Origin of the sequence: Streptomyces sp. ST2-7A (genome assembly GCF_021390475.1) — a bacterium.
Classification (GTDB): domain Bacteria; phylum Actinomycetota; class Actinomycetes; order Streptomycetales; family Streptomycetaceae; genus Streptomyces.
The window spans coordinates 1-48,641 of sequence record NZ_JAJUWS010000048.1 but is presented as its reverse complement, the minus strand read 5'-3'; the positions used below and the strand labels follow the sequence as shown (position 1 = coordinate 48,641).

The 48,641-nt window shown below is 70.3% G+C and carries 43 protein-coding genes, 2 tRNA genes and 1 other RNA gene; 22 read left to right on the top strand and 24 right to left on the bottom strand.

The window, feature by feature from the left end; all coding sequences use genetic code 11:
* Nucleotides 1-160: 160 nt before the first annotated feature.
* Both LZF96_RS23005 and LZF96_RS23000 read right to left on the bottom strand, forming a co-directional pair.
* Nucleotides 161-1,168 (bottom strand): YihY/virulence factor BrkB family protein, encoded by a 1,008-nt coding sequence (locus tag LZF96_RS23005; protein WP_233876138.1) that lies wholly within the window; start codon nt 1,166-1,168, stop codon nt 161-163.
* Nucleotides 1,169-1,942: 774 nt separating this feature from the next.
* On the bottom strand, nt 1,943-2,476 hold the full coding sequence (locus LZF96_RS23000) for an Asp23/Gls24 family envelope stress response protein (protein ID WP_233876136.1): 534 nt from the start codon (nt 2,474-2,476) through the stop codon (nt 1,943-1,945).
* A 480-nt stretch (nt 2,477-2,956) separates the two neighbouring features.
* On the opposite strand from LZF96_RS23000, the gene LZF96_RS22995 reads away from it, so the two are divergent.
* Together LZF96_RS22995 and LZF96_RS22990 are read left to right on the top strand one after the other, a co-directional pair.
* A complete protein-coding gene (locus LZF96_RS22995) occupies nt 2,957-3,529 on the top strand; it encodes an RNA polymerase sigma factor (protein WP_233876134.1) in 573 nt (190 codons plus the stop codon).
* Between the two features lie 305 nt (nt 3,530-3,834).
* Nucleotides 3,835-4,296, top strand: a complete 462-nt coding sequence (locus tag LZF96_RS22990) for a hypothetical protein (protein WP_233876132.1) — start codon at nt 3,835-3,837, stop codon at nt 4,294-4,296.
* Nucleotides 4,297-4,462: 166 nt separating this feature from the next.
* On the opposite strand, the gene LZF96_RS22985 is transcribed toward LZF96_RS22990, so the two are convergent.
* The 6 genes from LZF96_RS22985 to LZF96_RS22960 form a co-directional block, all read right to left on the bottom strand.
* The gene (locus LZF96_RS22985) at nt 4,463-5,368 is read right to left on the bottom strand and encodes a DUF2382 domain-containing protein (RefSeq protein ID WP_233876130.1); all 906 of its coding nucleotides are present in this window, start codon (nt 5,366-5,368) and stop codon (nt 4,463-4,465) included.
* Nucleotides 5,369-5,540: 172 nt separating this feature from the next.
* Nucleotides 5,541-6,602: a YihY/virulence factor BrkB family protein gene (locus LZF96_RS22980; protein WP_233876128.1), complete on the bottom strand. Its 1,062-nt coding sequence runs from the start codon at nt 6,600-6,602 to the stop codon at nt 5,541-5,543.
* A 131-nt stretch (nt 6,603-6,733) separates the two neighbouring features.
* Nucleotides 6,734-7,411, bottom strand: coding sequence for a DUF3618 domain-containing protein (locus LZF96_RS22975; protein WP_233876126.1), 678 nt, complete (start codon nt 7,409-7,411; stop codon nt 6,734-6,736).
* Nucleotides 7,387-7,818 (bottom strand): phage holin family protein, encoded by a 432-nt coding sequence (locus tag LZF96_RS22970; RefSeq protein ID WP_233876124.1) that lies wholly within the window; start codon nt 7,816-7,818, stop codon nt 7,387-7,389. Before LZF96_RS22970 ends, LZF96_RS22975 begins: the two co-directional genes overlap by 25 nt.
* A gap of 1 nt (nt 7,819) precedes the next feature.
* Nucleotides 7,820-8,467: a hypothetical protein gene (locus LZF96_RS22965; RefSeq protein WP_233876122.1), complete on the bottom strand. Its 648-nt coding sequence runs from the start codon at nt 8,465-8,467 to the stop codon at nt 7,820-7,822.
* A 352-nt stretch (nt 8,468-8,819) separates the two neighbouring features.
* Complete coding sequence (locus LZF96_RS22960) at nt 8,820-9,002, bottom strand: hypothetical protein (RefSeq protein WP_233876120.1); 183 nt, start codon at nt 9,000-9,002, stop codon at nt 8,820-8,822.
* Nucleotides 9,003-9,734: 732 nt separating this feature from the next.
* Between LZF96_RS22960 and LZF96_RS22955 the strand changes: the two genes are divergently transcribed.
* The 4 genes from LZF96_RS22955 (at nt 9,735) to LZF96_RS22940 (ending at nt 15,440) form a co-directional block, all read left to right on the top strand.
* Complete coding sequence (locus tag LZF96_RS22955) at nt 9,735-12,149, top strand: WYL domain-containing protein (RefSeq protein WP_233876118.1); 2,415 nt, start codon at nt 9,735-9,737, stop codon at nt 12,147-12,149.
* Nucleotides 12,150-12,696: 547 nt separating this feature from the next.
* Nucleotides 12,697-13,758, top strand: coding sequence for a hypothetical protein (locus LZF96_RS22950; RefSeq protein ID WP_233876115.1), 1,062 nt, complete (start codon nt 12,697-12,699; stop codon nt 13,756-13,758).
* The gene (locus LZF96_RS22945) at nt 13,759-14,517 is read left to right on the top strand and encodes a trans-aconitate 2-methyltransferase (RefSeq protein WP_233876113.1); all 759 of its coding nucleotides are present in this window, start codon (nt 13,759-13,761) and stop codon (nt 14,515-14,517) included.
* Complete coding sequence (locus LZF96_RS22940; protein WP_233876111.1) at nt 14,514-15,440, top strand: glycosyltransferase; 927 nt, start codon at nt 14,514-14,516, stop codon at nt 15,438-15,440. Before LZF96_RS22945 ends, LZF96_RS22940 begins: the two co-directional genes overlap by 4 nt.
* A 79-nt stretch (nt 15,441-15,519) precedes the next feature.
* Here the strand turns inward: LZF96_RS22940 and LZF96_RS22935 are convergent, their stop codons facing one another.
* The 6 genes from LZF96_RS22935 to LZF96_RS22910 all read right to left on the bottom strand — a co-directional run bounded on the left by LZF96_RS22935 (nt 15,520) and on the right by LZF96_RS22910 (nt 21,596).
* Nucleotides 15,520-18,189, bottom strand: a complete 2,670-nt coding sequence (locus tag LZF96_RS22935; RefSeq protein WP_233876108.1) for a valine--tRNA ligase — start codon at nt 18,187-18,189, stop codon at nt 15,520-15,522.
* Between the two features lie 84 nt (nt 18,190-18,273).
* Nucleotides 18,274-18,579: a hypothetical protein gene (locus LZF96_RS22930; protein ID WP_233876106.1), complete on the bottom strand. Its 306-nt coding sequence runs from the start codon at nt 18,577-18,579 to the stop codon at nt 18,274-18,276.
* A gap of 53 nt (nt 18,580-18,632) precedes the next feature.
* A protein-coding gene (locus LZF96_RS22925) for an IS3 family transposase (RefSeq protein ID WP_233876103.1) occupies nt 18,633-19,885 on the bottom strand; the annotation gives its coding sequence in 2 pieces (ribosomal slippage) (nt 18,633-19,603 and nt 19,603-19,885; 1,254 coding nt in all).
* Nucleotides 19,886-19,932: 47 nt separating this feature from the next.
* On the bottom strand, nt 19,933-20,532 hold the full coding sequence (locus LZF96_RS22920) for a DNA methyltransferase (protein WP_233876101.1): 600 nt from the start codon (nt 20,530-20,532) through the stop codon (nt 19,933-19,935).
* A 429-nt stretch (nt 20,533-20,961) separates the two neighbouring features.
* A complete protein-coding gene (locus tag LZF96_RS22915; RefSeq protein WP_233876099.1) occupies nt 20,962-21,384 on the bottom strand; it encodes a PIN domain nuclease in 423 nt (140 codons plus the stop codon).
* Entirely contained in the window at nt 21,381-21,596 is a 216-nt protein-coding gene (locus tag LZF96_RS22910) for a type II toxin-antitoxin system VapB family antitoxin (protein ID WP_233876097.1), read from the bottom strand. Before LZF96_RS22910 ends, LZF96_RS22915 begins: the two co-directional genes overlap by 4 nt.
* 587 nt (nt 21,597-22,183) lie before the next feature.
* On the opposite strand from LZF96_RS22910, the gene LZF96_RS22905 reads away from it, so the two are divergent.
* A complete protein-coding gene (locus LZF96_RS22905; RefSeq protein WP_233876095.1) occupies nt 22,184-22,375 on the top strand; it encodes a hypothetical protein in 192 nt (63 codons plus the stop codon).
* Between the two features lie 754 nt (nt 22,376-23,129).
* Here the strand turns inward: LZF96_RS22905 and LZF96_RS22900 are convergent.
* A tRNA-Ser gene (locus tag LZF96_RS22900) sits at nt 23,130-23,214 on the bottom strand.
* A gap of 174 nt (nt 23,215-23,388) precedes the next feature.
* On the opposite strand from LZF96_RS22900, the gene ffs reads away from it, so the two are divergent.
* From ffs to LZF96_RS22855, 9 genes are all read left to right on the top strand, one after another.
* An RNA gene (gene ffs / locus LZF96_RS22895) (signal recognition particle sRNA small type) lies at nt 23,389-23,483 on the top strand.
* 196 nt (nt 23,484-23,679) lie between these two features.
* Nucleotides 23,680-25,848, top strand: a complete 2,169-nt coding sequence (locus LZF96_RS22890; protein ID WP_233876092.1) for a DNA polymerase III subunit gamma and tau — start codon at nt 23,680-23,682, stop codon at nt 25,846-25,848.
* Nucleotides 25,849-25,945: 97 nt separating this feature from the next.
* Nucleotides 25,946-26,287 (top strand): YbaB/EbfC family nucleoid-associated protein, encoded by a 342-nt coding sequence (locus tag LZF96_RS22885; RefSeq protein ID WP_233876090.1) that lies wholly within the window; start codon nt 25,946-25,948, stop codon nt 26,285-26,287.
* A 78-nt stretch (nt 26,288-26,365) separates the two neighbouring features.
* Complete coding sequence (gene recR, locus LZF96_RS22880) at nt 26,366-26,965, top strand: recombination mediator RecR (RefSeq protein ID WP_233876088.1); 600 nt, start codon at nt 26,366-26,368, stop codon at nt 26,963-26,965.
* On the top strand, nt 26,958-27,680 hold the full coding sequence (locus LZF96_RS22875) for a DUF5063 domain-containing protein (protein ID WP_233876085.1): 723 nt from the start codon (nt 26,958-26,960) through the stop codon (nt 27,678-27,680). Before recR ends, LZF96_RS22875 begins: the two co-directional genes overlap by 8 nt.
* A gap of 558 nt (nt 27,681-28,238) precedes the next feature.
* Entirely contained in the window at nt 28,239-29,510 is a 1,272-nt protein-coding gene (locus LZF96_RS22870; RefSeq protein ID WP_233876083.1) for an aspartate kinase, read from the top strand.
* A gap of 375 nt (nt 29,511-29,885) precedes the next feature.
* Entirely contained in the window at nt 29,886-30,563 is a 678-nt protein-coding gene (locus tag LZF96_RS22865) for a SigE family RNA polymerase sigma factor (protein ID WP_374203310.1), read from the top strand.
* Nucleotides 30,560-31,849 carry a hypothetical protein gene (locus tag LZF96_RS22860; protein ID WP_233876081.1) on the top strand — a complete coding sequence of 430 codons (1,290 nt, stop codon included), beginning with the start codon at nt 30,560-30,562 and terminating at the stop codon, nt 31,847-31,849. The genes LZF96_RS22865 and LZF96_RS22860 overlap by 4 nt, the downstream gene beginning before the upstream one ends.
* Nucleotides 31,850-32,018: 169 nt before the next feature.
* Nucleotides 32,019-32,939, top strand: a complete 921-nt coding sequence (locus LZF96_RS22855) for an SURF1 family protein (protein ID WP_233876079.1) — start codon at nt 32,019-32,021, stop codon at nt 32,937-32,939.
* On the opposite strand, the gene LZF96_RS22850 is transcribed toward LZF96_RS22855, so the two are convergent.
* From LZF96_RS22850 to LZF96_RS22835, 4 genes are all read right to left on the bottom strand, one after another.
* On the bottom strand, nt 32,878-34,773 hold the full coding sequence (locus tag LZF96_RS22850) for a prolyl oligopeptidase family serine peptidase (protein ID WP_233876077.1): 1,896 nt from the start codon (nt 34,771-34,773) through the stop codon (nt 32,878-32,880). The genes LZF96_RS22855 and LZF96_RS22850 overlap by 62 nt on opposite strands.
* A 224-nt stretch (nt 34,774-34,997) precedes the next feature.
* The gene (locus LZF96_RS22845; RefSeq protein WP_233876075.1) at nt 34,998-35,489 is read right to left on the bottom strand and encodes a RidA family protein; all 492 of its coding nucleotides are present in this window, start codon (nt 35,487-35,489) and stop codon (nt 34,998-35,000) included.
* Nucleotides 35,486-35,641: a DUF4177 domain-containing protein gene (locus LZF96_RS22840; RefSeq protein ID WP_233876073.1), complete on the bottom strand. Its 156-nt coding sequence runs from the start codon at nt 35,639-35,641 to the stop codon at nt 35,486-35,488. Before LZF96_RS22840 ends, LZF96_RS22845 begins: the two co-directional genes overlap by 4 nt.
* Before the next feature lie 342 nt (nt 35,642-35,983).
* Nucleotides 35,984-36,343, bottom strand: a complete 360-nt coding sequence (locus tag LZF96_RS22835) for a WhiB family transcriptional regulator (protein ID WP_233876071.1) — start codon at nt 36,341-36,343, stop codon at nt 35,984-35,986.
* Between the two features lie 393 nt (nt 36,344-36,736).
* Between LZF96_RS22835 and LZF96_RS22830 the strand changes: the two genes are divergently transcribed.
* Entirely contained in the window at nt 36,737-39,049 is a 2,313-nt protein-coding gene (locus LZF96_RS22830) for a transglycosylase domain-containing protein (RefSeq protein ID WP_233876069.1), read from the top strand.
* 62 nt (nt 39,050-39,111) lie between these two features.
* Here LZF96_RS22830 and LZF96_RS22825 read toward each other — a convergent pair whose 3' ends face one another.
* Nucleotides 39,112-39,576: a GatB/YqeY domain-containing protein gene (locus LZF96_RS22825; RefSeq protein ID WP_233876067.1), complete on the bottom strand. Its 465-nt coding sequence runs from the start codon at nt 39,574-39,576 to the stop codon at nt 39,112-39,114.
* A gap of 256 nt (nt 39,577-39,832) precedes the next feature.
* On the opposite strand from LZF96_RS22825, the gene LZF96_RS26760 reads away from it, so the two are divergent.
* From LZF96_RS26760 to LZF96_RS22810, 3 genes are all read left to right on the top strand, one after another.
* The gene (locus LZF96_RS26760; RefSeq protein WP_308294268.1) at nt 39,833-40,768 is read left to right on the top strand and encodes a (2Fe-2S)-binding protein; all 936 of its coding nucleotides are present in this window, start codon (nt 39,833-39,835) and stop codon (nt 40,766-40,768) included.
* 177 nt (nt 40,769-40,945) lie between these two features.
* Complete coding sequence (locus LZF96_RS22815; protein ID WP_233876065.1) at nt 40,946-41,881, top strand: metallophosphoesterase; 936 nt, start codon at nt 40,946-40,948, stop codon at nt 41,879-41,881.
* A gap of 110 nt (nt 41,882-41,991) precedes the next feature.
* Nucleotides 41,992-42,065 (top strand) — tRNA-Pro (locus LZF96_RS22810).
* A gap of 158 nt (nt 42,066-42,223) precedes the next feature.
* Here the strand turns inward: LZF96_RS22810 and LZF96_RS22805 are convergent.
* From LZF96_RS22805 to LZF96_RS22790, 4 genes are all read right to left on the bottom strand, one after another.
* Nucleotides 42,224-42,892 carry a hypothetical protein gene (locus LZF96_RS22805; RefSeq protein ID WP_233876063.1) on the bottom strand — a complete coding sequence of 223 codons (669 nt, stop codon included), beginning with the start codon at nt 42,890-42,892 and terminating at the stop codon, nt 42,224-42,226.
* 587 nt (nt 42,893-43,479) lie between these two features.
* On the bottom strand, nt 43,480-44,979 hold the full coding sequence (locus LZF96_RS22800; protein ID WP_233876061.1) for a LacI family DNA-binding transcriptional regulator: 1,500 nt from the start codon (nt 44,977-44,979) through the stop codon (nt 43,480-43,482).
* A 46-nt stretch (nt 44,980-45,025) separates the two neighbouring features.
* A complete protein-coding gene (locus LZF96_RS22795; protein ID WP_374203311.1) occupies nt 45,026-45,328 on the bottom strand; it encodes a helix-turn-helix domain-containing protein in 303 nt (100 codons plus the stop codon).
* A gap of 123 nt (nt 45,329-45,451) precedes the next feature.
* A complete protein-coding gene (locus LZF96_RS22790; RefSeq protein WP_233876057.1) occupies nt 45,452-45,709 on the bottom strand; it encodes a helix-turn-helix domain-containing protein in 258 nt (85 codons plus the stop codon).
* 510 nt (nt 45,710-46,219) lie between these two features.
* Here LZF96_RS22790 and LZF96_RS22785 point away from each other — a divergent pair.
* Entirely contained in the window at nt 46,220-47,152 is a 933-nt protein-coding gene (locus LZF96_RS22785; protein ID WP_233876055.1) for a hypothetical protein, read from the top strand.
* Entirely contained in the window at nt 47,149-47,907 is a 759-nt protein-coding gene (locus tag LZF96_RS22780; protein ID WP_233876053.1) for an ATP-binding protein, read from the top strand. The genes LZF96_RS22785 and LZF96_RS22780 overlap by 4 nt, the downstream gene beginning before the upstream one ends.
* The last annotated feature ends 734 nt before the right edge of the window (nt 47,908-48,641 follow it).

The window sequence follows — 48,641 nt, the reverse complement described above, 5'->3', positions numbered from 1 at the left end:
CGCGACGGCACCCTCTACGAATCCCGGACACCGAAGAACATCGAACTCGCTGCATAACCCCAACAGCCCCGAACCACCCCAAACCCGACAGCAATGCCTTGACGAAAGACATAGAGGCACCCCCCGCCGGTGGTGCGCTGGTGGTTCCCCGGGCGCCCGGTCAGGGATCGGAGCGCCCTGTTCGGGTACTCCCGGGTGGGGCCGGAGTCGGGTCGGTGGTTTCCTCGGTGACCCTCTCGATGCCCGGGGCGATGAGGGACATTCGACGGGCGATCGCCACTTCCACGTTGAACTGGGCCCCGGCCAAGAGGGCGAGGTTGGTGACCCAGAGCCAGACCAGGAACACCACGATTCCCGCGAGGGAGCCGTAGAGACGGTTGTAGGTGGGGGCGTTCGAGGCGTAGAGCGCGAATCCCGCCGATGCCGTCAACCAGAGGACCACCGCCAGGGCCCCACCCGGCGCGTTCCGTCGGGTGTCGCGGGTGGGACGTGGGCCGGTGCGGAACACCATCAGGACCAGCACCGCGCCCAGACAGAGCAGGAGTGGCCACTTCAAGACGTTCCACGCTGTTATCGCGGCGCTGTCCATGCCCAGCAGATGCCCCGTGAACCGGGCCAGCCCTCCGGTCAGCAACAGCACCAGAGCGCTGGAGACCAGAAGAACCAGCAGCATCAAGGCGGTGAGCACGATGCGCGGCAGCGTCCTCCATATGGGCCGGGTGTCCCGTACCCCGTACATGGTGTGCAGGGCCCGTCGGAAGACCCCCAGGTAGCTGGTCGCCGACCACAGTGAGCCGATCGTGCCGAACACCACCAGCAGCCACACCGCCGATCGCTGATCGGCCATGCCCCGCAGGGACTCCTCCAGCAGATGCCGGGATGCCTCGGGGACCACCGCTCCCAGCTGGTCCACCAGTTCGGGGACGGCGTTCTGGCCGGTGAGACCCACCACCGACACGGTGACCAGCAGCATGGGGAAAATCGCCAGCATGGCGTAGTAGGTCAGGGCCGCCGCCCAGTCCATGAGGTCGTGGTCCCACACAGCCCCGGGGGTTCGGCGCAGTGCCCGGCCGAAGAGCTTCCGGTGTGAGTCGGGGGCCTCCGTATCGATCGGCTGCCGCTCTCCGACGGGAGCGTGGCCCTCGGGCCCGAGCCCGTGTCCGGTCACGGGCTCCCCCGTGGTGCCCGTCCCGCCTCTCTCCACCGTGTCGCCCGGTTTTCCGGAGGTGACGCCTCCCACCGGGTCCGCGGACTCCCCGTCCTGCCCGGGCACTCCCGGACCGGGAAAGGCGGTGGCGGCGGCTTCCGCCCCGGGCACGGCGCCCGGAGCCGGCTCGGACGGGGCGGGGAAACCCGTACCGGATGAGGGGCCTCCGACGCCTGCCCCTCCGCGATGACCAACCACGGCTGCTCCTTGTCACATCATCCGCGGTTCCGCGGCGCCACCGGCTCACGAGTGCGAGCCCGCTCCCTCAACCGACGAAACCCCGAGAACGGTTTCCGTGGCTTTCCCACCCCGCCTGCCCGATGGATCAGTCCTGCTCACAGGAGCGGTTCCACCGAAACGGGTTGTTACCGGGGATCGTATGGCCTACCCCGTCGCCCCACCGATGTGGAATCCCTCGTTCGTCCTCTTCTCTGCTCGTATGCCCGGGACGATGGATGTGCTCTCCCTCTTCGGCCGTGCTTCACCTCCACTTCCGGAGCAGTCCTTCCCCGGGGAACGGGGCCGGCCGCACCGGCGCGCGCCCGTCCGCTCTCTTCCCCGCGCGATCGGACCGGCGTGGAGAGAGCGGACGGCGGGAGGCGGATCCCCGACCGCCGCCGCGCTCGCCGTCGGTGGGCCGAGACGGCCGACCGACTTTCCCCACCACCGGACCCCGTCCCCCTCTCCCCGGGGGTGTGATCGAGGCGAGATCGCGGACTCACCGGCGGGAAGAACTCACACCACTCGTACGGCCGGCTCCGGTTCGAGGACTTCCTCCTCGGGGAGGAACACGTCCTCCACCACGATGTTCACCTCCACAACCTCGAGACCCGTCATGCGTTCCAGGCCCAGGATCACGTTCTCCCGCACCGCCGCCGTGACCTCCGGTATGGAGAGGCCGTACTCGATCACCAGATTCAGGTCGATCGCGGTCTGTCGCTCACCGACCTCCGCCTTCACCCCGACGAAGGCCCCTTCACGATTCCCCGTCAGGCGATGACGGAGAGATCCCATTCGGGCGAGACCTCCCCCCGCGGGGGCGGACACCCCGGGGATCTCGCGGGCGGCCATACCCGCGATCTTCTCCACCACGGTGGCCGCGATCGAGGTCCGACCACGCATGACCGCCGGCGCTCCCGGGCCGGTGGCCCCCGCCCCGATCGTGCGCACCACCGGGACGGCGGGACGCGGCTCCGCCGGACTCTCCGGCGAAACGGTGATTCCCGTCGGCGTTCGCGAGTTGGTGGGGATGTTCGTCTCCGTCGTCATCGCACTCTCCTTCGTCGTTCTCGTATTCGGCGGCGCCCGCTGGGCGGGCCGGTGTCCTGCCCGATGCCCGGTGGGTCTCCGGTCGGTGGGCCGTCGGGTACCGGGCCGGGGCTCGACCGGACTCCCCGGGCCCCGCAGCCGAAGCGGGTCCTCCCCTCCCCGCTTTCCCCGTGTTGGGGCGGACCACCTCGTTGTCCGCCGTGCAATCCCGGGGAAGCCCGCCTCCCCTCCCACCCGGTGCTCTCGGCTCGGCCGGGTTCGTTCCCCGCCCGGCCTCATTTCCCTTCGGTCCGTCACTTCTTGGACACCTGCGAGGAGCGTTCGTCACGCGGAGACGACGAAATCGGCTCGGCGATCACCCGGCCGGGTGATCGCCGAGGAGCCGGCTCCGGCATTCGGGTGAAGTGCTCCACCTTGTCGTGACGATGGACTCTCCCGGGTGTCCAAAGAGGAAACGAAGGTTCGTCGGAAGGAGAGGTCATGTTCCGTGATGACGATGCGCTCCCTCGGCGACCGGGCGAGGACGCCCGCCTGACCGCCGAGGCGGCGAAAGGGGATCAGGAGGCGTTCGAGACGCTGGTGCGCCGGCACACCCCGGAGCTTCTTCGGTTGGCCGGCCGGCTGGTGGGCCCGGGCGGGGATCCCGAGGACATCGTGCAGGAAGCATTCGTGACGGCATGGCGGAGGCTGCCGGAATTCCGGGGTGATGCGGCTTTCCGCAGTTGGATGTTCCGGATCGTCACCAACCGCTGTCTCAACCACATCAGAGCGCGCCCACCCCTGACGGGGACGGAAGTGGTACCCGAAGCGGTCCCGGCCGGCGGGTACGGCTCTCCGATTCGCACCACGGAAGCCCGGGAGGCCATGCGGGATCTCCTCGTGGCGCTCGGGCGGTTGCCCGAGGATCAGAGGGCGTGCTGGATCCTGCGCGAGCTGCACGGTCTGTCGTACGAGGAGATCGCCGGGGTCGTGGGAGTGGAGCATCCCACCGTCCGCGGTCGCATCCATCGGGCCCGACGCATGTTGACGGAGGAGATGAGCGCGTGGAGATGACACCGTCGATCAACCCCCCGGAGGAGGACGGCTCTCCCAAGCCCATCGGAAGGCTTTCCCTCCAGAACCGTTTGGTGAGTGGCCGGGACATGGGACATCCGGGATCCGCCGGTACCCCGGGCGCCCCGTGGCAGCCGCCCGCTTCCGCGTGCGAGGAGGCGGCCGAGCCGGAGCCGGAGAGGGGCGGTGGGGAGGGGGCACGCCGCTTGGAGGAGGCGGTTCGGGGACTTCGCCGGGTGGACGCGGACTCGGTGTTCCGGCCGGAAGAGGAGTCGGGGTTTCGGCCACACGAGGAGGACCGGGGCGTGGCCGCGGTCGTCCGGCGGGTGATGGAACGTGTTCGCGCGGAGCCCGTTCCCGGGAGCTTTTCCCGCCCGGTGGAGAAGGGGTGGGAAAGTCGGATCGCCACCGATGCCGAGCGAGCTCTGCGTGCCGTGGTGGAGGCGATGGACGGTGTCACCGCGGTGGAGTGTTTCCTCTCACCGATGGCAGGCAGGGGGTCGGGGCCATGGTTCGAGACACACGGGGCGGGAGAAGGGGCGGGGGATCACCGGTCGATCGTGCCCCTGAGCGTGCGGGTGGAGTTGGGGGGCGGATCCGCCCCCTCATCGGAGGCGCTCGACGAGGTGCGTGAGCGGGTGCGGGAGGAAGCGGTGGAGGTGTGGGGGCTGGACGTGCGAGCGGTGGATGTCCTGATTCCCGGCCCCGGAGCCGAGGAGCCGGCGGGATGCGATGGACGGTCGACGGATTCTTCCCTGCCCGCCTGACGCGAAGAACAAGAAACGGTGGTGTGGGGTCCGCGCACTCGGGTCGGAACGAGAGGGGCCCCGACCCCCATGGAGGGGAAACCTGCCCCGAGTGGGGCGGAGTTTCCTCGTGGGGGCCGGGGCCGGGGCCGGGGCTCGGGAGCGTGGCTCAGGGGCGCCGGTCGCGTCACTTGGTGTCGTCGGGGGCATCCGTCTCGATGCGCTCCTTGCGGACCTCACCCTTCACGGCCTCTTCGTCCGTGTGCTCCTCGGCGCTCAACCGGACCCGTTCCACCGGTTCGACACGGGTTTCGACCACCGGTCGTTCCTCGTGCAGGGTCACCTCGTGCTCGGACTCCGTGATCTCGGGGCCGGCGGTGGCGGTGTCCCGATTTTCGTCGGTGATCGGCTCGCGTTCGACCCGGACCTCCTCCCGGGTGACCGGGACGGTCCGCTGCTCCTCCTCGGTGACGACGTACTTCCGCAGACGGGCACGGCCGGTCTCGCGCCGCTCCTTTCCGACGTGCATGCGTTCCTCGGAGCGGGTCATCGCGTCGTCGTTTCCGGAACCCCGATAGCCGGGAGGAGAGTCGGCGGTGGACGGTTCCTGCGCGGCCCTGCCCTCGGTACCGGTGCCGATACCGGCGTCGAGCCTCGGCTCGGTGTTCTCCCAACCGCCGGTGTCCGCCTCCATCTCGGTTCCGGTGCGCTGTTCCCGGTCGGAGCGGGCCCAGCCTCCGGTTCCAGAAGCGTTGGCATCCTGCCAGGCGGTGTCCCAGTCGATGCCGTAGTGCTCGTAGAGCCGGTGCTCCTCCTGCTCGGAGAGATGTCCACCGGAGTCCACGTCCACGTTCGGCGCGTCCTTGACCATGTCCTTGTTGTAGGGGACCTCCAGGTGGTCCTCGACCAGGTTGGCCTCGTGTATCGGGATGAACGACTCGTTGGTCCCGAAGAGGCCGGTCTTGACGCTGACCCACTCGGGGCGGCCGGTGGCGTCGTCGAGGAAGACGTGCTTGGCTTCGCCGATCTTCTTGCCCTCACGGTCGTGGACCGGGTGGTCCAGTACGGCCGGGATCTGCTCTCGAGTGATCACTGTTCTCCTCCTTCTGCTGCCTACATAGCGCCTAACCTGTACGAAACGCTCGAAAACCCACGGAAGGGTCAATTTCTCAACCAGATGAGGGGGTACCCCGGTGAAACGGAGAGGGGGCGGAGGCCGATGGCCACCACCCCTCCCGGGCTCCGCGGCTCCGGCTCGGTGACGCTCAGAGCTTGCGCGTGTCCCGCGGCTCCACGTAGGGCTCCGTGTCCGGCGGATACCCGTTGGTGATCGCGCGAGAGCGCTCGAGTTCCGCGTTGACCTCCAGTCCCAGCAGGATCGCGATGTTCGAGATCCACATCCAAATCAAGAAGATGATCACGCCGGCCAGGCTGCCGTAGGTCTGGTTGTAGTTCCCGAAGTTCGCCACGTAGATCGCGAAGCCCACCGAGGCCAGGATCCAGAGCAGCACCGCCAGCAGGCTGCCGATGCTGACCCAACGGAAACCGTGCTTGACGTTCGGACAGGCCCAGTACAGCAACGCGATGACCATGCTGAACAGCAGCACCATCACCGGCCACTTGGCGATGTCCCACACCTGCACCGCGGTATCGCCCAGTCCCACGATCTCACCGGCCCGAGTGGCCAGTGTGCCGGTGAACACCACACCGATCGCGATGAGTACCAACACCACCACCAACACGACGGTGACCCCGAAACGGATCGGCAGGGTCTTCCAGATGGGGCGCCCCTCACCGATGTCGTAGACCGAGTTGGAGGCTCGCATGAACGCCGCGATATAGGCGGAGGCGGACCACAGGGCGACCGCCAGACCCGCGATCAGGGCGAAGCCCGCGCCGGCTGTCCCCTCGAGCTGCTCCAGCATGCTGGTCAACAGATCCCGCGCCGGGCCGGGGGCCAGCTCCCCCACATTGTCAATCATGGTCTGAACGGCATCGGTCCCCATCAATCCCGCGATCGAGACCAGGGCCAGCAGCGCCGGGAAGATCGACAGGATGCCGTAGTAGGTGAGCGAGGCGGCCCAGTCGATCAGGCCGTCCTCCTTGAACTCCTTGGCGGTGCGCTTGAAGACACCTTTCCAGGAGCGCTTGGGGAGATCGGTCGGACTCTTCGGCGGCTCCTCGCCGCGGGGGCCCTCCGGGGGGCGCCCCTCTGCCGAATCGACGGCGCGTTCGTGGGTGGTGTCCGTGTCGCGCTCACCGGGGGCCGCCCCCCGCTCGGTCTCCGCCCCACTTTTCCGTCCGTGTCCCACATATCGCCGTGCCATGTCGCCACCTCTCCCGGCGGGCCCGGAGGGCCCCGAAGTCCGATCCGGAGCCCGACGGGCCGGGTCCCGCCACCCCTCCCCGAACGCATCGGCTCGGTGGTGGCGGAACCCCGTCGGTCCGCTCCGGGGAATCACATGGAGTCGGATTGCCCGCGAGCCTCGTCCGACACCTGTCGGGCGGAATCCCGTGCCCGGTCGGTGACGTGACCGGCCTGGCCACGGGCCTCCTCCCGGACCGTTCCGGCCGCGTCACCGGCGCTCTCCTTCAACTCCTCACCGGCCTGGCGGCCCACCTCCCCGGCCTCATCCTTCAACCGTTGGGCGGACTCCATGGCGGCTTGCCGAACCGGTTCGATCATGTCGTCGGCCCGCTCGGAGACCTCCGAGACCATCCGCTGCTCGGCCCGGGAGGGCGGCAGCAGTGAGGAGACGAGCAGTCCCGCCCCGAAGGCGATCACCCCGGCGGCCAACGGGTTGCCGCGGGTGTGTCGAACAGCGGCCTCGGGAGCCTGCTCCAGAGCCTCACCGGCCTGCCCCACCACCTTCTGGACCTCCTCCGCGGTGTGCTCCGCGCCTCCCCGCACCGAGTCGGCGGCGCGATGGCCGCGGTCCCTGGCGGTGTCGGCGGAGTCCGAGGCGGTGCCCATCACGCGGTCCCGCAGATCGTGCACGGCTCCCCGCACCCGCCGGCCCCGACGGCGGACCGCCGCCTTGGGGCTGGTTCGGTCCGCCAAGCGGTCCACGTTCTCGGCCAGGCGCTCCCGGGTGACATCGATGTCATCCTTCATCCGGTCGGGTGACGTGCCCATTGTGCGTCCTCCTTCAGCGTCTCCAGGGTCCTCTCCGGCTTGGGGGACACCTCCCGCATACGGGAGCGGCCCACCATGAACAGCACGCCGCCGATCACCGCCCACACGACGGTCACGATCAGGGCCGCCCAACCGGCGTCCATCACGTTGGCCAATCCCAGGACGGCGGCCAGGGAGAGGAAGATCGCCACCATCCAGCCGGCGAACCCCGCGCCGCCGAACATGCCGGCGGCCTTGCCCGCCTTGACGGCCTCCTCCCGCACCTCCGTCTTGGCCAACTCGATCTCCTGGCGGAACAACGTCTGCACGTCCGAGGTCACCGCGGCGAGCAATTCGCCCACCGAGGCCTCCTCCTCGGGCGGTTCGACCTCGTTCGATCCGCGTGATTCCGGCGAAACGGATGACATCTCACGCCTCCGGGTGGCCGGGGTACCCGGGCCGGGTCACCGGCCCGGGAAGATCTCCCCCGGCCGGTACGCCGGGCGGGGTACCCGTGGGGGCGGGGGCCGGGCCGCTGTCCAGGGCCGGTGGGTGAGTCGGGTGCCCGGACGTGTCGGAGGAACCGTCCTCCCTGCTCGCCCTGGCCAGTCGGCCGACGACCAGGCCGGTCAGAGCGGCACTCGCGAGGAAGGCGCCGGGTCGGCGACGTGCGAACCGGCGCAGGTCGTTCAGGAGCCCGTCCACCCCGCTGTGGTCCAGGTACTCGGCGGCCCGGTGTCCGCGCCGCGCGCTCTGCGCCACCATCGTCCGGGCGGGGGAGTCGTCGGGTCCGTGCTCCGCCATCTCGGCCAGGTCATCGGCCCAGCGCCGGAGCGTTCCGGCGGCGCGCCGGGTTTGTTCGCCGGCCTCTTCCGACACCCGGGTCCGGAGTTCCCGGACCGCAGTGTCGGCCTGGTGCCGGGCTTCCTCCATCACCGCGCCGGCTTCGCGACCGGCTGTCTCCATCGTGCTCTCCGCCGCCTGACCGGCGACGCGGGCCGTGGCCGAGGCCTCTTCCCCGGCCTCCTGCCCGACGACGCGCGCACGTCCGGTGGCGTCCGTCGATTCACCGCTCATGGGTCCCTCCCGTTCGGGGATACCGGTGGTGGGTCGCGCTCCCCGGTGGCACGTGCGTACTTCTCGGCACACCATGGGGACGACCACTTCCGGTGTCCCGGCGGTCTCGGTGAGGGGGCCTCTTCGACCCCGTAACGAACGTGTGACCGAAAAGCCCCCGACAAAACCGCTATCAATCGGAATATTCTGGCAAGATGGGATTTCTCCTGGTTGGAGCGCCCGGGGCCCGGATAATCCGTATCGTCCCCATCCCCTCGAAGTCGACATCCGGTCGGAACGCGGCCGGGCCCCGGGTGGGGGCGCTCCACATGGAGCACCCCCACCCGGGACCCGGATCGGTCCGTCGTATCGGTCAGCGTCTGCGGCGGCTCCCCCAAGAGGTGCGGCCGACCCCCACCCCGCCCATGTGCAGGGCCACCAGCGTCAACCCCAGGAGCATCAGACCGGTGGGGCTGAAGATCGCCTCGGTGGCCGTGCCGGTGGCATGGATGATGAAGGCGATGCCGAACAGCACGGCGGCTATGAATGCGAGCATGTGTCTCTCCTGTTTCTCACGGCCCCCGTACCGGGACGGACGGGCGCTCACCGTGGCGAACAGATGCCCCGTGCGGGCCCGTTCACGCCCACCGGGAAACAACCCGCGCCGTCACCGGTCCCGTTCGGTGCTCCTCCCCGCCGCCCCGGACCGACACCCACCGGCCGGTAGCCCGGGGCGCCGGGGACCGGATACCGCCCCGTGGGCGTTACCCGGCACCCGGAGTCCATCGGATGCCGAACCGGTAGGCGCGGGAGATCGCCCCGTGCACACCCCGTTCGCCGCACTCCGCGCCGGTGAACCAGCGCACCTCGCATCCCACCACCAATCCCCCCACGCCGCCGGATCAGGGCGATCGCGCAGGCACGGGCACCACGCGGACACTCGCCCAACCGCGCCTCCAACCGGTCACCGCGGTCCGAGGTCGGCGTGACCACGGCATCCAGACCTCCGTGCGGACCCTCATGATCTGCCGGTCCGGCGATCGGAGTGGATCTATCGCCCCGCCCGGGAGGGGAGCGGCGAGGAGGTGTTCGATCCCATCCGGGCGTCCGGCTCGAACGACTCCGTGATGGTCCCCGCCCTCGCGGATCACCGCCCGCCCCACCCGCCCGACGGGAGGATCCTCGGAGTGATCACCGAATCCCGCTCCGCCGCGCACTACAGTCGCCCTCGGGCTGCTCGGGGCGGCTCACCGGACACTACGGGTACGAACACAGGCGGATGACTCCGATGCCGACACTCTCTCGTTCACCGCTGACGACGTGGCTGCTCACCCTGGACGAGGAGCAGTTGCACCGACTGCTGCTCCGCCGTCCGGATGTCGCCGTCCCGCCCGTCCCCCGTTCCATGGGCGAGTTGGCGGCCCGTCTCCAGCGGCCCGGCTCGGTGATCACGGCGATGGGGCGGCTACCGCTGCCCTGCCTCCAGGTGGCGGAAACACTCGCCGCCCTCGGGGATCGGAACACACCGTTCGAGCCCGGGAAACCGCCGATCTCGGCCGACCGGGAGAGCGACGGGATCGGGATGGACGACATCCTGGCCCGCCTGGCGGACCACGCGCTGGTCTGGCCGGACGAATCCGGACGGCTGCGCATGGTGTCGGGGCTGCGGGATCGCTGGGAGGCGCCGCTGGGCCTGGACCGTCCGCTGGCGGAACTACTGGAAGGCGTGGCCTCGGAACAGTTGCGGATCGTCCTCTCCCGACTCGGCCTCAAGCCACCCCCCACCAAGCAGCGACGTCTCGACGCGCTGCTCGACCACCACGCCTCGCCGGAGCGACTCCGGGCCGTGATCGCCGGGGCTCCCGCGAAGGTCCGGGAACTGCTGGAGCGGTACGCGGCGTTCGGTGGGGGCGAGTCCGTTTCGCGCGCCCCCTTCGCCCCCGGCGTTCGGCGAGCGGGGACCTCGGACCCCGTCCGGTGGGCGGTGGAGCGGGGACTGCTCATCCAGGACCTCCACGGATACCGGGAACCGAGGATGCCGGCCGAGGTCGCCCATGCCCTGCGCGGCCCCCACTGGAGGCCCCCCTTCGACCCGGTGCCACCGATGCCGACGGTGACGCCGGTGACCGGGGAGGAGATCGCCCGGGAGACCGCCGCGGCAGCCGGTGATCTCGTGACCCGGGCCATCTCCGTCCTGGGGGAGTGCGCGCTCCGACCGCCCACCTGCCTGCGGACGGGCGGAGTGGGCGTCCGGGAGCTGAGCCGGATCGGCAAGGCGGCGGATTGCGACGAGTCGATGACACGGTTGGTGCTGGAGTGCGCCGACGCCGCCGGACTGCTGGCCCGGGACGACAACGGCTTCACGGTGACCACCGCGTACGACGCGTGGACGGGAAAGGCCCCGGCCGAACAGGTGGCCGATCTGATCCGGGCCTGGTGGGACCTGCCCGCGACCCCCACCACCTCCCGGGACGGGGACGGCAGACCACTCCCCGCGCTGACCGGGAAGGAGGACCACCCGGGCTGCGTACAGGCACGCCGGGGCCTCCTCGCCGCGCTGGAGTCCCTGCCCGCCGGCCACGGCGCGGCCCGACCGCAGACCCTGGGGCCCCTGATCGTCTGGCACCGCCCGTTCTCGGACGCCACTCCGCAGGAGGCCCGGGAGGGAACGCCGTTCGCGGCCCCGATCCGGGAGGCCGGCCTGCTCGGCGTGCTGGTCCGCGGGGCACTCTCCCCGCTCGGCGAGGCGCTGACGGACTCGCATGCCGAGGACGCCGAGGAGTTGACGCGACGGGCACGACAGTTGCTGCCACCGGCCACCGACACCGCGCGTTTCGGCTCCGACCTCACCGCGGTCGTGCTGGGCACACCCTCCGGCCGATTGAAGGCGCTTCTCGACTCGATGGCCGACCGGGAGGCCCGGGGCGCGGCCTCCTTGTGGCGGTTCAGCGGTTCCTCCATCCGTCGCGCGCTGGACGCCGGACACCGCCCCGAGGAGATCGAGTCGGACCTCGCCGCGCTCACGGACCGGCCGCTGCCGCAGCCCCTGACCTATCTGATCACCGACACCGCCCGCCGCCACGGACATCTGCGGGTGATCTCGGCACTGTGCGTCATTCAGGGCAGGGACGCCGGACTGGTGGCGGAGATCGAAGCACACCGACGGCTGGCCCGGCTGGGTCTGCGTCGCGTGGCCCCCACCGTGCTGGTCGCGACGACCGCACCCAACGATGTGCTGGCGGCGCTGCGTGCCGAGGGGTACGCGCCCATGGGGGAAACGGCCGCGGGGGAGTTGCGGGTCGAGCGGCCCTCGGCGGCGCGAGCCGTCCGACCGACGCACCTTGCCGGGGCCCGGCGAGGCCCGGTCGGAAAACCCGTTGACCCATCGGAGCTGCGGAGGCTGGCGGCCGCGTTGTTGTCCGATCCCGAGCAGGCGGACCCCGAACCACACGACCTCACGCCCTCGGAGAGGCTGGTGGTCGGTTGCGCCCCCGGGCTCTCCCCCGACGAGTGTCGCCGGCTCGCTCACGCCGTCGATGAGGACGAGCCGATCACCATCACCTATCGGGCGGCCTCCGGAGCCGTCACCATACGCACCATCAGTGAGCTGGAACTCGACCCGCCCCACCTCTACGCCTGGTGCCACCTGCGGGAGAGCGACCGGGTCTTCGCCCTCTCCCGTATCCGGGAGATCCGGCCGTGACGATGGGTCGGGGCGATGAGATCAGGGCAGGGGCGGGTCCTCATGTGTTCTGTCGGGCGGGCTGGAGCGGGCGGGCTCGAAGGCGGGAGGGTACGACCCCCGCGTACCTTCTATCGGTCCGTCCCGGCCCCGCGCGTGAATGGCCGCGGCCCCACCGTGCACCCCACGTCGAGGGCGCCGACCGCTCGCGCGGTCGGGGCCCTCGACATCATGCCCGGTGAGGCGGCTGCGGAGGATACGGGATTCGAGCTCGTGAGGGTGCGAACCCAACACGCTTTCCAACTCCGCGTCAGGGGGTCCGGCAGGGTACGGGGGCGCCCTGACCTGCGGTGGGTTCGCCGGCGGGAGGGTTTCCGAAAGGTGCTGCACGCCGGTGAACGCGACCAGAACTGCGACCACCCGCCTCCTACTTGCCCGGGTCGGGCCCGTACCACCGGAGTCGGGCCGTGGCGCGACCGCGCAGCAGAAGCAGCCGGAGCTGATCGGAGCCGCATTACGGCGCCTCCGCCTGCCCGAGCTGCCGACGAAGGTGTACATAGCGACTGAGGTGCAGTCGCACGAAGCGTACCTGCGCTACTGCGTCGAGAATGGCACCGATTCCCTCGTGGAGAAGCCCGTACTAGCGCCCTTGGTGGATGGCCGGTTCGCGCCGTCCCGCATCACCGAGGTCATGCGGGAGCTCATCGCTCAGGCCGGTCGTACCGGTGCCAAGCATTCAGTGATGACGCTGAGCCGGTACCACCGCATCCACAACGGGGAGGTGCTGCGCTCGCTCGAAGAGCGGGTGCGGGACTGGCAGGCCCCCGTCACCTCGTTCCACCTGCGAGCCGCCGGCGGAGTGTGGAACCTCCAGCACGAGTACGAGACGCGGGACGACCATCCTTACCGGTACGGCTACGGGATGATGATGCACGGCGCTTACCACTACGTGGACCTCGCCGTGCAGTGCCTGTCCCTCAACAAGCTCGTGTTCCCCGACCGCCGCTTCCGGCTCGAAGTCAGCTCCTTCGGAGCCTCCCCCGTCGACCAGCATCTCCGGATCCCGAAGTCGGCCGCCAGCCGGTTCGAGGACGGACACCCTCGCTGGCCGCACTCCGCCATCCTGGAGAACGCCTTCGGCGAGACGGACATCACCGCCACGTTCCGCCTGGTCGAGGTCGAGTCGGAGCGCACCCTGACCGTCGGGACGCTGTCCTTCGAGCAGACGACGCCGTCCATCCGCAGCTGGCGTGACCTCCCGGACGACGTCTACAACAAGAACGGCCGTACCTCGAGCGTCGACCTCGAAGCACAGCTGTCGACCCTCTACTCCGCGCATGTCCACTGCTACGACGTACCCCGCGGGCAGAACGCGGACCGGATTGACGCCTTCGCCCGGCTGACCACGAGGGCGAACGCCTCCCTGCTGCCGGAAGAGCAGTACACGTCGGTCAGGACGTTCGACGGGCTATTCCACAGCGACAGCAACCGGCAGCTCATGGAGAACTGGCTGCGGGGCACCGAGAACAGGAGCTCGCTCGCCACGCACGTGCTGCCGATGCAGGTCACCGAAGCGCTGGCGGCCTCCCTTCTCACGCCCGGCCGGCCCGTCGTGATCGCCGACTCCTAGATGCCTCCCCTCGCTCATCCCTCCAGTCTCAGGTGGTGCCCTTTGCCTGTACAGCACTCGAGGGCGTCCCTCCACGCCTTCTACGCGGACGCGTTACGGAACGGCCGAAACACCGGCGAGGAGCTGCGTGCACCCGTCTCGGCGCGGTTCCGCAGCCTGCTGACTTCCCTCCCTGCCGACATTCCGAGGCGCGCTCTGGACCTCGGATACGGTGCCGGGGCCTACACCATCGCCCTGGCAGAGGCTGGCTTCAGCGTTGTCGCGGTGGACCAGGCCCCGGCCGAGCCGCTGTTCCGGCGGCTCTCGCCGCACGAGGACCTGGCGGAGCGCGTCACGGTGGTGGAGTCCCTCATCGAGCAGTACGTGGTCGAGGAGGACTTCGGGCTGCTCGTCGCCAAGGACGTGCTCCACTACCTGTCTCAGCACGATGTCGAAGCTGTTCTCACCCGGGCTGTGCAGAGCTCCCGATCGGTCAACATGCACTACTTGGAGGTCTTCGCCGGGATTTCCCGGACGGACGCCCATGGCGGTCAGATCCACATCGAGGGAGAGGCCCGGTACACGCTGGAGACCCTCAGCCACGCGCTGGAGCGGATCTACGAGGGCTGGGACACCACCGTGGCCTGGGACGACCACGCCGAGCAGGACACGCGCACGCAGCGCACCTACTTCGAAGCGACTCGCGCGACCGTCACCGCCGTGCGCAGGTGCCGCGTTTCGGCCGTCGCCGTGACCATGAAGGGACGGGAAGCCTCGTGACGATCACGGGCCATGGAGGCATCAGCTTCGTCATCCCCTGCCACAACGCGGGCGACTACCTCGTCGAGGCCGTGGAGTCGGTCATCGAGCAGCCGCTTCGGCATCCGTACGAGGTGGTGATCGTGGACGACGGATCGGACGACGAAACGACCCGTAAGTCCATCGGCACCTGCGTAGAGCTGCCCGGCGTACGTGTCGTCCGCCTCGAAGCGCGCCAGGGGCATCACGCGGCCAGGAACGCCGGCCTGGCAGCCGCGCGGCTGGAGTACGTGATGCAGGTGGATGCCGATGACCGCTTGGCCACCGAGCCGTTCCTTCTGGCGGCAGGGTCATACCCGGACAGGGCGGTGGCGATCCTCGCGTCCGACCCGGACACCGCGTTCGTCCACACGATGTCGTGGATGTTCGGTGCCTTCGAGGGCTTCACCATCTCCTCGTATCCGTGTCGCGAGGACCTCGTGGTGCGCAAGCACCACGTGCCGACGTCGATCGTCTGCCGGCGGACCGAGGCCCTCGAATGCGGCCTGTACGACCCGAGGGTGCTCGAGTGGGGAGACTGGGCCTTCGCCGTCAACCTGCTGGCCAGCCGGTTCAGGCGAGGGGCGGCCAACAACATCCACTGCGTCGCCGGCCCGTTCTACGAGTACCGCGTGCACTCGCGAGTCGACCGAGTGTCCGATGCGGAGGTCTCGGAACTCGACATGACTCGCCTCGTCGTGGAGAAGAGTCTCGACTTCTTCCGGGACCGGCTGGAGCGAAACGACAGCGCTGCCGAGATCGCCCTCGACGTGCTGGAGCAGAAGCCGACCCGCCTCGACGACCTTCTGTACATGGCGCAGTTCGATGTCCATCAGGCCCAGATCGTCGTGCAGCAGCGCGGGTTCTCTCTGTCGAGCCCGTACGAGGCGCTGGGGATTCCGTAGGGCTGGTGCTGGAGGCCGAAGAGAACCCGAAGGGGCCCAGACCGTCTGGTCTGGGCCCCTTCGGGCATTCTCCAGGCGCCTACTGCTGCGGCAGCTTGTCCAGCTGGGCCTGGATGCGGGCGATGTCCTCGTCGGCCTTGGCGAGCCGGCCCTTGATCTTGTCCACGACGTTGTCTGGAGCCTTCGCCAGGAACGCTTCGTTGCCGAGCTTGCCCTCGGCCCGGGCCTTCTCCTTCTCGGCGGCAGCCAGGTCCTTGGCGAGGCGCTTGCGCTCGGCGGCGACGTCGATGGTGCCGGACAGGTCGAGCGAGACGGACGCTGCGGTGCCGCCGGTCACTACCGTGGCGCCGTACGCCGTAGCCGTGGCACCCACGACGGGCAGGGTCGCGCTGGCGGTGAACCCGTCGCCCTCTGGCTGGAGGCGCAGCAGTTGGCGGATGGCGGCCTCGTGCGGGGCGAGCGCGGTGCCGGCCAGCTCCAGACGGGCCGGCACCTTCTGGCCGGGCTGGAGGCCCTGGTCCGAGCGGAAGCGACGGACCTCGGTGACGACCTGCTGGACCAGCTCGATCTCGCGCTCGGCGGCATCGTCGCGGAAGCCCGAGACCTTCGGCCAGTCAGCGATGACGACCGACTCCTGGCCCGTCAGCGTGGTCCACAGGGTGTCGGTGACGAACGGGACGATCGGGTGCAGCAGCCGCAGGGTGACGTCGAGGACCTCGCCCAGGACGCGTGCCGAGACCTTGGCCTGCTCGCCGCCCGCGAAGAACGTCGTCTTCGACAGCTCGACGTACCAGTCGAAGACCTCGTCCCACGCGAAGTGGTACAGGGCATCGGCGAGCTTGGCGAACTGGTAGTCGTCGTAGTAGGCGTCCGTCTGGGCGACGACCTTGTTCAGCCGCGAGAGGATCCAGCGGTCCGTCGCCGACATCTCGGAGGCGTCCGGCAGCGGGCCCTCCACCGTCGCACCGTTCATCATCGCGAAGCGGGTGGCGTTCCAGATCTTGTTGGCGAAGTTCCGGGACGCCTGGACCCAGTCCTCGCCGATCGGGACGTCGACGCCCGGGTTGGCACCCTTGGCCAGGGTGAAGCGCAGGGCGTCGGAGCCGTACTTGTCCATCCAGTCCAGCGGGTTGACCGTGTTCCCGAACGACTTCGACATTTTCTTGCCGAACTCGTCGCGGACCATGCCGTGGAACGCGATCGTGTGGAACGGCGGCTGGCCGTCCATCGCGTAGAGGCCGAACATCATCATCCGGGCGACCCAGAAGAACATCAGGTCGTAGCCGGTGACCAGGACAGAGTTCGGGTAGAACTTCTCCAGGTCCGGCGTCTGCTCCGGCCAGCCGAGCGTGGAGAACGGCCACAGGCCGGACGAGAACCACGTGTCGAGGACATCGGTGTCCTGCGTCCACCCCTCGCCCGTGGGCGGCTCCTCGTCAGGGCCGACGCAGACCAGTTCGCCGTTCGGGCCGTGCCAGACGGGGATGCGGTGGCCCCACCACAGCTGGCGCGAGATGCACCAGTCGTTGAGGTTGTCGACCCAGTCGAAGTAGCGCTGCGACATGTCGGCCGGGTGGATGTCGACCCGGCCGTCGCGGACCGCGTCGCCGGCGGCCTTGGCCAGCGTCTCGACCTTGACCCACCACTGGAGGGAAAGGCGGGGTTCCAGCGTCGTCTTGCAGCGCGAGCAGTGGCCGACGGAGTGGACGTAAGGGCGCTTCTCGGCGACGATCCGGCCGTCGGCGCGCAGGGCGGCGACGATCGCGGAGCGTGCCTCGAAGCGGTCCAGGCCCTGGAAGGGGCCGTGGACGGTGATGATGCCGCGCTCGTCGAGGACCTCGATGGATTCGAGGTTGTGGCGCTGGCCGATGGCGAAGTCGTTCGGGTCGTGCGCCGGGGTCACCTTGACGGCGCCGGTGCCGAACTCCGGGTCGACGTGGGTGTCGGCGACGACCGGGATGGTTCGGTCGGTCAGCGGCAGCTTGATCTGCTTGCCGATCAGGTGGGCGTAGCGCTCGTCCTCGGGGTGGACGGCGACGGCCGTGTCACCGAGCATCGTCTCCGCGCGGGTCGTGGCGACGACGATGGTGTCGTCACCTTCGCCGTACTTCATGGAGACGAGCTCGCCGTCGTCGTCCTGGTAGTCGACCTCGATGTCGGAGATGGCCGTCAGACAGCGGGGGCACCAGTTGATGATGCGCTCGGCGCGGTAGATCAGTCCGTCGTCGAACATCTTCTTGAAGACGGTCTGGACGGCCCGAGACAGCCCCTCGTCCATGGTGAAGCGGTCCCGGCTCCACGCCAGCCCCTCACCGAGGCGCTGCATCTGGCCGGCGATCTGCCCGCCGGACTCGGCCTTCCACTCCCACACGCGCTCGACGAAGGCTTCGCGGCCCAGGTCGTGGCGGGACTTGCCCTCCTTGGCGAGCTCGCGCTCGACGACGTTCTGGGTGGCGATACCTGCGTGGTCCATGCCGGGCTGCCACAGCGTCTCGAAGCCCTGCATGCGCTTGCGGCGGGTGAGGGCGTCGATCAGCGTGTGCTCGAAGGCGTGGCCCAGGTGGAGCGAGCCGGTGACGTTCGGAGGCGGGATGACGATCGTGTACGCGGGCTTCTCGCTCTTCGCGTCCGCCTCGAAGTACCCGCGCTCTACCCAACGCTCGTACAGCGGCCCCTCTACCTCGGCCGGCGCGTACTGGGTCGGCAGTTCGGTGGTGGGCGCTGTCTGCTGCTGAGTGTTGTCGGTCACGACGGTCATTCTAAGGGCGTGCCCCGGCTGGTCTCGCATGGCTTTTCACCGGTGGCCGGGGGATGGCCGCTCTCGCTCAGGGATTTACTTCCGCAGGGGGAATGCCTTGTCGAGCGGCAGCACCAAGAGCTTGCCGGACGCCATGGCCTTCCGGACGTCGCTGATGGTCACATAACGTCCCTGCTGGATTACGGGAGCGACCGTCTCGATGGCACCCACCTCGGAGAGGAAGAAGACCGTCCAGGGGTACTCAACCTGCTCTGCGGCTTCCCTTGCGCGTGTGATCTGAACGGTGTCAGGGGAGGTGGCCCAGGTACATGGAACGTCCTGCTTGACGGTCTCGACGGCCTTTACGTCGAAGACGCGACCACCGCCTCCAGGTGTGTACATGACCAGCACTTTGGGCCGGGCCAGGCTGAACCGTTCCGGGTTCGGTAGAGACTTCAGATTGTGGTTGTGACCTGGGGTTTCGGGGTTGCGCGGTAGTAGTTGGTTTCGTATTCGATGGGTGGGGTGTGCCCTATTTCACCGTGAAGTCGGTGGTGGCAGTACCGGTCGATCCGCTCGGCGGTGGCGAGTTCGACCCGGGAAAGGGTTCGCCAGGGCCGTCCGGGCTTGATCAGCTCGGTCTTGAACAAGCCGATCGTGGACTCCGTGAGGGCGTTGTCGTAGGCGTCGCCGACCGAGCCGATCGAGGCCGCAATGCCGGCGGCGTCCAGGTGCTCGGCGAGCCGGAAACTCGTATATTGCGACCCGGCATCGGAGTGATGTATCAACTTGCCCGCCCGGTACGGATGTTCGTCTCGGCCGCGTTGCCACAGGGCCGTGTCCGGGGCGTCCGGGACGAGCCCGGTCTCCTTCGACAGGGCGGCGGACCAGCCGACGATCCTGCGGGAGAAGGTGTCCACGACGAAAGCGACGCAGACCACTCCCGACCAAGTGCTGATGTGGGTGAAGTCCGCGACCCGGCAGCGGTTCGGGGCCGGCGCGACGAAGTTGCGGTCCAGCGGGTCCGGTGCCCGCTCGACGGAACTGTCCGGGATTGTCGTGATGATCTTCTTTCCGCGGACGGCACCGGTGACGCCGAGCTCGCGCATGAGGCGTTCGACGGTGCACCGGGCCACGATGTGGCCTTGGCGGTGCAGCTCGCGCCAGACCTTCCTGGCCCCGTGGACACGGTGGTTGACCTCGAAGATCTGCTGGATGAGCGGCTTCGGCTCGGCGTCGCGGACAGTGCGGGCGGACGGGGCCCGGAGTCGCTTGCGGTGGGCGTAACAGGTGGAGGGGGCGATCTTGCAATCGTGCTCGGTGAGCACGCGGCAGATCGGCTCGACACCGCCGAAGCGGGCCCGGTGCTCGTCGATGAACGCTACGAGCGTGTGTGTGGCCGGTCGAGCTCGGCCGCGAAGAAAGACGCCGCCGCCTTCAGGATGTCGTTCGCCCGCCTCAGCTCGGCGATCTCCTTCTTCACCGCCTTGATCTGCGCGGCCTCTTCCGTGGTCGCCCCCGGACGCTTCCCGGAGTCGACCTCATCGCGCTTCACCCGGTTCCGCAGGGTCTCGGCCGAACCGATGCCCGGCTTCTGGGCGACCGCCCGCAGCGCGGCCGACTCGTTCGGATGGTCACCACGGACCTCGGCGACCATACGGACCGCTCGTTTGCGCAGCTCAACGGGATAGGAGGAGGGGCGTGCCATGACTAAACCCTTTCACGGAATCGAGCCTCTACCGAACCCGGAACGGTTCACTGCGAGGTCGACAGCAGCCTGGTGTCGTTCCGTGGCGAGTCCGCCTTCTGCCAGGCGACCTCAGCGACGAAGTTGTTCTCCCCGAGCTCCTCGTCGAGGACGACGCGGCATCGGTGCGACTCCATGTGGTCGAGGTGTACCCACACAGACGCATCTTTCGCGAGCAACAGCCTGATCTGCCGGATCCGGTCCCGGAGGAGCGTGAGCCAGATCGAGTGCGTGATGTTGTCCTCGTACTGGGTGAACGCCTGGCCGGTGTTGAAGGGCGGGTCGATGTAGACCAGCTTGACCTTCCCGGCGTACTTCTCGGAGTACGTCGGGATCTTGGCGAGCGCATCCAGGGCGTGCATCGCGTCGCCGGTGATCAGGAGGTTGTCGGTGGTCGGCTGTGGCAGTTCCTCCGGCCGATTGTCCGGCGTCGGCGCCTCGACCCGTTCGATCTCGTGGAGGAGACGAACCTCGGAGACCCGATAGCCCGTCGGATCGACGAAGGTGTAGTCGTACTTGCCGTCCCCGGTCGACAAGAGCGTCTTGTCCTTGTCGGTCCAGGTCAGTTCGAGACGGCCCTGGTGTCGGGGCGTCGAGTTCGAGGCCATGCGGCGATCCCTTGCGGTGTGGAGATGACGTTGTCCATCTTGACGGAGTCCCCGTGAAGACGACGGAGAACCTCGACACTGACCTGCTGCTACGTACCTGCCTCGCCCGTTCCTCCCGGGTGGCCACCGTGATGGGCGGGTCCACTATCCGGGCGCGAGGCCAACTGAGACCAAAACTGAGACCACCAACGTCGAAGGCCCCCGCAGCGAGCTGCGGGGGCCTTCGACGTATTGCCCGGTGAGAGCAACGGCGGAGGATACGAGATTCGAACTCGTGAGGGTGTGAACCCAACACGCTTTCCAATTCTGCGTCCGGCCGTCCGACCGGGTTCGTGCCCGTCCTGGCCTGCGGCGTAGTCGCTGGCAGGAGTGCTTCCGAACAGCGTTGAACGCCGGTGAATGCAACCAGAACTGCAACCACGTGCCCGCCTACTTGCCCGGGTCGGGCCCGTACCACTGGAGTGCCTGGCCGGTGACGGCGGCGACGCAGTCGAAGTCCCGGTCACGGTGCAGCAGCGTGAGTCCCTGGAGTTCGGCCGTCGCAGCCACGACGAGGTCGACGGCCCCCGCGCTGCGATGCTGCCCACGCCGGGTGAGGGCTTCTTGCACCTGCCAGGCGCGCGTGTAGGCGCGATCGTCAACCGGAACCCAGCTGAAGATCATCCGCATGTCTTCGATGCCTTGTGCGCGATCTTCGGCGGAACGTGCGCTGTAGAAGAACTCAAGCTCGGTGATCGGGCACGTGGCGATCAGCCCGGCGGCGGCAGCCTGGTCCCACCCGTGCTGCTCGGCGTCGCTGCGCAGGAACCGGGCGAGGGCGCTGGTGTCGATCAGGAACTGGGCGGCGTTCACCGGCGGTAGTTCCCCTTGTCCTCGAAGAGGTCCAGGTCGAAGGCGCCCTCGGCGGCGGCGGCCCGCAGCCGGGTGAGTGCGAGTGCTCTCCGTCGGTTCTCCAGTACCTCGCGCAGGGCGGTGTTGACGGTTTCCTTCTTCGTGCTGGTGCCGAGGGCCTTGGCCACATCTGCCACGAGTTCGTCATCGAGATCGATCACGGTCCGGCTCATCTGTGTACCTCCATAGATATCAAAGATGGCATCAAGTATATCTCGCCGGTCTCCACGGCGCTGCCGAACCGATCGGGGCCCGGGGCGTCCGGCAGCGTCGGGCGGTGAGCAGCCAGGTGGCCAAGGCGCTCAGCCCGGCGGCGGCCGGGGCCTTCGCCGCACGGGTGACCTTGCTCCCCGGACCGCCTTGGCGCCCCAGGCCTGCGCGGGGGAACGTAAGGCCGCAGGGGACCTGTGGGCGGAGTCGGATCACGTGTCCACGAAGCCGCTCGGAGGGCGCTGAGCCCGAACACGGACTACCGCGATAACGGCACCACTGGAGGGCCTGACCGGTAACGAGGTGATGCTTCAGGCCGCCACTCAAGATCAAAGAATGTACCTCTCACGGTACAGACACTGGACTCCCGCTGCGGGAGCGTTGACGGTGGCGGGTTCCCGGGCCCGGCCCTGCGGAGCCCTCTGACACCGGACCAAGATCACAAAATGTGTCCCTGCAGCCGCTGACTTCGGTCTTCCGGTCCGGGAGTGTGGACGGTGTCCGGTTGTTCCGCGCTGCCGTTCTGGCTCGGCCTGAGAGGAGCTGTCGGGTGCGCTGGATTCTCCCCGTGTCGACGGTCATCGTCATCGCCTTGACTGTGGTGAGGTATCTGCTGTCACAGGTCCGGGAGCTGCTGCTGAGCTTCGCCGGTGTGATTTCTGCGTGGCGCGAGATGAGGCGGACGTTGCGGGATGGGGCAGAGGCTGGCTCGCTACCCGGCCGAGACGTGGATACGGATTGACCAAGAGGCAGCAGGGCTTACAGGTGCTGTAACCGAGAGCAGGGCCGGTGACTCCAAGGATGGTCAGTGCTGGTGTGCCGGCCAGATGGCCGCCGGATCGCAGCGGGCCGGGCAGGCCGGCAGGCAGACCTCGTTGCCCAGGAAAGCCCGTAGGCGTCGGCCCCTGCGCTGTAGGGCTGTTCTGGCTGGCCGGGGTGGACGGCGAATTCCAATGTCCTCGGGCATCTGGCAGACATACACCAAGTCCGCTCCGCCCGCGCACCTGTAGTACTCGGGATCCTGCGCCCAGGACGGTGCACCCCCCACCTTGAACGTCTGGGCCCCGATTCCTCGCGGGCTGGGGGTGTCCACGAACGGCAGCAAGGTCAGCGGCAGGGCGCACACGGACGGTTCGGCCTCCGACCGCGGAAGCGCCGCGGGGCGCTGGAGCGGTACAGACCAGAACGGGGAAGGGCCAGCCACTCACCGGATTCCGCGCCGGCCGGTCTTGCGGTTCGGCTCGACCTCGACCGCGTAGGCGGGCGCCCCGTCCCGCACCCTCGTCACCTTGCAGTCGGCCACCCGCTCACCCTGATGGCCTCTTGTGACAGTTGATGGCGGTGAGATGGTCTTGATCCGACGGGTCTGACCACGGCTCCGGTACCGATGCGGGCCAGCCGTCGGCCAGGCAGGCGACCGCGACTGCACCCACGGACGACGTAGGGCCCCACCGCCGGAGCGGTGGGGCCCTACGTTCAGCCCGGTGAGGCTGGAGCGGAGGATACGAGATTCGAACTCGTGAGGGTGTGAACCCAACACGCTTTCCAAGCGTGCGCCCTAGGCCTCTAGGCGAATCCTCCGCGAAGCACGATACACAACCCGGGGGTGTGCTTGCGAATCCGGCCCCGAGGGGGGTGAGCCGCCGGGCTCACCCCTGCGCCCCCCGGCGTACGCCCGGGGAGACCGGACCGACGGCGCCGCGACCTGCCGTCCGGGGCGGGACGGAACGGCCCGGGTGATCGGGTAGGCTGGGCGCAGCCCCTCACGCGGCGCTATCCAACTGAACTCCCCCAGGGCCGGAAGGCAGCAAGGGTAGGTTGGCTCTGGTGGGTGCGTGGGGGGCCCTGTCGTTCCCCGGCGACGCCCCTGCTCCTCCGGCTTCCCCGTCCTCGACCCGGTCGTCTTGCCCCGGTCGTCTTGCCCCGGACCCCGGACCCCGGTCGCCCTGCCCGGCCGAGGGGTGGCGCGGACGACGGCCGTGGATCGCCCGTGTGCCCGTCCCCGGGCGGAGCCCGGTGTCGGTGCGGACCGATATCGTCGGAGTCGTGTCGTCCCTAGCGCTGTACCGCCGCTACCGCCCCGAGACCTTCGCCGAGGTCATCGGGCAGGAGCACGTGACCGCCCCGCTGCAGCAGGCCCTGCGGAACAACCGGGTCAACCACGCCTATCTCTTCAGTGGCCCCCGCGGCTGCGGCAAGACGACCAGTGCCCGCATCCTGGCCCGTTGCCTGAACTGCGAACAGGGCCCCACCCCCACCCCCTGCGGGGAGTGCCGTTCCTGCCTCGACCTGGCGCGCAACGGTCCCGGCTCGATCGACGTCATCGAGATCGACGCCGCTTCGCACGGCGGTGTGGACGACGCCCGTGAGCTGCGGGAGAAGGCCTTCTTCGGCCCGGCTTCCAGTCGTTGGAAGATCTACATCATCGACGAGGCGCACATGGTGACCCCGGCGGGCTTCAACGCCCTGCTCAAGGTCGTCGAGGAGCCGCCGGAGCACCTGAAGTTCATCTTCGCCACCACCGAGCCGGAGAAGGTCATCGGGACCATCCGCTCGCGCACCCACCACTACCCCTTCCGGCTGGTCCCGCCCGGCACCCTGCGCGACTACCTCGCCGAGGTGTGCGAGTCGGAGGCCATCCCCGTCGACCCCGCCGTGCTGCCGCTGGTGGTACGGGCCGGCGCCGGCTCGGTGCGCGACTCGATGTCGGTGATGGACCAACTGCTCGCCGGCTCCGGCGAGGAGGGCGTCACCTACCCGATGGCGACCGCTCTCCTCGGCTACACCGACGCCGCCCTGCTCGACTCGATCGTGGAGGCCTTCGCGGCCTCCGACGGTTCGACGGCCTTCGAGGTCGTCGATCGTGTGGTCGAGGGCGGTCACGACCCCCGCCGTTTCGTCGCCGACCTGCTGGAGCGCCTGCGCGACCTGGTGATCCTCTCCGCCGTCCCGGACGCCGCCGAGAAGGGTCTGTTCGACGTACCGGTCGATGTCCTGGAGCGGATGACCGCCCAGTCGTCCTCGCTGGGGCTGGCCCGGCTCAGCCGCGCCGCCGATCTGGTCAACACCGGTCTGGGAGAGATGCGCGGCGCCACCTCGCCCCGCCTGCAGTTGGAGTTGATCTGCGCCCGGGTACTCCTGCCCGCCGCCTACGGGGACGAGAGCGCCCTGCTCAGTCGGCTGGAGCGGTTGGAGTCGGGGGCCGCGACGTTCGCCGCCGCCCCCGCTGTTCCTCCGCCGCTCCCGGTCGCCCCGCCGCCCGCGCCGCACCCCTCCGCTCCGCCGGCACCGACGTCCGCCCCCACTCCACAGACATCGGCACCGGCGCCCGCTCCCCGGGCCCCGGCCGACCCGGTGCCGCCGAGCGCTTCCGCCCCCACCCCGCCCCCGGTGTCCGAGCAGGCCCCGCCCGCCGGTTCCGCACGCCCCGGGGCCTGGCCCACCGCCGCCGGCGGCGGCTCGGGCGCCGGGCGTCCCGGCGCGTGGCCCGCGGGTGCCTCCGGCGGTGGATCGGACGCAGCCGCCCGCCCCGCGAGTCCTCCGCCGGTGGCTCCGTCGCCCGCCGCCGCTCCGCCCCCGGCGGGGTCGACGGCCGGTGTCGGCGACCCCTCCCGGGTGCGACAGATGTGGCCCCGGGTCCTGGACGCGGTCAAGGGCCGTCGTCGCTTCAGCTGGATCCTCCTCAGCCAGAACGCCGAGGTCACCGGCTTCGACGGCAACACCCTGCGGCTCGCCTTCGGTAGCGCCGGCGCCCGCGACAGCTTCGTCAACAGCGGTAGCGAGGAGGTCCTGCGCCAGACTCTCGCCGACACCCTCAACGTGCGGTGGCGGATCGAGACCGAGATCGCCGGCTCCGGTGACCGGCCTCCGGGCGGGGCCGTGCCCCGTCACGGTGGCCCGGGGCCGGGCGCTCCGCCGCCCGCCTTCTCGCCTCCGCCCCCCGCTCCGGCGCCCCCACCGACCGTGCCCTTCCCCGCCGACGGGCCGGCTTCCCCGCCGTCGGGCGGCGGTCCCCCCGCCGGCGGCGGGGGGACCGCCGGGCCCCCGGCGGCGACCCCGGCCCCCGTGGTCGTGCGGCAGGCCCCCCCGGTGGCGATCGAGGACGACGTTCCGGCCGACGACGACCCCGACCTCGACGAGAAGGCCCTCTCCGGTCCCGAGCTGATCATCGAGGGTTTGGGAGCGACGATCATCGAGCAGATCGACCACGAATGAGCCATGTCACCGGTTCCTCCGCTCTCCCCGGGGTGGCGGGAGCCCGAACGCCGTAGGCTCAAGGGGTACGTACGACGCCGAGCCAGGAGGTTCAGCCGTGTTTCCCGGTGGTGGAGCCGACATGCAGCAGTTGCTGCAGCAGGCCCAGAAGATGCAGCAGGACCTCGCCCGTGCCCAGGAGGAACTCGCCGAGACCATCGTGGAGGGCTCCGCGGGTGGCGGTCTGGTCACGGCGAGCGTCACCGGGTCCGGTGAGCTGACCGGTCTGGTCATCGCCCCCGGCGCGGTCGACCCCGAGGACACCGAGACTCTCGCCGACCTGGTGCTCGCCGCCGTGCGAGACGCCAACGAGAGCGCCCGCCAACTGGCCGAGCGCAAGCTCGGACCGCTGGCCGAGGGCCTGGGTGGCGGGGGCGGACTGCCGGGGCTGCCGTTCTGAGCGACGCGCCGGGCCGGCTGCCGGCCGGTGCCCCGTTCCCCAACTAGCCTCACGGTCAACGACATAGGAAGGCATGCCGTGTACGAAGGCGTGGTTCAGGACCTCATCGACGAACTGGGCAGGCTGCCCGGCGTCGGTCCGAAGAGCGCCCAGCGGATCGCCTTCCACATCCTGCAGGCCGACCCCGCCGACGTGCGCCGGCTCGCCCGGGCACTGTCCGAGGTCAAGGAGAAGGTGCGCTTCTGCGCGGTCTGCGGGAATGTCGCCGAGGACGAGCGGTGCCGGGTCTGTCGTGACCCGCGCCGCGACCCCTCGGTGATCTGCGTCGTCGAGGAGCCCAAGGACGTGGTGGCGATCGAACGCACGCGGGAGTTCCGGGGCCGCTACCACGTCCTGGGCGGGGCGATCAGCCCCATCGACGGTGTGGGCCCCGATGATCTGCGGATCCGCGAACTCCTCGCCCGCCTCGCGGACGGGTCGGTGACCGAACTCATCCTGGCCACCGACCCCAACCTCGAGGGGGAGGCCACCGCCACCTACCTGGCGCGGATGGTCGGATCCATGGGACTTCGCGTCACCCGGCTGGCCAGTGGACTGCCGGTCGGGGGAGACTTGGAATATGCCGACGAAGTCACGCTGGGGCGTGCCTTCGAGGGGAGGCGATTGCTCGATGTCTGACGGGACGATGACCAGGACCGCCGACGAGACCGAACCCCGGGGAGACACCGCACCGGTGCCCCCCGCCGGTTCCGCCGTCCTGGACGGACCCGATACCTTCGCGGTGCAGATCTCCGACCATATCGAGAGCTTCATCGTCGCCGTCTCCGAGATCGCCAGGGGCGACGACCCCGATAGCGCGGTGCCCCACCTGCTGCTCCAGATCTCCCAGATCCTGCTCGCCGGTGGGCGCCTCGGGGCGCACGAGGACATCGTGCCCGAGGAGCGCTACGAGCCGGACACCGGACCCGAGCCCGACATGGACGAGCTGCGCGAGCGCCTCGCCGAACTCCTCGCCCCGGTCGACGTCTACTCCGAGGTCTTCGACCCGTACGTGCCGCGCAGTGCCCCGGTGCCCTGCCGCATCTCCGACGACTTCGCCGACATCGTCACCGACCTGCGCCACGGCATGGCCCACTACCGCGAGGGACGGGTGGGGGAGGCGCTGTGGTGGTGGCAGTTCTCCTACCTCTCCAACTGGGGCCCCACCGCAGGTGCCGCCCTGCGCGCCCTGCAGTCCCTGGTCGCCCACGTCCGACTGGACACCCCGCTGGCCGACCTCGACGGACTCGACATCGACAGCGATGTCGAGGACGAGAACCTGGAGCGCCAGGCCGGTCGGGTGATGGCCGCCGAGATCGCGGTTCCGCTGGGGCTGGAGCCGCCCCCGGGCTGAGAACCCACCTCGCCCGGGCGTTGGACTCCTCTCGGTGTGGTGGCGGGTGTCGAGCACACGACGCGGACGGATCGCCGCGGGGATCGGGATGGGCGACGGGACGGTCCTGTGGGCGATTCCGGACGTTCGTCACCGCATCGGCGCAAGCCCCCACCGAGGATGCGAAGCCTCTCCCGCCGGGCCGGAAGCACGGCCGCGCGAGGTGGCCGAGAAGCCCCGGTGGAGCCGTCGAAGCGCCCGGTCACCACCCCGCATCGCGCTTCGGACGCCCCCGGGATCCCGTCACCCCCGGTCGCCGAATGGCCGCGCAGAGCGGTGAAACCACCGGTCCGGGCCTCGCGCGTTGTGACCTCCCGCACGTTTCGGCGGCGTTTCGTGTGTCCGCTCGACAAAGGGGCATGGCTTGGTGGCGAGCGGGCCCGGGAACGGCCCGGACGGTCGGCCGGCGGCGTCTCATCATGCGGTGCCCCGGTGGCGGCCGTGTCCCGCTCGGTAAAATCGAGCCACCGCGGTACCCACCCGGCGCCGCGGAACACGACCCCTGAGGAGCGAGCACACGTGGGCCTTGTCGTGCAGAAGTACGGCGGCTCCTCCGTTGCCGATGCCGAGGGCATCAAGCGCGTCGCCAAGAGAATCGTCGAAGCCAAGAAGAACGGCCACCAGGTGGTCGTCGTGGTGTCGGCGATGGGTGACACGACGGACGAGCTGATCGATCTCGCCAACGAGGTGACCCCGGTCGCCACCGGTCGCGAATTCGACATGCTGCTGACCGCGGGAGAGCGGATCTCCATGGCCCTGTTGGCGATGGCGATCAAAACGTTGGGTCACGAGGCGCAGTCCTTCACCGGCAGCCAGGCCGGTGTGATCACCGATTCCGTGCACAACAAGGCCCGGATCATCGATGTGACCCCCGGCCGGATCCGCGCCGCCGTCGAGGCGGGAAACATCGCGATCGTCGCCGGTTTCCAGGGGGTCTCCCAGGACAGCAAGGACATCACCACCCTGGGGCGGGGTGGTTCCGACACCACCGCTGTCGCGCTGGCCGCCGCGCTGGAGGCCGAGGTCTGCGAGATCTACACCGACGTGGACGGCGTGTTCACCGCCGACCCGCGGGTGGTCAGGAAGGCCCGCAAGATCGACTGGATCTCCTCCGGCGAGATGCTGGAGCTGGCCAGTTCCGGGTCCAAGGTGCTGCTGCACCGCTGTGTCGAATACGCTCGCCGCTACAACATCCCGATCCACGTCCGGTCGTCCTTCTCCGGCCTCACCGGTACCTGGGTCAGCAACGAACCGCGAGGAGACGAGCCGATGGAGCAGGCGCTCATCTCGGGTGTCGCCCACGACACCTCCGAGGCCAAGGTCACGATCGTCGGGGTCCCCGACAAGCCGGGTGAGGCCGCCAAGATCTTCCGCTCGATCGCCGACGCGGAGATCAACATCGACATGGTGGTGCAGAACGTCTCGGCCGCCTCCACCGGCCTGACCGACATCTCCTTCACCCTGCCGGAGACCGACGGGCCCCGGGCCATCGAGGCGCTGAACCGCCGGCAGCCCGAGATCGGCTTCGCCTCGCTGCGCTACGACGACCGGATCGCCAAGATCTCCCTGGTCGGCGCGGGCATGAAGACCAACCCGGGTGTCACCGCCACCTTCTTCGAGGCACTGTCCAACGCCGGGGTGAACATCGAGCTGATCTCCACCTCGGAGATCCGCATCTCGGTCGTGACCCGCAAGGACGATGTCAACGAGGCCGTTCGCGCGGTGCACACCGCCTTCGGGCTGGACTCCGACAGCGAGGAGGCCGTGGTCTACGGCGGCACCGGCCGCTGAGTTCCCGGCCCCACCGGCCCCCCGGCCTGCCCGCACCGCCGACCGCAACGCCTTCGGCTGCCTCCGCACCACGGTCGATCACCCATTCGATGCGGGGTATCCGCATTCCGTGATCAAGTTGTAGGACACCACGGGTTGATCCGGATCCGTCCCACGGGAGACGATGACCGCTCCCCGTGTCGCCATGGGAACCAAACGCGACGCGGGGAGCGTCTCGTTGTGTCCCCGGAGCGTTGTGGCGCGCGCCGACGCACGGGAGCCGGGACGCCCATGGGCAGGAAAGAAAGAGGCGGTACGGATGGTGGCCACCCGTGGCCCACGGAAAAACGCGCCCCCACCGTACAACCCACACGGGGGAGAGCGTGTCCAACAGTCGTGGCAGAGGTCCTCGAATTCGTCGCCCCCATCCGCCCGACGCGCCCCCTCGGTTTGCCCGGTCCGCGCGCCGGGGATCCTCCCGTGATCGCGCCGGTGCCGGCGCAGGGGGTCGCCACGCGTCCGTCGCGTCCCGGCGCCCCGCCGGAGCAGCGGACCGCCGAGGCGGGCGCGACGATGGCTGAGGGCACCACCGTCGACCATCTCACCGAGACGTACCGGGCCCACTACCGTTCGCTGCTCGGCCTCGCCGCGCTGCTGCTGGACGACACGGCCTCCTGTGAGGATGTGGTGCAGGAGGCCTTCATCCGGGTGCACTCGGCGCGTCGCCGGGTGCGGGACCCGGAGAAGACCCTCGCCTATCTCCGCCAGACGGTCGTCAACCTCTCCCGATCCGCGCTGCGCCGCCGCATTCTGGGTCTGAAGCTGCTCTCCAAGCCGATGCCGGACATGGCCAGCGCGGAGGAGGGCGCGTACGAGCAGTTGGAGCGTGCGGAACTGGTGAAGGCCATGCGCGGCCTGCAGCGCCGACAACGAGAGGTGCTCGTGCTGCGTTATTTTGCGGACATGTCCGAAGCGGAGGTGGCCCGGACCCTGGGCATATCGGCGGGGTCGGTGAAGGCGTACGGCTCCCGGGGTATCGCGGCGCTGCGCGTCGCCATGGAGGCGGCCGGATGACCGCCCGGGATCACGACACCGGGAATCCCTCGGCGGAGCGTCCCCCCGATCGCCGGGCCGACGCCGACGCCGACGCCGACGCCGACGTTGCCACCGGGAAAGCCCCCGAAGCCGGCTCCGCCACCCCGGAGTTGGGCGAGGAGGCGCTGCGACGCCTGTTGCGGGATTCGGTGGGGGACCTGCGCCCCTCCCCGGTCGCCCTCCACGAGCTCCGGCGGGCCGTGCCCGCCCGGCGCCGCCTGCGTCACCGCCTGGCCGCCTCCGCGGCCTCGGTCGTGGTGCTGGCGGTGGGCACCCCGGCGGTGCTGCACGCCACCACCACTTCCCGGGCGGCCGATTCCTCGCCCGTCGGCGCCGAGTACGAGGGAGGCGCCGGTGGGAGCACCGGAGCCAACGACCCCGCCGGCGGACCGGGCATCCACAGCTCCGGCGGAGCCGGCGAGGACACCGCCGGCGACGACACCCCGGACGGCGCCGAGGAGCCCGACGCCGGCGCGGCCGACGCCGGGGGCGCCACACCCGAGGAGCGCCGCGAGGCGCTGGCCCTCACCTCGCCCCGGTGCGATCGTTCCCACCTGGGGGCGGCCCGTACCGAGGTGGGGACCCCCGACGGAGAGGGACACGTCCACGGCGTCATCCGGCTGGCCAACATCTCGGCGGAGGCATGCCGGGTGGGTGGCGCGGGTGACCTGGTCGCCGCGCCGTACGGGGCGGCGGGCACCGACGCGCCGGTGCAGGTGATGGACCGCACCGAGGGTGACCGGGCGACCGGCCTGCCGACGCCGGAGTCCTGGGAGCAGGATCTGGTGCTGCTGCCAGGCGAGAGCTACGCGGTGCGCTTCGCCTGGGTCCCCCGGCGGGGCGTCGAGGGCGGCGGCTGCCCGGTGCCGGGACGACCCGCACCCGATCCGATCGAGTCCGAGCCGTCGGCCGGCGGCGGGAGCATCGGTGAGACCGGGGAGGAGACGCCCGGCGGTACCGACCCGGAGACCGGCGACGGCACGGACGCGCCGGACGAGACCGGTGGGGCGGCTGTCGGCCCCGGCTCCGGCGGAACCGACGGGGAGGGCTCCGCGGCGACGGGTTCCACCGCTCCGGCCGGCGGGTCCGGCGGTGAGGTGGGCTCCGGCGGGGCGGTCGGCGACGACGAGACCGAGGGAGCCGGCGAGGCCGGCACGGTGCTGCGCTACACGCCCGCGGTAGGGGATCCGGGGGCTGCCCGGATCAACCTGCCGGGCGTGTGCACGGGCACCGTCTACCGCACCGGGGTGTTGGCCGACCGCTGATGGGAAGCGTCCCGGGAGCGCGGGTCGGCCCGCGCCCCCGGGACGCTTCGATTCGGGGCGCGTCGTTCCCGACGCGCGGCGTCGGCGGACCCGTGCGTTTCGGGCGGATCCGTCCGGATCCGTCCACCCCGGGCCGGGGCGCCGCGAAACGGCCGAGTACCGTGGGCACGTGTACCGGTTCCTGCTGACCCCGCGCTGGTGGGCGATCAACCTCTTCCTCGTGCTCGCCGTGCCCTTCTGTCTGATCATGGGTTTCTGGCAGTTGAGCCGCTTCGAGGACCGGGTGGACGGCCATCGGGAGCATCAGCGGCAGACCACGGAGGCGGCCTCGGCCGTGCCCGTGCCGCTGATGGAGTTGCTGCCCCCGACCACCGACACGGTCGGCGGAACCGCCGAGGTGACCGGCGAGTGGGACGCCGCCAACGAGTTGCTGGTGCCGCGCCGCTCCGCCGAGGGCGAGCCCGGCTTCCGGATCCTCACTCCTTTGATTCCGGCGGACGGCGGGCCCGCCGTCCCGGTGGTGCGCGGTTGGCTGCCCACGGAGGCGGTGCCGGAAGAGGTGCCGACGCCGACCGGGGATCCGGTGACGGTGGTCGGCATCCTGCAGGCGCCGGAGTCGCCGCGCGCGATCGGCGCGCCGACGGGCCTGCCCGACGGTCAGGTGGGCGTGGTCGGCGCGGCGTCCCTGATCAATGTGCTGCCGTATCCGGTGTTGGACGGTTGGCTGACCGTGCGGGAGCCGGAGGCGCCACTGGTGGCGGTTCCGGCGGAGGCGGCGGCGGGCACGGTGCTGGACCTCAAGGCGTTCCAGAATCTGGGGTACACCGCCGAGTGGTTCGTCTTCGCGGCCTTCGTGATCTTCATGTGGTACCGGCTGTTGCGTCGGGAGGCGGAGATCGAGCGGGACGCCCGGGCGGACGCGGCCGGGCCCGAGCCCGCCGGGGCGGCGGCGCCGACCGACCCGGCCGGGCCCGCCCGCCCGGCCGCCGGTGCCCCGACCGGGGCCCCGGAGGCCGAGCCTGCGCCGGTCAGTCCGCCGTCGCCGGAAGGTGCCTCAGGGCGAACCCGATCTCCAGCCGGGTCTGCTTGACCCGCTCCTCCACGACCAGGGAGCCGTGCCCCGAGTCGTAGCGGTAGACCTCGTGCGGGGCGCCGCGCGCGGCCAGCCGCTCCACGTAGTTCTCGATCTGCCGGATCGGGCAGCGCGGGTCGTTGACCCCCGCCGAGATGAACACCGGGGCCTTGACCTCCTCCACGTGGGTGATCGGCGAGGAGGCCCGCCACTGCTCGGGCATCTCCTCGGGGGTGCCGCCGAACAGTGTGCGGTCCAGCGCCTTCAGCGCCTCCATCTCGTCGTGGTAGGCGGTCACGTAGTCGGCGACCGGTACGGCGGCCACGCCCACCGTCCACAGCTCCGGCTGGACACCGAGCCCCAGCAGCGTCAGGTAGCCGCCCCAGGAACCGCCGGAGAGCACCAGTCGCTCCGGGTCGGCGGGCCCCTCGGTGACGGCCCACTCCCGCACCGCGGCGATGTCCTCCAGTTCGATCAGTCCGACGCGGTGCTTGAGCGCGTCCGTCCACTCCCGGCCGTAGCCGGTGGAGCCGCGGTAGTTGACCCGGACGACGGCGAAGCCGTGGTCCACCCAGGCGGCCGGTTGCGCGGCGAAGGCGTCGGAGTCGTGGGCGGCCGGGCCGCCGTGGATGTCGAAGACGGTGGGGAAGGGGCCCTCGCCGGGCGGGGTCTGGACCAGGACGTGGATCGGACCGCCCGGGCCCTCCACCCAGGTGTCCCGCAGCGGCACGGAGGGCGGGGCGGACGGCCCGGGCGCCTCCAGGACGACGCCCCCGGCGGTGGAGCACACCCGGGGCGGCTCGGCGGCCGAGGACCACAGGTACTCCACGGTGCCGTCGGGCCGCACACCGGCGCCGAACATCGAACCGGCGGGGGTGTCGATCCGTTCCAGTGGGCCGCCCGCACCCGCCGTGCCACCGTGCGCGTCGGATCCGCCGAGCGGGGCGAGCGGCCACCGGTACAGCTCGCCGCGGGCGTGGTGGTCGTGGACGACGAGCAGCGCGGAGCCGTCGGGGTACCAGTCGGCGTGCACGTCGCCGGGCAGGTCGATGCCGATCTCCTCGGAACGACCGGTGGTGGGATCCCAGATCATCGGCGCCCAGTGGCCCCCGCGCTGGTGGCCGACGAGCAGGCGGTGGTCACCGGGCACGGGGGAGAACCCCCACACCGACAGCCCCAGGGGCTCGGTGCCGCCCCGGGTGTCGTCGAGTTCGGCGACGGTGCGGCCCTCGCGGTCGACGACCCGCAGCGCGGCGTGCATGGTGTCGCCGTGCTCGGTGTGCTCGAGGGCGATCAGCCGGCTGTCCCGGGAGAGGTCTCCCACCCCGGCGGACTCGCGGTGCCGGTAGATCTCCACCGGCTCGCCACCGGCGGGCACGAGATGGACGGTGGTGCCCTCCTGCTCGGTCATCCGGCCGACCACGGCGGTGCCGTCCCGCCCGAGGGCCAGCCCGGCCGACCAGGCGGGAGCCAGGCCGGGGACGGCGGTCTCGTCGACGCCGCCCGCGAAGGGCTGCCGGCGCCAGACACCGAACTCGTCGCCGTCGGTGTCGTCGAACCACCACAGGTGGGAGCCGTCGGGGGTGAGGGTGCCGTCTACGGTGCCGTTGGGGCGGTTCGTGGCCTGTCGGCGGGTGTCGGAGGCGCGGTCCCAGGTGTACAGCTCGAAGGTGCCGCCGACGTTGGAGACGAAGAGCGAGCGGTCGGGGACGTCCTCGGCCCACTCGGGGAAGCCGACGCGCGGCGCGCGGTACCGCTTCTCCCAGTCGGGCAGTTCGTCCCAGCCGGGGGGCGTGGTGGAGGCGGGGGACGCGGTCCGGGGGGTCCCGGGGTGTTCGGAGCTGTTGGCCATGGCCCCCATTCTGCGCCCCGGCACCGACGGCCCGGGGGGCGCACGCCGCGACCGGGGGATCGAGGCGTGCGCCGGGGGTTCGCGAAGAGCGCCGCACGGACGCCCGTGGGGCCGGTCGACATTCGACCGGCCCCACGGGCGTGTGCGTGATGTACGGCTGCCGGTCCGACCACCGGACCGTCCCGGGGCGGGAGAATGGCCGGATCGGACGGACGGGCGGACGATCAGCCGGTGGCGGAACCCTCCGCCGACTCCTCCAGCTCCGCGGTGATCTCCACCTCGACCGGCGAGTCCAGCGGCAGCACCGCCACCCCGACGGCGCTGCGGGCGTGGACGCCCCGGGTTCCGAGAACCTCCTGCAGCAGCTCGCTGGCGCCGTTGATCACCTGGGGCTGCCCGGTGAAGTCGGGGGCGGAGGCGACGAAACCGGTCACCTTCACCACCCGCAGCACCCGGTCCAGGTCGCCGACGACGGACTTGACGGCCGCCAGGGCGTTCAGCGCACAGGTGCGGGCCAGCTCCCGGGCCTCGTCGGGGGTGACCTCGGCGCCGACCTTACCGGTCAGCGCGAGGGTCCCCTCCACCATCGGCAGCTGTCCCGAGGTGTGGGCGTGACGGCCGCTCACGACGGCGGGCACGTACGCCGCCACCGGCGGGACCACCTCGGGCAGCGTCAGGCCGAGTTCGGCGAGACGGGCCTCGACGCGGCCGGTCACGGCTTGGGCCGTTTGAAGTAGGCCACCAACTGCTCGCTGTTGGGGCCGGGGACGACCTGGACCAGCTCCCAGCCGTCCTCGCCCCAGGTGTCCAGGATCTGCTTCGTGGCGTGCACCAGGAGCGGTGCGGTCGCGTACTCCCACTTGGTCATGGGCCGACTCTAGCGGGAGCCGGACATGCTGCCGAACGCCGGGCGGCGCCGACGCGGCGTGCCACTCTCCCGTGGTTTCCCGTGTTCTCCCGGTGGCCCTTCCGGGCAACCGCCGTCGGGCACCGTAGGACGCCGTCGACGCACGGGCCGGACGCGCCCGGGTCCCGGACCCCGGGGCGGGATCACCGCCCGGCGACCGCTCCCGGCTGGAGGCCCCCGCACCTCCCCCGACACGGCCCCGGGGGTGGCGCCCCGGGGTGGCCGGAACGTCGATCACGGGCTCACGACTTCCGGGGGACCGTTCCGCGTGGTCGGCGGGGACCGGATTCCGGCGATCGCCCCTCAGGCCACCCGGGCCGAACCCGTCCCGGTGTCGCCCGTGTCCGACGGCGCGGTGCGGCCGGTCCCGGCGCCGAGGCCGAGCGAGTGCTCGTACTCCAGCTTCGCGGTCTCCAACAGCTTCCGCCACGAGGTGACGGTGGGGCGACGGCGCAACAGCGCGCGACGCTCCCGTTCGGTCATCCCTCCCCAGACCCCGAACTCGACGCGGTTGTCCAGCGCGTCGGCGAGGCACTCCGTGCGCACCGGGCAGCCGGTGCACACCGCCTTGGCCCTGTTCTGCGCGGCCCCCTGGACGAACAGTTCGTCCGGATCCGTCGTGCGGCACGCCGCCTGCGTGCTCCAGTCGGTAACCCAGCCCATGCCGGTGCCGTCCTCTCCCGAATCGAGGCTCCCCCACGGCGGCAAGTGGCATATTCACCCCTGCCGGTTGAGGACGTTACGGAAGGTGGGCGCGACACAACACCCCCGGTGGGCCTAATCTCGAATGGCCCGTTTGGACTATGCGAGGGCCCACCATCACCCGTTCGAGTGAACGTGCACTCCTGATAACGGGGTGACAAAAGCGGTCATTCGTCGCGAATGACCCTCAAATTCCCTCGCCATGGAGGGTCGGGGCGCCCCGCGAATCGCGCGACGAAATCACTCCAAAGAGTGATGCCCGGGTTGACCCGGGTGCGATTGTGTGGGACACGTGACCAGAGTAGGCGAACACCCGGGCGCTTGTCCGATGTTTCGCCGCGTACGCTGGCGGTCATGGGAGCGAAGCGACCGGGCGGTGGGCTGACCACCGCTCAGCAGGCGGCGAAGTTTCTGGGGGTCAGCGTGTTGGCGGGGGCCGTGCTGGCGGGGCTCGCCCTGCCGGCCGTCGGTTCCCTCGGGCTCGCCGCCAAGACCACCATCGAGGGGTTCGACGAACTCCCCGTGAACCTCACCCGCCCCCCGCTGAGCCAGAAGACCACCATCCTCGACTCCGAGGGCGGCAAGATCGCCGAGGTCTACGCCCGCAACCGCACCGTCGTCTCCATCGAGGAGATGTCCCCCTATCTCCTGGACGGCATCGTCGCCATCGAGGACGCCCGCTTCTACGAGCACGGCGCCATCGACCTGCGCGGCGTCCTGCGGGCCCTCAACCGCAACCTCGAGGAGGGCGGCACCACCGAGGGCGCCTCCACCCTCACCCAGCAGTACGTCAAGAACGTCTTCGTCGAGGCCGCCGGTGACGACCCCGAGGCCGTCGCCGCCGCCACCCAGCAGACCATCGGCCGCAAGATCCGCGAACTGAAGTACGCGATCCAGGTCGAGGAGGAACTCGGCAAGGACCAGATCCTCGAGAACTACCTCAACATCACCTTCTTCGGTCAGCAGGCATACGGCGTCGAGGCGGCCTCCCAGCGCTACTTCTCCAAGCCCGCCGCCGACCTCGAACTACACGAGGCCGCCCTGCTCGCCGGGCTCGTGCAGTCCCCCAGCCGCTACGACCCGGTCAGCTCCCCGGACGAGGCACTCAAGCGTCGCAACACGGTCCTCAACCGGATGGAACAGGTCGGCGCCATCACCGCGGAGGAGTCCCGTGAGGCGCGGGGACGGGATCTGGAGCTGGAGGTCAGCAGCCCCCGCAACGGCTGTATCACCGCCACCCGGGAAGCGGGCTTCTTCTGCGACTACGTTCGCCATGAGTTCCTGACCAACCCCGTCTTCGGCGACACGAAAGAGAACCGCAAGGCTCGTTGGGATCTGGGTGGCCTGACCATCCGCACCACGCTGCGTTCCTCCGCCCAGGCCGCGGCCTCCCAGGCCGCGGTGGCCAAGGTGAACCCGGACGACCAGGTCGCGGCCGCCATCACCCAGGTCGAGCCCGGCACGGGCCACATCCTGGCCATGGCACAGAGTCGGCCGTACGGTAACGACGCCGAGCAGAACCAGACCACCATCAACCTCAACGTCTCCCACGACATGCTCGGCTCCACCTACGGCTTCCCGCCCGGCTCCACCTTCAAGCCGTTCGTGGCCGCCGCGGCCCTCGAATCCGGTGTGAGCCCCGCGCAGGTCTTCTCCACCGGCACCGATGTCGAGATCGACCTGCGCGACTACAAGACCTGCGAGGGCACTCCCTACGGCACCGACACGTGGGAGCCGGAGAACGAGGGCGGCGTCGCCAGCGGCTCCTGGGACATGACCGAAGCGCTCGGTCTGTCGATCAACACCTACTTCGTACTGCTGCTTCAGGAAGCCGGACTCTGCGAGACCCAGAAGCTGGTCAACAGTATGGGCCTGCGCGGAGGGGACGGCGAACCGCTCAACATCACCCCCGCGACCTCCCTCGGCGCGGCCGAGACGACCCCGCTCGACATGGCCTCCGGCTACGCGGCCTTCGCCAACCGCGGCACCTACTGCGCCCCGATCGCGATTCTCGAGGTGACCGACGCGGAAGGTCAGAGCCTCCCCGTCCCGGAGACCGAGTGCGCCCGGGTGATGTCCCAGCGCACCGCTGACACCATCAACATGATGCTGCGCGGCGTGGTCGAGGAAGGCACCGGCCAACAGGCGGGACTCACCGACGGCCGGGACAACGCCGGGAAGACCGGCACCTCCGAGAGGCGCAGGGACGTGTGGTTCGTCGGCTACACCCCGGACGTTTCCACCGCCGTGCGGGTCGGTAGCGACCGTGGCGAGCCCCTGCCGATGTACAACCTGACCATCGGGGGCCAGTTCTACGACAGGGCCACCGGTGGTGGTCTGGCCGGCCCGATCTGGAAGATCGCCATGGAGGGCGCTCTGGAGGGTGTGCCGGCCTCATCCTTCAACCACGTCAACGTCCCACGCGGCGACACCGACGAGGCCGATGAGGACGACGGCGCCGACAACGGCGGCGGCGACAACAGTGAGAACCGGAGCGGCGGTGCCCCGCCCTCCGGTGACGGCGGCACCGGTGAGGACAACGGCGGCTGGGAAGGCGGCTGGGGCAACCCCGGTGATTGGGGCGACCCCGACGAGTGGGACTGGGGCAACGCCAACGAGGGCTGGTCCGGCTTCATCGGCGGCAACAGGGGTGGCGGGAACGGCTGATCCGCCCTCCGGGCACCACACGCGGCAGGACGCCGAACGCGCCGGCTGCCGGCCGGTGCGACTCAGCCCGCCAGCGCCCGCTTCACCGAGGCGGCCACCCGACCACCCTCGGCCCGGTCGCCGACCTTCGGCTTCACGATCTTCATCACGGCGCCCATCGCCCGGGGACCCTCGGCACCGGCCTCCCGCGCCTGCGCCACGGCGTCGGCCACCACGGCGTCCAGCTCCTCGTCGCTCAACTGCTGCGGCAGGTACTCCGCCAGCACCTCGCCCTCCTCGCGCTCCCGCGCGGCCTGCTTCGGCCGGTCGCCCCGATCGAACGCCTCGGCCGCCTCCCGCCGCTTCTTGGCCTCGCGCGAGATCACGGTCAGCACCTCGGCGTCGGAGAGCTCGCGGGCGGTTTCCCCGGATACCTCTTCCTTGGTGATCGCCGTCAGCGTCATGCGCAGCGTCGCGGACCGCAGTTCGTCGCGACCCTTGATGGCAGCCGTCAGGTCATCCTGCAGCCGCTTCTTGAAGGTGCTCATGGGGTCATTCCTATGGGGGTGGGATCAAGGGGTCAAGCGGGTTCCGGCGCGCCGCGCCGGGAGGAGGACCCGCCCGGCGCCCGCGATGACCCTCCGGTCGGGTGGTCGGGGGTGGACCACGGCCCCCCACGGCTCGTGCGCGGCTCGTACACACGGCGGGCTCGGCTCCGGGAGGCTTGCGGCGGGCCGCGAAACCCGGTCAGGATATCCGGGACCGAGAGGATCGCTTTCGACGGAGAGGACCGGTGGACACCGCGTGACCGGCACCGATCCGCGCCGCCGACGCCTCCGGTTCCCCCGCCGTTCCGCCGGCGCCCCGCCCCCCGCCGGGCCCACCCGTCCGGGGAGGACCGTCCCGCACGCCGGAACCTCCGACGATCCGGACCCGGGCACCCTGCTCGACCGCGTCGCCGCCCTCGGCCCCCACTTCACCCTCCACCACGGTCCCACCCCGCAGCCGGAGCCATTTCCCCCGGTGGGTCCGGCACCGGATCCCGCACCGGAGGCGACCGACCCCGCGGGCTCCCGCCCACTGGTCGAGCTGCGCGGTCCCCTTCTTCTCGCCACCGCCGCCGACATCGGCCGCCGCGTCGGCACCACCGACACCCGGGTCGGCGCCTCCACCCTCCATCTCGGTCTCGCCGCCCGGCTGTGGTCGTCGGCCCTCGGTTGCGCCGTGCTCGCCGGCCGCGTTCCCGACCTCGCCCCCGACCGCCTGTGGTGGTGCCTGCCCGCCGACGGGCCCCTGCGGCTGCGGCTCGTCGGACCCCGCTACGCGTCCGATCCACCCGGCCCGGCCGACCCCGACCCGTTGGCCGCCGCCGTTCACCGGACGGTCCGTTCCGCCTTGGACCCCCTCGCCGGGGAACTGCGCGTCGAGCCGGGCCTCTCCCCGCGCATCGTGCTGGGCAACACCGCGTCCGCCCTGGTCGGCACCGCCCGCGTGCTGCGCGCGACCGTGCCCGAATACGCCGACCTCATCACATCCTTGACACTCCGTCTGTTGGCCCGGTCGCCCCTGGACGCCGCCGGACGGGTGCTGCCCGGCCCCGACGGTGACCCGGCCGGCGGCTACCTGCGTCGCAGTTGCTGCCTCTACTACCGCGTGCCCGGCGGCGGGACCTGCGGTGACTGCGTCCTGAACACCCGCGCCCGCCGCACCCGGCCCGGCGGGGACCGGGAACCCACCTGAGCTTTCCACCCTCTCCTCTTCCCTTCCCGTCCCTTCCCGTCCCCTCGCGTCCCCTCGCGTTGCTTCGCGCGGGAACGGGGCCGCCCGTGGTTGGCGGCCCGCGCACCACCCCGGCCCCGGGGCGGGAGGCGGGAAGGTGGGCACGAACCCCTCCGCCGTTCTGCGACGATGGGACGCATGCGCGCGCGTTACGGCATTCCTCTCGGCATCGGTGCGGCGGCTCTCGCCGGCCTCGGCTACGCGGCGGGCTTCGAGGCCCGCTCCTTCCGACTGCGACGGGTCACCGTCCCGGTCCTTCCGCCGGGCATGTCCGCGTTGCGGGTCCTGCACGTCTCCGACATCCACATGATCCACGGCCAGCACAAGAAGCGCCGTTGGCTGCAGACCCTCGCCGGCCTGCGCCCCGACCTGGTGATCAACACCGGCGACAACCTCTCCGATCCCGACGCCGTCCCCGAGCTGCTGGACGCCCTGGACCCGCTGATGGAGTTTCCCGGCGCCTACGTCTTCGGCTCCAACGACTACTACGCCCCCCGGCTGCGCAACCCCGCCCGCTACCTGTTGGAGCAGGTCAGCGGCCGGCACGGCCTCAACGGCAACCCCGCCCCCTCCGGGGTGCCCCGCAACCCCTGGTGGGAGGTGCAGGAGGCCTTCGACGACGCCGGCTGGGCCAACCTCACCAACGCCCGGGGGCGGATCAAGACCCCGCTCGGCGAGATCGCCCTCACCGGCCTGGACGACCCGCACATCAAGCGCGACCGCTACCGCAAGGTCGCGGGAGGGCCGGAGCAGGACGCCGACCTCTCCCTCGCCGTCGTCCACGCCCCCTACCTGCGGGTGCTCGACGCCTTCACCGCCGACGGCTACCCGCTGATCCTCGCCGGCCACACCCACGGCGGTCAGTTGTGCGTCCCCTTCCGGGGCGCGCTGGTCACCAACTGCGACCTGGACACCGACCGGGTCAAGGGGCTCAGCGCCCACGAGCACGGCGGAAATCGCTCCTACCTGCACGTCTCCGCCGGCTGTGGCACCAACCGCTACACCCCCGTGCGCTTCGCCTGTCCGCCCGAGGCGACGCTCCTGACCCTCGTCGAGCGCCGCGAGACCCCCTGAACCGGGGGTGGGACCGGGCGGGTGAGCCGCCCGGTCCCACCCCCGGACCACCCGCCCGAAAGTCGATTTCGTCTCCACGCGCCGGTCGGCTACAGTGTTCCTCGTTGCTTCGGGGTGTGGCGCAGCTTGGTAGCGCGCTTCGTTCGGGACGAAGAGGTCGTGGGTTCAAATCCCGCCACCCCGACTGAAGGAACAGCAGGTCAAGGGCTTGATCCTCACTGAGGATCAAGCCCTTCCCGCGTCTCCGGCCCCCTCTTGGGAGCCGTTTGGGAGCCGGATCGATCCCGGAAGAGATGACAACCGCCCGCCATGCCCTGCACGGCTCCGCCGAAGGCACCACCCTCACGCGCCGTTACTTGGCTCCTGTGCCCAGGCGTCGTCATCCCAGCACCAGCAATCCTCTGGATCGCCAAGCGCACGCGGAACATCCGTGTTTCCCCAAGGCGAGACGTGATCTCGAAGGAAGCACTCGGCCACGATCACGGTCATCCACCAGGCGGCATACACCTCCTCCGCCTCGCGGCGCGTCCCATCACTGCCGCAAGCAGTCCAGCCCCAAGCACATCGGTCTGGGAGGTAAGTGATCTCGGCGACCCCGCCGTACCTTTCCACCGTGATCTTCTCTGGTTGCCCCGAGCCGTCATCGACCGCGCCGGGCCACTTCTTACGCGCTGCCTGCTTGGAGATCCCCCAGGCAGATCCCAGGTGACCATAGGTAGCGCCCATTCCCCCTCCTATCAGCGCAGCCTCGGCGGCAAGGACCTCGGCGGCTTCATGCACCCGTCGCAGGGCGTGCAGGTAGGAGAGCTGCCAGTCTGCGAACAACTCCGCCATAGCCGAGGGTCTATGTCCGTTGACCAGGCATTCCTGACCACGTGCCGAGGTCCGACTCGCAATATTGCGGGCAAGCTCCCTCAACTCGTCCCGTATTCGGGCTAACTCGGCAGCATCAGGCGGACACCAGGGCTCTGCCATGGAGTCCGAATCGAACCAGAACTCGTCATCGCTCACTGAACGCATGAGGACAACCTTAGTTGTCGCAACGTGCCAGCCGCAGAGCGGACTTCAAAGATTGATGCGTTCGGCTACTCGACTCGAAGCCGCAGAGTGGGGAACGAAACTGCAGGTCACACCCGCATGACCTGGCCTGTAGCAACTGGCCAGAGTCGACAGCAGGGCGGAACGCGGGCGGAGCGACTTGCGGTGCTAGGTAACAGCTGCTCCAAGGTGGGCGCGCTCGAATCACCGAGCCATCCACTCACTTACGGTCGACATGTGCCGTAGGTCCGAAGAATCGGAGAAGTCGTGGCCAAGCACCTCAACTCTCACGTTGCTCCTGACGATCAAGCCGCCTACCCGTCCGAGCCGCCCCCGCGCACGCCCGCCTTCGAGCTTCGTTGCGGCCCTTTGCACGTGACCCTTGACCGTGTACCGCTCAAGTTGCTGGCGCTCGGGAGCACGATGGCTGCCGTTGTCATGGGAGCAGCGAACTGGGTGCGCTGAAAGCCGGTCAGGGTGTGCTCCGCTTACGGAGCACACCCTGACCGGCTTCTCGTAGCTCGGGGCGACTCGGAGTCCCGAGCTACGAGCCGCGTCTCCTACTGGCGTGCGCGCAGTACGCCATCCAGCACACGCACCGGTGACGTCGGGCACATCGCGAGGCGAGAGTCGAGCGCCGTCTCCCAGCGCTCGGTGAGGCCGTGCATGAGGTGCTTGCGCATGCCGGGCGTGACGTGGGCGTAGCGCGCGGAGATGGAGCCGTCGAGGTGGCCCATGCGTTCGTCCATGAGGACGCGTTCGGTGCCGAGGTCTTCCATGATCGTGCGGTGGGTGTGGCGGAGGCCGTGGGGTGTGAGGCCCTTGGCGATGGGGAGCCAGCAGGCGCGGGCAGCGGCGCCGCGGCCTCGGGCCGGGATGCCGGGCTGTGGTTCGCCGAGGAGGGGCACAGGGCGGGGTTCTTGGGGGGCCTTCTTCGGGTACCAGCCGGAGACTGCGGGGGTGAACAACCAGGTGGCGAAGCCATTGCGGCGCCAGTGGGCGGCGTTGCGCGAGATCGCGCCGCCACGGACGAAGCCGAGGTCCGTGATGGCCTTGTCCACGGTGGCGCGGGTGGATTCGGCTACGCGGTCGGGGTGGTTGAGGACATTGGAGACGGTGCCGGTGGAGACTCCGGCGCGGCGGGCCACGTCGGTGAGCTTCGCGCCTTGGTGGCCGCCGGTGCGGCCGGTGCCCAGTCCTCGGAAGACGTAGGTCTTGTCGTGACAGGGACAGGGTGCCGGCTTGGTGCGGGCGACGTGATCGGCGAGCAGGGCGGAGAGCCAGTCGGGGATGTCGATGGTGCGGTAGCTGTCGTCCTTGGGCGGGCAGCGGATCAGCGTCCCGGAGTCCAGCTCGTACAGCTGGTGCTCGACGCGGACGGCGCCGGGGCGGGTGAACTCGGTTTCCAGGCCGACGATCTCGCCCCATCGCATCCCGGTGTACGCCATGAGAACCACGGCGACGAACTCGTCGTCGCGGCCGGAGAGCAGCGCGGCTCTCTCGGCGATCAGCAGGGCGCCGAGAGGATCGGTGATGGTCTTCTCGGGGCCGCGGTCGCGGGAGCGGCCGGCGCGCTTGCCGCGCCCGCGGCGTCTGGCCGTCGGATTGGAGGTGATCAGGCCGTCGTCGATCGCGTCCTCGAGGATCAGGTGGAGCGTGGAGCGCCAGGTCTTGACGCTGGAGGCCGCGTAGAGGGTCTTCTCCTTCTTCTCCCACAGCTCGACGTCCGAGCGGAGGATGCCGGCGAGCGCCTTGTCCTCGAATGCGGGGAGCAGGTGCTCCTCGATGTGGCGCTTGTAGTTCTGCATGGTCGAGGCGGCCAGGTCCTGGGCGGCGTACCACCGGTTCGCGTATTCGCCGAAGGTCTCCTGGCCGAGCGCCGGGTCGCGCCAGTCGCCGCGCCGGTACCTGTTCTCGGCCTCGCTCGCGGCACGCTGGGCCTCCCCCTTGGTGGCGAACCTGACCGCCTTGCCGCGCTCGTCAACGACCGTCAGGTGCTTGCCGGGCGCGGTCTTGTACCGGCCGCGCCAGTAGTTTCCGCGCTTCTCCGCGAAACCCAACTTCCGGTGGCTCCTTCGCTTCTGTCTGCTGCGTGTCGGGGTGCGGCTACGCGGTGGCGTCGTACTGGGCCCGGCGCGGTGGCCGGGCCCGCAGGCGGTTCACCGGAGTGGTGGGATGGCGGCGCGGCTGTGGGGATTCGTCTCGGGAGACAGCTGGGGAGGACGGGGCGGGCCGTGCCGGTGTCTCCTCGTGGAGGCGGACGATCTCGGCGAGGTGGTCGGCGGTGAAGCGGTAGGCGCGGCCGACGCGGGTGTGCGGGATGAGGCTCCGCCGGGCCCGGTCCTTGACCCACCAGGCAGAGCAGCCGAGTGCTTCGGCGATCTCCTCGGGTCGGTAGAGGCGCGGCAGAGGGGTGCCGCTCGGGGTGTGCGGGAGGTGTGCGGTCGCGGTCGTGGGCGAAAGTCGGTGCAAGGGCGGCGGGTCCTGACTCGGTGGTGGGCGTGCTCGGTCGGCGGTACCGGACGGGCCTCGTCACGGGGTGGTCGGGCCCTGCAGCAGCACGAGGGGTGAGACGAGGAGGGCTTCGGCGATCGCGACGAGGTCGTCGACATCGCAGCGGTGCTGAGCGTGCTCGATGGGGGACAGCATCGTGTTGGACATCGGGCGGCCGAGGGCGGTCACCCGGTCGGCCAGCTGACGCTGCACGAGGCCGCTCTCGGTGCGGAGGATTTTGATGGTCCGGGCTGCCCGTATTTCTACGGGGTCGATTTCCCGTGATCGCGCTGCCATATCTCCATTACTAGCCTGCATTCGCCGGTTTGGTTAACCGGCGATCGTGGTCTATGTTGCGCCTCACTCGGCACACAAGCGGAGGGTTCTCCGCAGCCGGGGGCCCGGGGCCGTGATGCTGAGCGGCACTCGAAAGAGGCTCTGACGTCGGGTGTTGTGTTGTAGCTTCCCCGGCGAAAGCCTGTCAACGGCTTGGCGATGTGATCCTTCCGGCGCGGCGCCCGGGGCAACTATTTGGTCAACCGCCGATCGTGCCCTACCGTTTCCGCGCCGCCCTTCACGGCCCGCTTTCCGTCGGTATTTCTGCCGTCAGAGATCCGGCTGCATAGGGCTGGACTTGCATGTCCCGGGTGTGGCTGTGTTGACGACACACCCGGAAAGCGCGACCGGCCACCAGCGCACCCCGCGCCAGTGGCCGGCCACCTCCCTGCCCCTTCACGTCCGAACCGCCGCGACCGACGGTGAGCCGTGGACGCCCATCCACCGCCCGCCGAGTGAGGACCGCTCCTCTTGGCACGCATTCGCACCATCAAGCCCGAAGCCTTCGTCTCCGAGTCCCTGGCCGCCGTTACCCTGACCGCCGAGCGGACCTTCTTCGGCCTGCTCACCCAGGCCGATGACCAGGGCCGCCACCGCGACCACGCCGCGATCATCGCCGGACAGCTGTGGGTCCTGCGCCCTGAGCACACGCCCGCCGAGGTCGAGAAGGACCTCGCCCAGCTCGCGGACGCCGGTCTGATCTGCCGCTACAAGGGCTCGGATGACAAGCGTTACCTGCACATCGTCACCTGGCACCAGCACCAGAAGATCAACCGGCCCAGCAAGAGCCGCCTCCCCGGCTGCCCGCACCACGGCGCTCCGTCCGGCACCGTGGCGAGCACCACCACGCCTGCCGAACGGGTCGGTGTCACGGAGTCCGCACCGCTGCCTCACGGAACCCTCCGTGAGGGCTCCCGCAAGGTACGTGAGTCCACGTCGAGTCCCTGCTCAGCTGACGAAGCCGCAGGTGAGGACGGTTTCACGGAACCCTCCGTGAAGCAGCACGGAGCCCTCCCGGCAGCGGCGGTGACACCTCACCGTCCGGATCCAGGACCTAGGATCATGGATCTAGGAACTACTCCGTCGGGGGGCGCGAGCGCCCCCGCACCCGATACCGTCTCGGCCCGGCAGCTCATCGGCGAGTACGTCACCGCCTGCGCCCACCGCCCCCCGAAGGACGTCCTGGGACACCTCGGCCGTGAGGTCGGCAAGCTGCTGACCGAGGGCATCGATCCCGTCCACATCCGGTCCGGGCTGGAGCGCCACCGCGCCAAGGGCCTGCACCCCAGCACCCTGCCCAGCCTCGTCCACGAGGCGATGAACGTCGCCCGGACCGCCCCCGTCGCCCACCGTCCGTGGACGAACCCGGCCGACATCGAGGCGGCCTACGGAGGCGAACTGTGACCACCGCCCGCACCCGCGCGCCGCAGCGCGTCGGCCCGCTGGCCGACCGGCTCAGCGCGATCCTCAACGCCCGCGGCATCGACCCCGGTGCCCCTCTGGACGAACCGGCCGACGAGCCGGTCACCGCACTGGAGCTGGCCGACGCCCGCATACCCGCCCGCTACCGCCGTGCCCTGGCCGACCACCCGCGGGTCACCGCATGGGTCGACACCATCGCCCGCACCGGTCGCCCCGGGCCGGGCGGCGCCCCGGGCATCGCCGAGGGCCCGTCCCTGCTGATCGCCGGCCCCACCGGCACCGGGAAGACCCACCAGGCGTACGGTGCCATCCGCGCTCTCCTCGCCGCCAGGGTCCGTCTGCGCTGGGAGGCCGTCACCGCCGCCGACCTCTACGCCCGCCTGCGCCCCCGATCCGGCCACGACGGCGAACGCGACCTGCAGGCCCTGGCCCGCTGCCCGCTGCTGCTCCTGGACGACCTCGGCGCCGCCAAGGCCAGCGACTGGACCGAGGAGCTCACCTACCGGCTGGTCAACCACCGGTACGAGCACCTGCGCCCCACCCTGATCACCACCAACCTGCCCATCACCGAGCTGCGCGCCGCGCTCGGCGACCGCGTCGCCTCCCGCCTCGCCGAGATGACCGAACGCGTCATCCTCACCGGCTCCGACCGACGCCGCACGACACCCGCGCACGCTCCGGTGCCGACCGCTGTGGCCACCCCTCCACCGATCCCGACCCCAGGACGCACCCGCTGAGCAGTCCTGCACTCGAACGGAACGGCGGCGGACCGGCTCGCCGCTGAAGAAGACGACCGGACTCTCGCGGTCCCCGTCGAACAGAAACGGGAACCGCGGACCATCCGAGACCACGGTCCCCTCGGAGGTCGGGGACCGGGCGCTGGGGACCACGGTCCCGCGGGGACCGGAGACCGCAGACACCGGGACCGAGGTCGAGGCCGTATACAGGGACCGACCACGGAATCACCGGACCAGCATCACCGCAGGTCAGCCGCCCATGGCCCAACCCTCCGCAACTCCGGTCCCCGCAGCAGGGACCGGGGACCGGGACTCGGTCCCGGGAAGCACCGCCCGCCGACCACAGGACGGTTCCTTGCAAAGCAACAGCAACCCCCGTTCGGGGACCGTCGCCACTCGCGGGAACAAAGCCACGGGGACCGAGCGGGGACCGCGAATCACCTTGAGGACCGAAGACCACAAGGGTCGAGGTCAGCAAGGGCGGGACCCGGGCGCGGTCCCCACCAGAACCCGCACAGGCCGCCGACCAAGAACCGTTCGCAGGCAGAGCGGTAGCGGCATCACGGGCCCACCCCACGCACGCCCTGTGTCGGCGGCGGCTGAATCCTGGCTCTGGATCACTTTCCGTGCCAGGGCCACAGAGGGTCACCACAACCGCGATCATGAACGGCTGTGGGTGATCTGTCTCTCCAGGACCTGTGGTTCCACCGGGTTGAAGGCGTCGTGATTGAAAG

What these genes read in the sequence shown, in the direction of transcription:
- LZF96_RS22830 (WP_233876069.1), top strand. Translation starts at nt 36,737, where the DNA reads ATGGGAGCGAAGCGACCGGGCGGTGGGCTGACCACCGCTCAGCAGGCG.
- LZF96_RS22995 (WP_233876134.1), top strand. Translation starts at nt 2,957, where the DNA reads ATGTTCCGTGATGACGATGCGCTCCCTCGGCGACCGGGCGAGGACGCC.
- LZF96_RS22875 (WP_233876085.1), top strand. Translation starts at nt 26,958, where the DNA reads ATGTCTGACGGGACGATGACCAGGACCGCCGACGAGACCGAACCCCGG.
- LZF96_RS22825 (WP_233876067.1), bottom strand. Translation starts at nt 39,576, where the DNA reads ATGAGCACCTTCAAGAAGCGGCTGCAGGATGACCTGACGGCTGCCATC.
- LZF96_RS22910 (WP_233876097.1), bottom strand. Translation starts at nt 21,596, where the DNA reads ATGAGCCGGACCGTGATCGATCTCGATGACGAACTCGTGGCAGATGTG.
- LZF96_RS22840 (WP_233876073.1), bottom strand. Translation starts at nt 35,641, where the DNA reads ATGACCAAGTGGGAGTACGCGACCGCACCGCTCCTGGTGCACGCCACG.
- LZF96_RS22835 (WP_233876071.1), bottom strand. Translation starts at nt 36,343, where the DNA reads ATGGGCTGGGTTACCGACTGGAGCACGCAGGCGGCGTGCCGCACGACG.
- LZF96_RS22850 (WP_233876077.1), bottom strand. Translation starts at nt 34,773, where the DNA reads ATGGCCAACAGCTCCGAACACCCCGGGACCCCCCGGACCGCGTCCCCC.
- LZF96_RS22955 (WP_233876118.1), top strand. Translation starts at nt 9,735, where the DNA reads ATGCCGACACTCTCTCGTTCACCGCTGACGACGTGGCTGCTCACCCTG.
- LZF96_RS22790 (WP_233876057.1), bottom strand. Translation starts at nt 45,709, where the DNA reads ATGGCAGCGCGATCACGGGAAATCGACCCCGTAGAAATACGGGCAGCC.
- LZF96_RS22930 (WP_233876106.1), bottom strand. Translation starts at nt 18,579, where the DNA reads ATGTACACACCTGGAGGCGGTGGTCGCGTCTTCGACGTAAAGGCCGTC.
- LZF96_RS22945 (WP_233876113.1), top strand. Translation starts at nt 13,759, where the DNA reads ATGCCTCCCCTCGCTCATCCCTCCAGTCTCAGGTGGTGCCCTTTGCCT.
- LZF96_RS22815 (WP_233876065.1), top strand. Translation starts at nt 40,946, where the DNA reads ATGCGCGCGCGTTACGGCATTCCTCTCGGCATCGGTGCGGCGGCTCTC.
- LZF96_RS22980 (WP_233876128.1), bottom strand. Translation starts at nt 6,602, where the DNA reads ATGGCACGGCGATATGTGGGACACGGACGGAAAAGTGGGGCGGAGACC.
- LZF96_RS22970 (WP_233876124.1), bottom strand. Translation starts at nt 7,818, where the DNA reads ATGTCATCCGTTTCGCCGGAATCACGCGGATCGAACGAGGTCGAACCG.
- LZF96_RS22975 (WP_233876126.1), bottom strand. Translation starts at nt 7,411, where the DNA reads ATGGGCACGTCACCCGACCGGATGAAGGATGACATCGATGTCACCCGG.
- LZF96_RS23000 (WP_233876136.1), bottom strand. Translation starts at nt 2,476, where the DNA reads ATGACGACGGAGACGAACATCCCCACCAACTCGCGAACGCCGACGGGA.
- LZF96_RS22960 (WP_233876120.1), bottom strand. Translation starts at nt 9,002, where the DNA reads ATGCTCGCATTCATAGCCGCCGTGCTGTTCGGCATCGCCTTCATCATC.
- LZF96_RS22965 (WP_233876122.1), bottom strand. Translation starts at nt 8,467, where the DNA reads ATGAGCGGTGAATCGACGGACGCCACCGGACGTGCGCGCGTCGTCGGG.
- LZF96_RS22860 (WP_233876081.1), top strand. Translation starts at nt 30,560, where the DNA reads ATGACCGCCCGGGATCACGACACCGGGAATCCCTCGGCGGAGCGTCCC.
- LZF96_RS22920 (WP_233876101.1), bottom strand. Translation starts at nt 20,532, where the DNA reads ATGGCCTCGAACTCGACGCCCCGACACCAGGGCCGTCTCGAACTGACC.